We start from the raw sequence: 57,671 nt of genomic DNA, 5'->3' as shown, positions 1-57,671 counted from the left end.
TTAGTCGGCGTACCCTCTTTACTTTGATCGAATACAGTTCCGTTCAACAATTGTCCTTTGAAGTTGATTGTTACCGATGGCGACGTAATTACATAGCCTCCATTTCCAACCTGAGCTTTATAAGTGTAAGAGGTTTTGTCTCCGGGGCTTAAAATTTGATAAACAATCTTAGTTGAATCATCTACAACATAATTTGGCTGTCCGGCTTCGTTTTTAAAGTTTTTTTGCGCATATTCTAATAATAAAGGAGCTTGATCTTTATATAAAGAATCTTGCCTTGCCTTCTCCCTTTTGATAGCTTCCTCTTGTTGTCTGTAATATTCATCCCAGTCAAAATTATCTTTATTACAAGACGCGAAGATCATTCCCAGACACAAAAATGCCATTAAAAATTTCGTGATATTTTTCATAATTTCTTAAAGTGTGTATTAATTATAAGATTCCAAACGCACGTTCGTTTGGTTTCGCTACACAAATATGTTAAATTATTCTAAAAAATCATTTAACTCTTTTGAGTTCAGGTATTTTTGTTGTATATTTTTTAAGCGAAACTCCTTGTCAAATCGAAGAAGGCTTGGGAAAATCATCTGTTTCCCATTCAATAACGCTAACGCCAAAGGATGATGCTGGCCAGTTCTTTTTTTGTTGGATTTCGGCTTCCAAACGCTCTGATCAAAAGTAATTTCCTGCGCAGATTCCGCGTCTAAACTGACTGCATAATAATTTTTATTGATCACAGTGACAAGATTCTGCTTGGTGAATATCTCCCGTTCCATCTTCCGGCAATATGAGCACCAGTCGGTATGGATAAAAATAAGGGTCTCCCGCGGCTCGACTGCAAGTAAAGAATCGAGCTGTTCAAAACTGACCCAATTTATCCGCTCCTGTCCAAAATGGAGGAGCGGATAAAATAATGCGATCAATAGCATGCTTATTTTCCGGCAATATTTCATTGTTTTTTTATTAACGTCTATTTCTCCCGATGGCAATTTCCTAATGAAAATGTCCTACCCGAAGACCGAAGGTATATGTTCGTGGACGTGTAGGGCCATAGATATAGTCCGAATCCCGTAATGCACCTTTGTCAAAATCCTTTTGAAAGGCGTTGAACATATTCTGTACACCACCAAAGAACTCGATACTAAAATCCTTATGTACAGGCAGAGTATATCCCAAGCGTAGGTTCAATTCAACAAAATCTCTTGCATTTTTTAAGGTCATAATATCTTGCTGGATATGTGGCACAATCATTTTACCTGTATATACTCCTGTCAGATCGACTGCAAATCGTTTGGTCGCTTTTAGGTTTGTGTTCATATAACCGTAGATATTGGGTGTCCGGACATATTTCTTTGTCCAGATATCATGGGTATCCTCTTTGCCTTCATAGATCAGCTGATCTTTTTTATAACGCGAGCGTTGGATTGTTCCTCCGGTCTGGAAGGAAAGCCAGGATGAAGGGGCAATATTGATTTCGATGTTAGAACCATATACACGTGCTCCTTCGCCATTCTGCATCTCTTGAATGATCAATCCGTCTTTTTCTGAAGCCATAACATTCACAAATTGATTGTTGAGGTCCGTGTAGAAGCCTTCGACAAGAAAGCTTGTCTGTACATTTCCAAAATTCTTGTTGTAACTGAAGGAACCCGTATAAGCATTGGAATATTCGGTTTTTAAGTTCTCGCCAATCAGGACAAAAACCTGATTACCTCCGATAGAGGTGACGTGCATATCTTCATTAAAGGCCTGTGGAGCCCGAAATCCACGTGCATATCCACCTCTGAATTGGAGGTCTTTTGTCAGATCATACAGCACGGTTAAACGTGGGCTGAAAGTTCCGAAACGTTGATCCGAATTCCGATCTATGCCTGCAAGACTGTATTTGCCATCGACATAGGTGTAGTCGTAACGGGCACCGATCAGCGTTTTTAATGTCGCAAAAGGTTTCCATTCATATTGTGCATAAGTTCCTAATCCTTTGTTTTGCTGATCGATAGTGCGTTTGTATCCGGGTATTTCATCCTGTGTGTCATTGTAGGAAAACTCTACGCCAGCAGTAAATACATCCTTTTCAAAATTGTAGGTGTATTGACTTCCAACAACTAACGCAATGTCGTTTGTCTTTCCATACGAATTGGATGCAAGCGTACTGTCAGCGAGTGTGGTTCCGCCGCCAAGACCGCCATAATAGCTGTCCCGTGCGGTTTTCTGAACGGAACCGTAAGCCGACAGTTTGTGTTTGTAATCTTCGGAATAATGATCGTAGGTGATTCCCCCGACAATGGAGCTGGTTTGCAATTGCTCTGTGATCTGAGTCAGGTGGGGCGCTTTATCAAGCTGATCTCCACCCCGACGGAATTCATTGACCGTGCTGAAATCAATGGTAATTTTATCCAGATCGCTCGGTTTGTAAAACACCTTGGTGCCAAACGTAGTATTCCGAAGCTTGGTTATCTCAGAAAATCCATCGCCATTAGCGTCATAAGATTCCCTATTACGGTGCATGCCATAAAATGTTGCACCGGTTTTTAAGTCCTCCGCCACAAGAGAAGTATTGAAGTCTACGGTATTGTCCCAGCTTTTGCCGCCGATCAATGAATTGGTGGATTTTACCTGCCAGTCATTCTCGACGGGATCTTTCGTAATGATATTGATGGTTCCGGCGATGGCATTGGCACCGAATAGTGCTGAGCCGCCACTACGGACAACTTCGATCCTGTCAATCATGCTGGTCGGGATCTGATCCAATCCATAGACACTGTTTAATGCCGAAAAAACAGCTCTACTGTTGATTAATATCTGTGAATATGGACCTTCAAGACCATTGAGTCTAACCTGCGAAAAACCACAATTTTGACAGTTATTTTCCACCCGAACACCGGGTTGATAATTTAATGTCTCTGACATTGCGACGGATTGTGTCGCATTGAATAGTTTTGGACCAATGACATTGACCACAACCGGTGCATCCTTACGTTTGACACCGTAACGGGTAGCCGAAACGACAACCTCGTCGAGATTAAGATTGTCTTCGTCGAGCTGGACCTGAAGCGGTGATTTTAAGGTGTCCAAACTGATCACTTTTGTCAGTGAGCGATAACCTACAGCGGAAATATTTAAAGTTACTTTGGGCGTAGTCAGGTTATTGAATTTAAAGTGTCCATCAGCATCTGATGTTGTGGCTGATTTGCTGTTCTTTATGGTCAATGTGCCAGAAGCAATGGCTTCACGGTTTTTATTGAATAAATATCCCTCCAGAGGTGATTGTGCGTATATGGTGGATGTGCCGGCTATTAGTGTAGCCAGCAACGTATATTGCTTTAGCATTTTTATAAGATTGAGTATGGAGTACTTCGTTTTGAGATCTTAATCCTAAAAGCTTATAATCTTTTATATTGCATACTTTTCGCTATAGACAGGGGTGATGCTAATTTTAGAATCTTGCCTGTCAGCTGTATCATATAACATTGACTATATAACTTAGTCTTAAGATGTACTAAGATCTTTGGACTGCAGATCACTCACCTGCAGCCAATCTACCGTTTTCTTTTAATCATTAAATATGAACAGGTGCAACAGTGGGCAACCCACGATCTTGATCAATTTTTCGATTCTGGAAATAAAGCAACTGACAAATGCCGGCGGCATTGCCTGATGTTATTTCACGGTACGTTTGATTAAAAAAAAATAAATGTTTTTATGCTAAGCGGGGAGGTCCTCGGAGGTAATAGGGACTAGTTGAAATACGGGCAACTTCTGGACAGATCGAGGAGTAATTTGTTGTCTGAATTTCCTTTGGTGCTGGAAGCTCGAGGACGATGAATTCCGTCTGAACATATGTGTTTTGATAGATGACATTCAGATAATCGATCTGGTCATCGGTTTCCTGAGGCTTTTCTTTCTTTGTAAAATCATAAGGGTGCGTGTGCATCACGATTTCCCCAGTCGATTTTACCTCTTTGTGCATAAAAACAACACCAGAAATAATAATCAGCGACATCAAAGCCAATTGGAATGATGCGATAAGCTGACGCAGGTTTCTTGTTGTTTTTAATTCCATAAAAAAGCGCTACTTGATAAAGTAACGCTTCAAAAATACGATTTTTATTTAGCAGTAGGTGTGTCTACTGGATAAAATTATTATTAAGTATTGGAGTCGCTAGTTCGATACTATCTGATCAAATGATTGTTGTCATCCGGAAAAACTAAAGAAGGCTGAAACTGCTTAGCCTCCTCAAAGTCCATTGTTGCATAAGAAATAATAATAACGATATCGCCAACCTGTACTAACCGTGCGGCAGCTCCATTTAAACAGATCGTGCCCGATCCGCGCTGTCCGGGAATCACATACGTTTCCAGGCGGGCCCCATTGTTATTATTTACGATCTGAACTTTCTCGTTAGCGATGATATTTGCAGCATCCATCAAATCTTCATCTATCGTGATACTACCCACATAATTCAATTCCGCTTGTGTGACTTTCACGCGGTGAATCTTGGATTTCATTACTTCTATTACCATGGCGCAAAGGTAAAATTTTTTTTATTAAGCTAACGTCATATTATCAATAAGACGAACGCCTTCAACCCAGGCTGTTACCAGTATCACATACTGTTTACTGGCATCAATCCGCTCAACTTCTTTTAAAGAGTTGCTTTCACAGATCGCAAAATATTCGACTGTTACTCCCTTTGTCTGTGTCAAAATAGTAAGGGCTTTCTCTTTAATTTCTTGTAGGTCAATGTTGTCTGCAAGATGATCTTTTACATATTGTAACGAACGCGAAAGTGCGCGGGCTTTTGTTTTTCCTTCTTCGCTCAGGCGCATATTTCTGGAGCTCAAGGCTAAACCGTGTTCATCCCTGATTATTGGGCAGATCGCCAATTGAATTGGAAGATCTTTAATTTCGATCATACGTTTGATGACCATGACCTGCTGAAAATCCTTTTGACCGAAGCAGGCAATATCGGGCTGTACTAGAGTAAACAATTTATAGACTACCTGTGTTACACCCTGAAAATGGCCCGGACGTTTTTCACCTTCCCATATTTGATCCAGTTCGCCAAGGTCAATATGCCAATTTTCGTCTTGATCGGGATACATTTCTTCTACACTTGGCATAAATAAAATGTCACAATCGACGGACTCCAGTAGCCTGATATCATTTTCAATCGGACGTGGATATTTCTCCAGGTCCTTGGGGTCGTTAAACTGCGTAGGGTTGACAAAAATGCTACAAACACGAATATCACTGATGGGTTTGGCATAATCTAATAACGACAAATGCCCTTCATGAAGTGCTCCCATGGTGGGGATCAAGGCTGTCTTTTTACCTGCCGAGCGTGCTTTTTGGAGATGTGCTTGGAGGGATGCTTTCGTTTTGAAAATTTCCACTTTGCTGAATAGTTTTTTGTTCGCAAAGTTGCATATTATTTTGGGAATATAAAACGATGATTGATAGCAAATTGCATGGTAAGTATTTTTTTTGTACCTTTGTAGACCGATTTTACTGTTCGAAAATAATAAATAAAAATAACTGGAGATGGCAAAAACGAAGATATTGTTTATTACTCACGAGATGTCGCCTTTCCTCGAATTAACCAAAATTTCTGAAATTACACGTCAACTGCCTCAAGCGATGCAAGAGAAGGGTTTTGAAATCCGAATCTTGATGCCTCGTTTTGGGAATATCAATGAGCGTAGAAATAGATTACATGAGGTGATTCGTCTTTCAGGCTTGAACATTGTTGTGGATAATAATGATAATCCGCTAATTATTAAAGTAGCTTCACTGCCTGCAGCCCGGATGCAGGTGTATTTCTTGGATAACGAGGACTACTTTCAGCGTAAAAAAGTTTTTAGTGATGAGCATGGCGAATTCTTTGCAGACAATAATGAGCGTTCGGTGTTCTTCTGTAAAGGAGCGTTGGAAACTGTTAAGAAATTAGGCTGGTCACCTGATGTAGTACACTGTCATGGATGGTTTTCTGCTTTGGTGCCTGCTTACGTGAAAACAACGTACAAGGACGACCCTACATTTAAGGATGCAAAAGTGATGTATTCTTTGTTTAACGAAGAGTTCAAAGGTACATTGGGTTCAAAGTATGCCGAAATGGCTCCGGAAGGTGCTTTTAAAGCTGATGATGCGCAAGTGTATGGTGATGGTAGCTATGAAGCAATCTATAAAGGTGCATTGCATTTTACGGATATGGTTGTCGTAGCTGATGAAAATGTCAATACAGAGATTGTTGATTTTGCCAGATCCAAAGATATTCAGGTTTTTGAACCTAACGGTGATCAGGATTACGATGCATTTGGCGAAGTATATGATCAGTTTGCGCCCGAAGAAGTGGAAGTATAGCTCCATCCTGAAAGGTTGAGTAAAACAAACAGACAATAAATTATTAAAAAGGGCTATTTCCGACGAAATAGCCCTTTGTTATTCGGATTATACCGCTATTGGTAGTCAACAGTTAAAGCAGAAGATCATGTCCGATGCTAAACTCCATTTCAAAATATCGGTACTAAAATGTTATCTTCGTAGCTATAAAAGTATCGTGGTCACAATTTAAGCTTGTGAAGTAAATAAATGGACTAGGTATGAGGCATCTTTTACAGAACAAACAAAGCGAAACGAACTTATTTATTACGTTGAAAAACGTATTCTCATAATTTTAATAGTAATCATGAAAATCAAGGTAGGATTTGGGTTTGATGTCCATCAAATAGAGGCGGGGCATCCATTTATTGTTGGAGGAGTACAGTTGGAGCATCATGCAGGAGCTTTTGGTCACTCAGATGCCGATGTGTTGGTCCACGCCATCTGTGATGCTATTTTGGGCGCTGCAAACCTGGAAGACATCGGTTATCACTTCCCCAATACGGATATGCGCTGGAAAGGGATCAGTAGCTTGTTGCTGTTGAAAGAATGTATGAAATTGATTCAGGCAAAAGGATATCAACTTGGCAATATTGATGCGATGCTTTGCCTTGAAGCACCTAAAATCAAGCCTTATATTCCACAGATGAAGGTCAAACTTGCTGAAGCTACAGGTCTGGATGCGGATGATATTTCCATCAAAGCAACCACTAATGAAACAATGGGTTTTATCGGTAGGCAAGAGGGAGTCGTTGCTTATGCTGTCTGTTTGATAGAACGGGTATAACATCATCATCAACTTAGTAAAAGGAAACATTTTCATGTTTTCATGCAAACTTTTGAATGAATTAGTAATACCTTTGCCATGAAGCATTCTTTGGCACATTATCTGATAGAGTGGACATTAAAATCTTATTGAAGTCTATATAAGAGCAAATAGTGAAATATCCAAATAAAAAAATAGACACGGATCAAAAAACTGGATATTCCATGTAGCCTTAAAAAACAAAATGCAGTACATTCATCAATGCCAATGAAAACAAGCATAAATGAATAATATTTGCACATGAAATTTAGTAAATAGATGAAGCGAGTATCAAAAAAAAATCAACTTACTGAAGGCGATATAAAACGATATACGTTCAATTTTTGGAAGATCATTATCGGTATTGTAGCCTTGGGATTCCTGTTTATATTGAGTATACGCCTTGGACTATTTGGAAAATTGCCTTCGTTTAACGATCTGGAAAATCCAAAAAGTAATTTAGCGTCTGAGGTCATTACGGAGGATCATAAAGTATTAGGGACTTATTATGTACAGAACCGGTCGAATGTTAAATACAGTGAGCTGTCTCCCTATTTGGTCAAAGCATTGGTATCCACAGAGGACAAGCGCTTCTATGACCATTCTGGGATAGATTATTCACGTACCTTTACCGTGATCTTCCATACATTGACCGGCAATAAACAGGGGGGAAGTACCATTACGCAACAGCTGGCGCTCAATCTTTTTTCTGATGGCCGCCAAAAGAACTTTTTAAAACGGGTTATCCAAAAATTTCAAGAGTGGGTGACTGCTGTCCGTCTGGAAAGAAATTATACTAAGGATGAGATTATTACCATGTATTTCAATACGGTGGATTTCGGTGCATATAATACATTTGGGATAAAATCTGCAGCCCGAACTTATTTCAATACCACGCCGGATAAATTAACTGCTGAACAAGCGGCGCTTTTAGTGGGCATGTTGAAAGGTCCCGGAGCTTATTCACCCGTAAGGTATCCTGAGAAGTCAAAAATTCGGCGTAACACTGTATTAAATAATATGGTGGCGGCCAATTTTATTTCTGCCGAAGAAGCATCGAATGCGAAGGAGAAGCCACTCGGACTGGAATTGAAAATCGCAAACTACGGGGAAGGGCTGGCACCTTATTTTAGAGCTGTATTGAAGGATCAGATTAAGAAGGAATTTGCTAATCTTAAGATTGTTAAAGCTGACGGGACACCTTATGACTTGGATCGCGATGGATTAAAGATCTATACGACCATCAATATGTCCATGCAACAGTATGCTGAGGATGCGCAGAAAGAATGGATGAAGCAGTTGCAATCGAAATTTTCAGCGCAGTGGAAAAATAGGGATCCGTTCAAAGGAGATAAAGCGAAACTGCTGATCAGTGGAATGAAACGTTCTGATCGTTATCGGATATTACGCGAAGAGGGATTAAATGACGATCAGATCAAAAAAGCCTTCAATGTGAAAGTTGCGATGAATATTTTCACCTGGAAAGGCAGTAAAGATACCATGATGACGCCAATGGATTCCATTAAATACAACAAGCTAATGCTACGGAATGCCATGATGTCCATGGAACCAAAAACAGGTCATATTAAGGCTTGGGTTGGCGGAATTGATTTTGACCACTTCAAATATGACCAGGTTAAAATGGGAACACGGCAGGTAGGGTCTACGGCTAAGCCATTTACCTACGCAGTGGCTATCGATAACGGTTATTCGCCTTGTTATAGTATTCCTAATTACCAACAAACTTACAACGGTTGGACACCACGCGGAAATGCGCAAGGAGGTAACCCGATTACCCTGGCAAAAGCATTAGCCTATTCCCAAAACTATGCTACGGCTTATCTCGTGCATGAAGTAGGTGCAGCAGAGGTTGCTGCATTAACCAAACGCATGGGAATAACAAGCGATATACCTAATTATCCTTCCATTTCCTTAGGCGCCTACGAAGCATCGGTCTTTGATATGGTCGGCGCTTATTCTGCCTTCGTTAATCAGGGTACCTGGATCGAACCAACAGCGATTTTACGGATAGAAGACAAAAATGGTACACCAATCTATGATAAGGCACCGAAAGTTGTTAAAGCGCTAAATAGCGAGTCCGCTTATATTATTGTTGATATGCTGAAAAAAGTTGTATCTCAGGGTACTGCACGACGTATTCAGTGGAAATACAAGCTCACCAATCCGATCGGTGGTAAAACGGGTACAACCAATGACAATTCTGATGCATGGTTTATCGGTATTACTCCAGAATTGGTTACAGGGGTCTGGACGGGAGCAGAGGATCGCGGAATCAGTTTTGACCGGATGGAATATGGGCAGGGGGCTGCCGCAGCTATGCCAGTCTTTGCTTTCTTTATGCAAAAGGTCTACAAAGATTCAAACTTAAAATATACGAAAGGTGATTTCGAACAACCGCAGGGTGGACTTACCCGCGTTATTGACTGTAATCAGTATTGGGGTGGTGGCGGCTCTGATGTCGAAGACGGATCTACAGACTCAAGCACTAAGGATGAGCCGAAACTAAAGGATGACCGTTTGGGATTTTAATCTTAGTATTGAGTAGTAGTATTGCGTATTGAGATTCTGGTTGGACAAGCCTGCGGCTTACAAATGGTCTTCATTTTCTTGTTTTGACTTTTCAGATGTGATCATGGAGGCTTTGGTTTGATAGCCCATTTCTTACAAGCTGCCTCCGTTTTTTACTTTTTAATTTTTAGAGTTTTGACATTTGACTATAGAGAAGAATTAAAGAAAATACCTCATCGACCAGGGGTCTATCAGTATTTTGATAAACACGATGAACTGATCTATATCGGTAAGGCGAAAGACCTTCGTAACCGGGTGGGGTCTTATTTTGTCAATGAAAATCAATTGAACGGTAAGACCCGTGTTTTGGTCCGTAAGATCAACCGTATTTCTTTTACTATAGTAGATACCGAAATTGATGCTTGGTTGCTGGAGAATTCATTGATCAAGAAGCATAAGCCAAAATACAATGTCATGCTCAAGGATGACAAGACCTATCCATGGATTGTCATTAAGAATGAACCTTTTCCCAGAGTGTTTTGGACCCGGCAATTCATTAAGGATGGTTCCCGCTATTATGGGCCATACCCTTCTGTCGGTATGATGCATATCGTACTTGATCTGATTCGGGAATTGTTTCCGCTTCGGACATGTAATCTGGCACTTACGCAGGATAATATCCGAAAAGGTAAGTTCAAAATCTGTCTCGAATATCAGATCGGAAACTGTAAGGGGCCCTGCGAAGGCTATCAGTCTGAAGAAGATTACGATCAGAACCTGAGTGACATCAAAGATATTCTGAATGGTAAAATTTCCGTGGTCACCAATAGGTTAAAGGAAAGCATTGCCGCAGCAGCAGCTTCACTTGATTTTGAACGGGCACAATTGATTAAAGCCAAACTCGATAAACTGGATAATTATCAGAGCAAATCGACCGTGGTCAATTCTTCGATAACCAACGTGGATGTATTTAGTATTGCTTCGGATGAAGGGTATGCCTTTGTCAATTATCTAAAGGTAATGAATGGCGTCATTATTCAGACGCAGACCCTTGAAATGAAACGTCGCTTGGATGAGAGTGAGCAGGAACTCCTGTCTCTGGCCATCCCCGAAATACGTGAACGGTTTAAAAGTCTGTCGCGTGAGATTATTGTGCCGTTTGAACTGGATATTGAGGAAAATGAACGGATACGTTTTACAGTTCCTAAGCTGGGCGAGAAGAAAAAGTTGTTGGAGCTATCCCAAAAAAATGTAGCTTTCTTCAGAAAGGAACGCCTGTTGCAATATGAAAAGCTGAATCCGGATATCCGCACTGAGCGTATTTTAAAACAGATGCAGAAAGATCTCCGCATGAATGTATTGCCACAACATATTGAGTGTTTTGACAACTCCAATATTCAGGGAAATTATCCTGTATCGGCCATTGTGGTGTTTAAAGATGCAAAGCCTTCCAAAAAGGATTATAGGCATTTTAATGTGAAAACAGTGGAGGGACCGAATGATTTTGCAACCATGGAGGAGGCTGTTTTTAGACGGTACAGAAGGTTATTGGATGAGGATCAATCCTTGCCGCAATTGATTATTATCGACGGTGGTAAGGGACAGTTAGGTGCTGCATTAAAAAGCTTGCGCTTACTAGGGATAGAACGTAAGGTAACAGTCATCGGTATTGCCAAGCGACTGGAAGAGCTTTTCTATCCCGGGGATCAGTATCCGCTGTATTTAGACAAGAAATCGGAAACGTTAAAGGTCATTCAGCATCTGCGTGATGAGGCCCACCGCTTTGGTATTACTTTTCACCGTAATCAACGTAGCCGAAAGACTTTTGTGTCTGAATTGGAAAATATACCCGGTATCGGGAAAACAACGGTGGAAAGGGTGCTGACCGAATTTAAATCTGTTAAACGAGTGAAGGAAGCTTCGGATGAAGACCTAAAAAAAGTGCTCAATCTGAAGCAGATTAAAGCACTTCGTACATATTTTAGTGAGACAAGTTTGTCAGGCTAGGGCTGCAAAACAAAAATCTCCGTATCACATCTGAAGAGTCAAGACAAGAAATTGAAGACAGCTTGTAAGCCATAGGCTTGTACAACCAAATCTCAATACTCAATACGATCTACTCAATACTTGATTAATCGTCGTATCCAAAACGTTTGAGGTAATTCTTTTTGCTCCTCCAGTCAGGAATTACCTTCACGAAAAGTTCCAGGAAAACCTTTCCATCAATAAATTCCTCTATATCCTGACGGGCGTAGGTGCCCACTTTTTTGATCATCGCACCCGCTTTACCGATGATAATGTTCTTTTGGGAATCACGTTCAACAATAATTTCCGCGGCAATGCGCGTAATATTTGCTTCTTCTTTGTAGGAAGTAACAATCACTTCTGTACTGTAAGGAATTTCCTTGTCATACAGTTTAAATACTTTTTCACGTATCATCTCGGAGACAAAGAAACGCATGGACTTGTCTGTCAGTTCATCTTTTTCGTAGTAAGCCTCATGGATCGGCAACTTATCTTTGATGTATTGCATGACAGCGGATACATTATGATCCAACTTGGCTGAGATAGCAAAGATTGTGTCCGGATTTAGCTTTTCTTGCCAGAATTCAATTTTGGCCTTTACCTCTTCTTCAGAAGATTTATCTATTTTGTTGATCAGGACGGCTACCGGAGAATTCGTTTTACGCAATTTCTCCAATACGTCATTCTCGTCGTATTTCTCGTGGATATCAGTCACAAATAAAATAATGTCCGCATCAATAAGCGATCCCTGGACAAAGTTCATCATTGATTCCTGTAAAGAATAGTTTGGTTTGATGACACCCGGTGTGTCGGAAAACACAATTTGATGGTCTTCATCGTTTACAATACCGATAATGCGGTGTCTTGTCGTTTGCGCTTTGGGTGTGATGATAGACATCTTTTCACCTACTAAAGCGTTCATTAGGGTGGACTTACCAGCATTTGGCTTTCCGATGATACTTACGAATCCTGCTTTATGTGACATTTTTCTAAATTTTATTAGGATTACAAAGAAACAAAATATATCTTTGTACTCCAATTCGGAAGGATCATAATCTTGTTTTTTCAAAAGAAAAAAGCAATTTTGTTCAAAAATATATTGCGGGGTGGAGCAGTTGGTAGCTCGTCGGGCTCATAACCCGAAGGTCACTAGTTCGAGTCTGGTCCCCGCTACTAAAGGAAAGATCCGGTTGCAATGACCGGTTCTTTTGAAGAAATTAAAAATACATTGCGGGGTGGAGCAGTTGGTAGCTCGTCGGGCTCATAACCCGAAGGTCACTAGTTCGAGTCTGGTCCCCGCTACTAAAGAGAGAGCCGGTTGCAATGACCGGTTCTTTTAAAGAAATTAAAAATACATTGCGGGGTGGAGCAGTTGGTAGCTCGTCGGGCTCATAACCCGAAGGTCACTAGTTCGAGTCTGGTCCCCGCTACTAAAAGAAAGAGCCGGTTTGCAATGACCGGTTCTTTTAAAGAAATCAAAAATACATTGCGGGGTGGAGCAGTTGGTAGCTCGTCGGGCTCATAACCCGAAGGTCACTAGTTCGAGTCTGGTCCCCGCTACTAAAGAGAAAGCTGAGGTGATAACCTCGGCTTTTTTCATTTATGCTTCGCTCATTTTAATATTCGACTATTATTTTACCCCCTCGGATTTGGAGTATACCTTATTCTTTCAAGATCTCAAATAAGAACGGAACATTTTTGTTGCAATAGGATGTTTATGCAATCGTTTGTTTAATTGGCGCAATCGATTTCGTGCTGTTGGAATTTTGATATGCCCCTATCTTCTTCTAGTTTTAGCATTCATGTACCTAAATTTTGATTAGCACGCTAATCAATTTTTAAACTAACTATTAGATATTATGATTTCAAAGATTCTCGACAATCACAAGTTGAGTCTGTTATCATTAGCTTTACTCATAACAAGTACACACAACCCAGCTAATGCTAATGGTCTTAAATTTCCAGACCGTAATGTTCTGTTGAACAGTGCTGTTTTTCAGCAAAAAGTAAGTGGAAAAGTACAGTCCGCGGATGGTCCCCTAGCGGGAGCAACCATTAGTGTTAAAGGTACCTCACGTTCTACTTCGGCTGGAGCTGATGGTCAATTTAGCATTGAGGCTAAAAATGGAGACGTTTTAGTGATCAATAGCGTCGGTTACAAGACACAGGAAGTGACCGTAATGGGTTCCGTGGTCAGTATCAGCATGGAGTCCAATAGCGAAGCATTGGAAGAGGTTGTTATTGTAGGGTACGGAACGCAACAAAAAAAGGAAAGCTTGACTGGGGCACTTCAGGCGGTCAAAGGCAACAAATTGCGTGACGTGACAACGCCATCCGTAGAAAACATGCTAAACGGCAAAGCTGCTGGTGTATATGTCGCACCAGGAGCGGGAAAACCGGGATCAAACGGTGGGGTTGTCATTCGTGGGCAGGCCACGATAAGCGGGACCACAAGTCCCTTGTGGGTAATTGACGGCGTAATTGTTGGAAGTAGCCCTGGCGATATCAATCCAGATGACATCGAATCGCTAACAATTCTAAAAGACGCAGCTTCAACTTCGATCTACGGGTCGCAAGGCGCAAACGGCGTAGTAGTAGTAACGACTAAAAATCCATCTGCATCAAAAACAAGTATTAGCTTTTCCACAAAAATGGGGATCAACCAACTGACCAATGGTAACATGGAAATGATGGATGGTGCAGAGCTTTACGATTACTTTGCATCATTTTCGAACCCTGAGAAAATTCAATTTACACGCTGGAACCCCGAATTACGCAACAGTAACTTCGATTGGTGGAAATTAGCGACGAAGACCGGATTTGTCCAAAATCATAATGTCTCTATTCAAGGAGGGACGGAAAAATTACAGTCCTATTTGTCATTAGGTTATTATAATGAGGCTGGTGCGGTAAAAGGTTACGACTATGATCGCTATAATTTTAGATTGCGTACGAATTATAAACCATTTGAATGGTTGACTATCAAGCCATCTATCGTTGGTTCCAAGCGTTCAGTTGAAGATCGTCAATATGATGTTGGTGCGATGTACTCCAATTTACCTTGGGACAGTCCGTACGACGCAAATGGTAATCTCGTGCCACACCGTAGTAGCTCATGGGTAAATGCGCAAAGTACCAACTATTTGTATGATCTGCAATGGAACAAGTCCGAAAATTCCAACTACGAGTTTATGGGTAATCTGGATTTTGATGTTAAGTTGACCGATTGGTTGACATTCTCCTCTGTCAATAACTATAGATACATCAGCTACTCGGCGACAGATTACACAGATCCTCGCTCAAATAGTGGCGAAGGTGTGATCGGGCGTATTTCAGAATATCGTAAAGAGTTTACACGCCGTTATACCAACCATATTTTACGTTTCAATAAAACTTGGGATAAGCATAGCTTAAATGGTCTTGTTGCTTATGAATATAATGATTATAAAGATAAATCATTAGATGCCGCTGGTACGGGTATTGTACCTGGATTTGAGGTGCCGGATGTAACGGCAAAACCAGAACGTTTTAAAGGGGGGATTACCGAATGGGCAGTTCAGTCTTTATTATCCAATGCGAATTATGCTTATGATAACAGATATTTGGCTCAAGTGTCCTTTCGTCGCGATGGCGCTTCCAATTTTGGGACAAATGCAAAATATGGAAATTTCTTCTCAATCAGTGGAGGGTGGAACATTAATAAAGAAAGCTGGTTTAACGCGCCATGGGTAGATAACCTGAAGTTAAGAGCTGCTTACGGTTCGGTGGGTAACCGTCCAAGTGATTTGTATCCGCAATATAAGCTTTACTCCGTGAAAATTACGTCAAGTTATGATGGAATCCCTGGAGCATTGATCGATCAACATGCCAACCCTGATCTGACCTGGGAGCGTACATATACAACAGGGGTCGGAGTTGATGCCGCGTTATTCCAAAATAGGGTTCGTCTGAATTTCGACTACTATAATAAGCGTACGGATAATATCTTGTATAATGTTCCGATCAGCAGCTTGACAGGTGTCAACCATGTATGGAAGAATATTGGTGAAATGCAAAACCGTGGAGTCGAATTGACCATCGGTGGTGATATTATTCGGAATAACGATTGGCATTGGAGCGTGGATCTGAATTTAAGCCATAATGTCAATAAGCTGACCGAATTATACACGACAAAGGACGCAAATGGTAATCCCGTATCTAAACCCATTATTGCTGGCGATGATTTGGGAATAGCTGGTTCAGCACAACGTTTGTTTGAACCTGGAAATCCAATTGATACCTATTATTTAAAGGAATGGGCAGGAGTAAATTCCGATAATGGTCTTCCGATGTGGTACAAATATGGAACGGATGCAGATGGAAACGAGACAAGAACGACTACTTCAAATTATTCAGAGGCGACTTTCCGTAAGGCCGGAAAAGGGAATCCTGATCTTTTTGGTGGGTTTAACACGTTCTTGAGCTACAAACAGTTTGATTTAAATGCAGTGTTTGGTTTTTCGCTGGGTGGTAAAATCTATAATTATTCACGCCAGGAGTTTGATTCGGATGGTACATATACCGACCGTAATCAAATGAAACTTCAGGACGGGTGGACACGCTGGGAAAAACCTGGGGACGTCGCTACTCACCCAATAGCAAGATACGACAACCAGGATAAAGGCAACTCACCTTCCACGCGCTTTTTGGAAAGTAATAATTTTTTAAAGATGAGATCTTTGACAGTAGGGTATAACTTTGACCTAAAGAAATATAATGTTAAAAACTTGCGTGTTTTCTTAGCCGGCGAGAATTTATTTACGATTACAAATTATTCAGGAGTTGATCCAGAAATTCCATTAACTGAACCGGATGGAAAAGGTGCCGGTGGTAAGATCGTCAGATCGACAGGAGTTTCGGTGTACCCAATGGTTCGCAAGTTTATGTTTGGCGCGAGCGTAACATTTTAATTTTAACGTTTAGAAAAAGAACAATGAAAAAGATATTAATGGGATTAATGGTCGCTACAGCGGTATCCTCATGTGATATAGACCGGTTACCAAAAAATTCAATGGACGGCGACATGATTGTCAATAATCCAGATGCAATGGTCACTGGGACTTATGCTCAATTAAAACAATGGTCGGATCCAATGCACCGTTTAGGCGAATACGCCGGAGATAACATGATGATCCGTGGGTCATCTACAGATGCTTTTTATGAATTTATCTCCTACGCAAGAACACCGAATAACTACCGTTTGCAAAATTTTTGGGACTATGGCTACAAAGCAATCGCACAGTCTTCCAATATTATTAAGCTTTACGCAGAGGGAGAAAGCGCGGAGATGGATAATAAATTAGGCGAATGTTATTACATCCGCGGAATGATGTATTTTTACCTTTGCCGCGCATTTGGGAAACCGTATTACCAAAGTCCAGAGACAAACCTTGGTGTTCCCATTGTAAACGGTACACCTGATGATGTGATCAATGATTTGAATTTTCCTGACCGCTCTACGGTGAAAGATACTTATGCGCAGGCCATCAGTGACTTAAAAAAAGCCGAAGCCTTGATTACGGTCAATAAAGGACATTCCTATGCATCGAAAGAAGCTGCTCAGGCAATGCTCTCCCGTATATACTTGTATATGAGTGGTACTTATAAAAATCCGAATGCTGAATATGCGCGTTTGTCGGTAGAATACGCGGATAAAGTGATCAACTCCGGTAAGTACAGTTTATTGGGGCGTGCTCAATTCATGAAGTACAATACATTCAAACCTGAAGATAATGCGGAAACTATTTTTGCGGTGAAACGTGTTGCTACCGAGTTTTCTGGCGATGATCATTACTATGGTATTGGTGGTATGTACTCCAATATCGGGGGTATGGGCTGGGGAGAAATGTATGCTAGTGCAAAATACATTGATCTATTAAATGAGACTGGCCGTAATGACTGGAGACCTGATCGTTATTCCATTGTTGACGCACGTGCCGCCTTTATTGAGCCTACTTATTCCAAAGATGACAAGGGTAAATATTCAACTGTATTTAGATTTGTTAAGCAAGATGTACCAAAGAAAGCTGGAGACCCATTGACGACGAGTTATATGCAGCTTCCTGTGACAATCAATGGCGGTACCGTGACCGTCCGTGAGGTGAAAAAGGTCGATGATAAGGACGTTGTTAAAGACTATACGCTAAAAGCTGTCAATGCGGCACAACAGACCTATTCTATTGCCTATGAGGATGGAAAAACATATGAAGGTGTGATTGACTACTATATTTCGCTGAATCGTGCCTATCCACAATTTTATATCGTAAAGTGTTCACGTGAAGGTGAAGAGTCGCAATTGCATTCACCAGTAATTAGCCGTCTAGGTGAAATTTATTTGAATCGTGCCGAAGCGCAGGCAAAATTAGGCAACTATGGTGCTGCCCTGAATGATCTGAACACCATCAGAAATCGTTCTATTGTCAATGGCGGGTATACATCACTTGATGCAAATAATGCAAGTAAATTAATTGATAAGGAGCGGCAATTGGAGTTGGCATTCCAAGCTGAACGTAGTTATGATGTTTTCCGTAATGGTGAACCGCTAAACAGAACGTATCCAGGGCCGCAAAAGCAGTTTGAAGATATTGCCCCAACTGATTTTAGGGTAACATATTTCATTCCTCAGGATGCCATCAACTCTTATCCGGGGAAATTAACGCAGAATCCAACGTCTAACTAGACGAATATTCATAATTTAAACCCTATAAATGGCTTTACTTCACGGTAAAGCCATTTTTGTTTTTGTGTCTCCATAATCCCTTTTGAATCCGTATCTTTGTACCCTTAACGTGTAATTTAGCATAAAAGTGCCGTCTGCTGTGATAGTAGGTGGATCAAATAAAATAAATATGGCAAATATTGTTGCAATTGTTGGTCGCCCAAATGTAGGTAAATCTACCTTATTCAATCGTCTTACCGAAAGTAGAAAAGCGATTGTTGATGACTTTAGCGGGGTGACGCGCGACCGTCATTATGAGACGGCGGAGTGGATCGGAAAGAAATTTACAGTAATTGATACAGGTGGTTTTGTACATGGTTCGGATGATGTCTTTGAAGAGGCAATCCGTGATCAGGTATACATCGCTATTGAGGAAGCGTCAGTCGTTATATTCATGGTAGATGTTACTACTGGTATTACTGACCTGGATGATGAAATCGCTGATATCCTCAGAAGAAGCTCTAAACCCGTATATGTGGTAGCCAACAAAGTTGACCATGCTAAATTGCATCATGAATCTGCCGAATTTTATGCTTTCGGTTTAGGAGAAGTATTCAATATTTCATCTGCAACAGGTTCTGGTACCGGAGAGCTATTAGATGCTGTCGTATCGCACTTTGAAGAAGAGCAGGAAGAAGATGAAGCTTTACCTAAATATACAATTGTAGGTCGTCCAAATGTGGGCAAATCCTCATTGACAAATGCATTGATCGGTAAAGACCGTAATATCGTAACGCCTATGGCGGGCACAACACGGGATTCTATCCGGATTCATTACAATCAATATGGACATAATTTCCTTTTGATCGATACTGCCGGTCTTCGCCGTAAATCAAAAGTAAACGAAGATATCGAATTCTATTCGGTAATGCGTACCATCAAAGCATTGGAGGATTCTGATGTGACTATTTTGATGTTGGATGCTCAGGATGGCTTGGAAGCGCAAGATGTGAATATCTTTAACTTGGCGGAGAAAAATCGTAAAGGTATCGTAATCGTCGTCAATAAATGGGATTTGATCGAGAAGGACAACAAGACGATGAAAGCCTTCGAAGATCGGATCAGAGAAAAAATAGCACCATTCACGGATGTGCCAATTATCTTTACTTCGGTAACGGAAAAACAACGTGTCCTAAAAGTACTGGAAGTGGCTGACAAGGTTTACGCGAACAAAACAAAAAAGATTCCGACTTCGAAGTTGAACGAAGTGATGCTGGATATTATCGAGAGCTATCCACCTCCATCCTTAAAGGGAAAATATATCAAAATTAAATATGTGACACAATTGCCAGGAAGAACACCGATGTTTGCCTTCTTCTGTAATTTGCCACAATATATCAAAGATCCATATAAACGCTTTATTGAGAATAAATTGCGTGAGCACTTTGACTTTACAGGTGTGCCTATTCAAATATATTTCAGACAAAAATAGATTTCCAAGCAGAGAACAAACATGGACCACAATCTCTTTTTATACAATACGCTTTCGCGAACAAAGGAAAAATTCGAACCGATCCACGCCAACCTTGTTGGGATGTATGTTTGTGGACCTACCGTTTACAGCGATGTACATTTAGGTAACTGTCGAACGTTCATTTCTTTTGATCTGATTTTTAGGTATCTACGTCATTTGGGGTATAAAGTACGTTATGTACGCAATATTACAGATGCAGGGCATTTGGAGGGCGATCGTGATGAAGGAGATGATAAGTTTGCAAAAAAGGCTAAGCTGGAACAGCTGGAACCAATGGAAATCGTGCAGAAGTATACCATTGGTTTTCATGATGTTTTGCGTCTTTTCAATACCTTGCCGCCGAGCATTGAACCAACTGCAACAGGTCATATTTCTGAACAGATCGAAATGATCGAACAGATCATTGACAATGGTTATGCTTATGAAACAAATGGTACAGTCTATTTTGATGTTGAAAAATACGTACAGCAGTATGATTATACCGTATTGACCAATCGCAAATTGGAAGACATGCTGAACAATACGCGGGAGTTGAGTGGGCAGGATGAAAAAAAAGGGCGTTTGGATTTTGCGCTGTGGATCAAAGCAAAACCCGAAACGATTATGCGCTGGCCGGCACCTTGGAGCGTTGGATTTCCGGGATGGCATATTGAATGTTCGGCAATGAGCAGAAAGTATTTAGGTGACCAGTTTGATATACACGGCGGTGGAATGGATCTGGCGGCTACACATCATACGAACGAAATCGCACAATCTGAAGCCTGTAATCATACTGCACCTGCTAAATATTGGATGCATACAAATATGCTGACGGTTAATGGTGCAAGAATGTCCAAATCCGCGGGTAATGGATTTTTACCGGGGGAGCTGTTCACCGGCAACCACCCCTTGTTAAATAGGGGTTATTCGCCAATGGCTGTTCGCTTCTTCATGCTACAGGCGCATTATCGAAGTACATTGGATTTTTCCAATGAAGCACTGGATGCTGCTGATAAGGGGTATAAGCGCTTGATGAGCGCCATGGGATTGCTGGATAAACTCAAGGTTTCAAATGGAGCTGACTCGTTCAATCTGGCAGAAATTCGTCATAAATGTTATGCCGCAATGGATGACGATTTCAATAGTCCGGTGCTGATCGCTGAATTATTTGAGATCGTGCGGGTCATAAACTCCATTTATGACGGTAAAGCAAAAGTCTCTGAAGAAGGATTGGAAAAGCTAAAAATTTTCATGAAAGAGTTTGTCGAAGATATTCTTGGACTGCGAAATGATCAAGCTTCGGGGACAGATGATATTGACGATGTCATAAGCCTAGTGATCAAATTACGTAATGAGGCAAAAGCAAATAAGGATTTTGTCACTTCGGATCGCATACGTGATGAGCTCAATGCAATTGGTATCCAACTGAAAGATAGTAAAGAAGGAACACTTTGGAATAAGATTTGATAGATAAAAAATCGAATCAAAAAAAGAGGAAAAAAATGGAATATTCATCGTTGGAAAGTTTAGATACGTTTAAAACCAGAGAATATTTCCTGTCGCCTTTAAAAGAAAACCGAGTGTAACGAGTTCATCCAATACAAAAAAATGAACTCTGATAAATAATCATTTGCATATGAATTTTTGGAACAGGTTATCCATTGTTGCATTGGTGAGTACAATGGGTACAACATTGTACGCACAAATACCCGAAAAAGTAGGGAGCTTACTACAGGCTGATAAAGATGCCGCAGCATTGGCGAAAGCCTCAACTCCCCATCAGGCATTTTTATCTATTATTGACAAAGAATCCACATTTTATGTTCCTTCGGCGGTAAATGCATACAATTACCTCAATAATAGGCCCAATATTCCAGATGTATTAGACTGGCAGCCTACTTTTGCGCTTGTTGCTAAAAGCCTGGAGTTTGGGGTGACATCTGGTGCCATGGATTTTCAGAAAGTGGGCGCCCGATTGCGCCACGGGGAATACCTGACAGTATGGAAACGCAACAAGAAAGGAAAATGGTTAGTTGATATCCGTGCCGAAGTGGAGAATAATGGTAAGGATGGTGACTTTGATCTGGAATTTATTGAACCGACGGATTCATGGTACCTCAAGCATCGGTCCAAGGTGCGTTTAAACCAGCGTGAAGATATTGTTCTGGAAACCGATAAGTTGATGTCCACTGTCCTTAAAGCGGACAATCCTACGGCTTACAAAGAATTTTTGAGTGAAGATGTACGGTTTCTGTTTCCCTGGACGAGTCCGATGGAAGGAAAGGATAAAATGATGGCCTACCTGAAGAAACAACGAATGACGATCGAAACGGTTCCGGAAGAAGTAAAACGTTCTTATAGCGGAGATTTTGCCTATACAAAAGGAACTGCAACTGTACGACAAAAAGATAAGGTCGTTAAGTATAATTATATCCGGATATGGCAACTGAGTGAACTGGCAAAAGATGATGTAAAGAAGGCAAACTGGAATATCCTGATCGAGATGATGTTTGAGAAATAGACTGGAGCTATTCTAGAAAATAAAATAAAAAAGACTTGAATGCATCAAGTCTTTTTTATTTTGGAGTAGGGAGAAATTCTTTATTTTTTTCTCCATTTTTCTAGTTCTTCACAAGCGCCAAAGTCATCACTGATATCTATGAAAGTATTCTTCGCTTTATCGTCAAACCATTTGCTCAGATTACGACGTACTTTATCTTCTTTTGCTGCATCCTTGATCTTGGTGAAATCCTGATCTAAGTTTGCTTTATGCGGCGGGATACGGGTTTTAAGATAGTTAAAACGGTAACCTATCTCTCCGGTTTTATCGGTGAATTGTTCCGGTTTTGAATATTCCCCCGGTTTTAGTGGGTCAATGGCTGTAAATACGGACTTCTCTAATCCATCCATCGGAATTAACGTTGTACGGCTGGATCCTTGTGGATTTAAGACCATACCACCATTAAATTTGCTTTCTTCAGCGTCAGAATTGTTGGTAGCAGCGTGGTAAAAATCTAATTTCTTGTCGACAACCAATTTATAGATGCTGTCCAATTTGTTTTTGGTCCGTTCCAAAGCAGCTGCACCGGGATTCATTTTCATCAGAATATGGCGGGTATGCACCTCTTCACCCCGTCTTTCCAGTACCTGAATGATGTGAAAGCCATATTTTGACTCAACAATAGGTGATATCTCTCCCGGCTTTAATTTAAAAGCCATTGCCGAGAACTCTTTTACATAATTGTCACGGGTACCAAAGCCAAGGTCACCACCGTATGGCGCCGAACCCGGATCTTGTGAATAAAGGCGAGCCATGGTTCCGAAATCTGAGCCATCGACAATCTGCTTGCGGATACCCTCGATCTTCTCACGTTGCTCTTTTTTCTCTTCGTCGGTCAATTGAGGCAGCATAACAATTTCGCCGATCTCAACTTCCGTATTGAAATAAGGAAGGCTATCTTGATCCAATCCTTCAAAATAACGTTTTACTTCAAGTGGCGTTACGTCCACTTTTTGAACGATATTTTGTTGCATCTTATTCGCTTTCAACTGCTCGAAAACACTTGCGCGCATTTCCTCTTTGTATTGCAGCAAAGAACGGTTCAGGAATTTTTCCAGCCGTTCTTGACCACCAGCCTGTTGCGACATGTGGCGCAAGCGAGAATTTAAGTTGTCATCCACTTCTGTTTCTGTCACATCGATGGAGTCAATTACTGCCTGTTGGGAAAGGAGCTTCTGAATGATCAATTGCTCAAGAACTCCACATTTAAACTTCTCATTTGGTTTATTCCCTTGGGCAAGCCATTGTGAATATTGCATATCCAAATCAGATTGTAGGATAATTCCCGAACCAACAGTGGCCACTACACGGTCAATAATTTGATTTTGTGCAAAGCTGGCCTGAATTGATACAAACAGCAACAAAAACAATATATATATGTTTTTTTTCATCTTTTTAAATTATTTATAAGTGTCGATCTCATCGGTATAAATGAACTCGTTTCACTCGGTTTTTTTTCATTTGTGATGAAGCTGTCAGATCTATTCTTGAATAAATCATGATGGTTTCATCTAAATAATATATTTCTAAATGCTGATGAAACAGTCGCGAACAGTTTGTAAATCCTGTACAGGTCATACAGATCCGTGTCACGATGAAATCATCTAGATCACTAATAATCTCCCGATTCTGTCGTTCAATAGATACTATTTTGAACAACAGCACAAAATTATCAGATTATATGAATTATTCGTATTTTTATTTAACAATATTTTTATAATCCCAATATTTCAAATGGAGATTTTCGACTTGTTAAAATTGATTCGCTAAAAATACGGATTTGCCTCTTAGAAAGGGCGGTTTTAACCTAATTTAACAAGTTTATCGGCGCTAATGATAAGGTCGAAAAGTATCTTGATTTTTTGCCTCATAGTGCGAACAAAGGCGAAATTTTGGTATTTTATTTTTTAATAGATTGTATACATATGAAAAAAGCTTTTATTTATCTGATGACACTTTTACCGATGGCAAGTTTTGCACAACAGATTCCAATGTTTGTTGGAACCTATACGAACAAAACAGAAAGCAAAGGTATCTATATCTATAATTTCGATACAAAGACCGGTGAGGCCGCACTAGTCAGTACACAGGAAAGTAAGGATCCGTCCTTTCTGGCACGGAATAATAATTTTATCTACGCAGTCAACGAACTTCCAAACCAGGAGGGTACAGTTTCCGCCTATTCATTTAAGGATGGACAATTAACTTTCTTAAATTCACTCCCTACAGGCGGAGAATCACCTTGTTTTGTTGAAGTTCATCCGAAAGGGAATCTGCTCGCTGTTGCAAACTACACTGGTGGATCGGCTGCTCTATTTGATCTCGAGTCAAATGGTGTCTTAAGTAAAAGAAGCCGGCTGGTGCAACATGAAGGCAAAGGCGTTGATCCCGTCCGCCAGGAAAAGCCACACGTCCATTCTGCTTTTTTTTCAAGCAAAGGCGACCGCTTATATGTGCAGGATCTGGGATTGGATCAAATCTCGGTGTTTCCGGTTAACAAGAGTGGAGATGCTTTTAGCCTAGCCGAAGCATCCGAAGATTTCTTTACCCCGGCAGGTGGAGGACCCCGTCATATTGTTTTCGATAAAAAGGAAAAATTCCTTTATGCAATATTGGAAATGACCGGACAAATTGCCTCTTTTAAGAAAGAGGGCAATGATTGGATGTATCAGAGTACCTACGAAATCAACCCCGAGGGATTCAAGGGTCAGAATGGTGGCGCAGATATTAAGATTTCTGCAGACGGAAAATTTATATATGCGACCAACCGCGGTGATGCAAATACGATAGCGATCTTTTCGGTGGAAAAAGACGGAGGATTGAAAAAACTGTCCAATACTTCAGTAAAAGGAAAAGGGCCGCGGAATTTTAATCTTTCTCCCGATGGAAAATACCTGCTGGTGGCTAATCAGTATACCAATAATATTGTTTTGTTCAGTCGTGATCCCAAGACCGGATTATTGACTGACACGGGTAAGGAAATTAAAGTTCCGGCTCCGGTCTGCATTATTTTTTAGTTCCTCTAGCGGAAGTCAGGGGGGCATGATCTATTGAAATCGAACCGACACAGATAAGGGGTCAAAATTTTGACCCCTTATCTGTGTCGAAGGTATTTTGTTGATGGTGCCGTTTAACCAAATATTGAAACAGCAAAGTTTAAAAATTTTCTTTTCTGCAATCCAGCTGCCCTTCTTTTTCCAGATCGTTTAAGGTTGTTCCTTTCCAGGTTTTTACACGCTGTATATAGGCAGCCCGTCCGATCATATGAGCGGCAACTGGTGCGGTCAAAATGAGAAAGAAACCAATTGCTATCGCTTTGGTCGTTACGGACACATCCGGGAATGTCATTGCGGCACAGATCAATAAAAGACCAACGCCTAAGGTCGCTGCTTTTACGGTCACAGAAAGCCGTAAATAGAAATCCGGCATTCTTAATATGCCAATTGAAGCGAACAATATGGCCAGTGCGCCGATCGTGCTTAAAATTGCTAACGTAATATCAGTCATCATTGCTTTGTTTTTCTAAATAAAATGAAAAGGCTATAGTTCCTAAAAATGCGATCAGGGCCAAGATCATGGCAATATCTAAAAATACTTCCTGCGAAGTCCGTATACTATAGACTGTAATAATTCCAATTCCAATTGTGATAATGAGATCCAGCGCAATGACCCTGTCAAAGATCTGCGGGCCTTTGTACAGGCGGATAAACGCAAGTATAACCGATATCGTTAATATCGGCAGGATAACATAATCGAAGTAAGTAGTTAAAGTCATCGTAAGAGTTCTAAAAGTCGGCGTTCAACATTGTTTTTAAGTGTGGAGACAAATTGCTCCTTGCTCTTCATGTACATCACATGTATAAAAAGCGTTTTCTTATCTTCGCTTACATCCAGAATAAGTGTGCCCGGTGTGAGTGATATAAACGTTGAAAGCAAATTGATCTCCAGATCAGTTTTGGCATCCATAGGATACTTGACGATGGCCGGTTTAATAAAAAACTTTGGTGTAATGACATCGTAAGCAACCTGAACATTGGCGACGATCATCTCCCAGAGGAAAAAAAGAATAAAACTGACTGTTTTTGGAACACGATAGAAATAACGTTGATCCGCCTCATTCTTATTCATGATCCAAAGAATGGCAAAGCCAAGTAAAAAACCGAACAGGAAATTTGAATAATACATTGATCCTGTCAGTGCCACCCAAATAAAGGAGAGCATGAGGTTCATTAAAAACTGCTTTATCATATTAATTCTGTCCTCCCAATACAGCATTTATATAAGGTGAAGTATCCAATAGTTGCGTAGCGATCCGATCTGCAAGGTGTATAATAGCCTCTGCGTTAAATCCGATATAAAGCGATGCAGATGCCAATATAATCACAGGCAAGAGCAGCATTGTTTTTCTGTAGCCGATCATTTTGGCAAATTTGTCTTCGATGATTTCTGGCTGCGGGGCATCCTTCCAAAAGACCTGAGCCCACATTTTGGCAATGACATAGAGCGTAATAAAACTTCCGATGATCAGTGCTCCGGCAAACGCATATTTCTCCAATTGAAAGGCATCTTTAAAAAGATAGATTTTGGGCCAGAATCCGGATAAAGGGGGGATACCTACCAAGGAGAAGAGGACAATAGCGAAAAGTAAGGAAATCTTTGGGTATTGTGCATAAAGACCACCCAATTTATTCATATCCATGGTACCCCGGAGCTGCCGAATGACGCCTGCCATTAAGAACAAGTTCGTTTTTACCATGATATCGTGAATAAGATAAAAAATAGCACCCAATAGCGCCCATTTGCTGTATAAACCTAAACCGCCAATCATAAAACCAATATGGCAAACAATCAGGTAGGAGAATAACCTTCGGATATTTGTCTTAATCAAAGCACCAAAAGCGCCGGTTAAAACCGTGAGTACAGCCAATATGACCAACAATTCTTTGGTGAAATGGTTTGGGATAAACAATAAAGAAAATACCCTGAATAAGGCATAGATTCCCACTTTGGTCAATAATCCGCCGAAGGTCGCGGCGACGGCTGAGGGCGGTGTATGATAGGAAGAGGGAAGCCAAAAATAAAGCGGAAAGACAGCAGATTTGATACCAAAACCAATCAGGAAAAAAGTAGCCGTAATTTCGACGAGTGCCTGATTTTGTATCTTGGGTATACGCATGGCCAAGTCAGCCATATTGAGCGAGCCCGAGATCCCGTATAAGATCCCGATACCTGTCAAGAAGAATGTAGAAGCCAATATATTCATGGCCATATATTTTACTGCACCTTCCAATTGTGATTTACGCCCACCCAGTGTCATCAGCACAAATGAAGAGATGATAATAACCTCAAACCAGACGTATAGATTAAAAATATCTCCAGTCAAAAATGCTCCATTTAAGCCCATCATCAGGAAATGAAAAATAGGAAAATAGCCATATAAAATACGTTGTCTTCCGACACCCACACAGGAAAAAATGGAAACGGCAAGTCCTGCAATTGAGGTGAGGAGAACAAGTGTGCTACTGAATAGATCCGCAACAAAGACGATTCCAAATGGAGCCTTCCAATTAGCCGCATTCATGGTCAGGATTTCGCCGTCATAGACCTTGAAAAAAAGCTTAAATGCAAGAATAAGTGCTAAAATACTTCCACCTACGCTCAAAAAACGCTGCGCAGTCGATTTCCGCCAGAACATCAGTTGTACAATGGCAATAAAAAGGTGCACGATCACCGTGGCAATAATCTGGTTGTCTATCATATATCTTCTTCCTCAGGCGTGTTCAAATCATCCAAATCATCCGTGCCCAGCAATGCGTAAACACGTTTAAGCAGTACAATAGCAAACGAAGTCAAGCCAAAACTGATCACGATTGCAGTTAAAATAAGCGCTTGCGGAATAGGATCCGCATAGATGTCCGTAAATACTTTTAAATCAGGATCAATAATGGGCGGCTTACCTTTGATAATATTACCCAACAAAAAGATCAAAATATTGGTACCATTGCCCAATAACATGATCCCCAAAAGTAGTTTTACCATGCTGCGTCGCAAGATGAGGTATATTCCAGCGGCATATAGAATACCGATCAATAAAACGAGAATCAGTTCCATTATTCCTCCTCCTTATTTAAAGCGATCGTGAATAAAATAGTCAATACGACCCCAATGACCACAAAGTATACTCCGAGATCAAAAAACAGAGCAGTGCCGATCATACCGATGACGGGGATCTTCTCCTCCAGCCAGAGTCCGGTCATGACCGGATAGCCAAAAAAGGTAGGGAGAAACATGCTTACCGCAGCAACACCCAGGCCGATGGGAATTAATGACAGGGGCTTATATTGAATGAGTTTCATGGTGTTCTGAGTACCAAAGGCAAAACTATGCAGTACAAAAGCAATGGATGCGACCAGGCCACCTACAAATCCCCCGCCGGGATAGTAATGCCCCCTAAGCAGGAGGAATACCGAAAATAATAAAAGTATCGGTAAGAGATACCGCGTCGCGGTTTGTAATATCGTGCTATTCATTTTATAGTATTGAGTAGTTAGATAGGAGTATTGAGATTTTAATGATACAAGCCTAAGGCTTACGTACTGACTCCCTTTTTAATTTCCAATTTTAACTTTTTCATTTTACTCTTTATCAGAGGATTTTAAACGTAATTTTAGTAAGCTATAGACACCCAGGGCAGCTATGCTCAGCACAACGATTTCAAACATGGTATCGAAGCCCCTAAAGTCCACGAGCAGCACATTGACAACATTTTTTCCTTTGGCCAATACATAAGCATAATCACCATAGAAGTCACTAATATCTGTGGTTGTCGGTTCATGTAAGACACGTAAGGCGACCATGGAAAGCAGCATGCCAAATATGATGGCGACCACGGCGTCCCGAATGATGGTACGTCGGTTTGCCAAATTTAGGAAAGACGGTAATTTGAAAAGGACCAGTACAAAAAGAACCACTGTTAAAGTGTCAATCGTAAATTGTGTCATTGCTAGATCCGGTGCACTATAGAACACAAAGATGAGGCATATCGCATAGCCTACAACACTTGTCGCTACCACTGCGGTTAATCTTGATGAGGTTCTGATCGTCAATACAATGGCGCCGATTAAGATACATACGGTTGTCACCTCATAGAAACTCACAGGTGACAGGGTATCCCATTTGATGTGTAATGGACCGCCCAGGTAAAGCTGATAACCAATCAATAATTCTGCGAATAGAATGATCTTCAATAAATAGGAGCGTAGATAGCCATTGTGCATCTTTGCGGTAAAAAAGGCCGAAAATAATTCAATTTCGTGGGCACATGCGTTGAAAATATTCGCTGGCGAAATTTTCTCAAACGTAGCGATCCAGACCAGTTTCTTGTGACTAGGCGTGTTGGAAATAAATACAAGCGTTCCGACCAAGATGGTGATGGCACTCAGCAAAAGTATGAGGTTAAAACCATGCCATATTTTTAGATGAAAGACCTCCTGTTGCGCCAAGATGCTGTTTGCGGTTGGTCCGGAAATCCAGTCGCCAACAAAACCGGGAAAGCAACCAAAGATCACTCCCAGTATTGCCAAAAGCAACGGTGGGATCCACAACGATTTATAAGGTAAATGGATATGGTCAAACTGTTCAGGTAATCTGCCGATAAAGGGTTTGATTCCAGCCATAAATCCAGCCGATACCAGCAGTATGTTTGTTGCTACGGCGGCTATTGTCAAGTAGAGGAATAAACTAGGGGCAGCATGTAAAGTAGCCTCATAGATCAGGTCCTTTCCAATAAATCCAAAGGTCAAGGGCACGCCTGCACTGGAGAGAGCGGCAAGAAAGCCAGCAATGGCAACAGGCATCAGGACTTTGCGTAAGCCCTGTAGAACCGTGAGATCCCTTGTCCCGGTTTCATGGTCTATAATACCCGTAATTAAGAACAGCGCAGCTTTGTACAAGGCGTGCACGAGAATAAAAACACTTGCAGCGATGACAGCTTCCTTAGACCCAAGCCCAAGTAAGAAAATCAAGATCCCCAGTGCGGATATTGTCGAATAAGCCAGCACCCCCTTAAGATCCGTTCTGAAAAGCGAGTGAAATGCTGCGTAGAGCATGGTAATACCACCGATGATCATAAGCGAATACATCCAGATCGGATTTCCGCCCAAGATTGGCGAGAAGCGGGCCAGCAAATATATCCCTGCTTTCACCATAGTTGCAGAGTGAAGGTAAGCTGATACCGGTGTTGGGGCCTTCATTGCCCCCGGCAGCCAAAAATGGAAGGGAAACTGGGCAGATTTTGTAATGGCACCGAGCGCGACCAGTCCAAAAATAAGCGGGAAAAGTGGGTGCTGTTGAATCAAAGAAACCTTGTCGACAAGTTCGCTGATATTATACGTGCCGGCGATATTGCCCATTAATACAAAACCGGCAAGCAGAAAGAACCCGCCAAGACCTGTAATGGATAGTGCAGTCATTGCACTTTTCCTGGAATCCTCCTGATCGTTATTGAAGCCGATCAGGAAAAACGAACTAATGGATGTTAGTTCCCAGAAGATAAAGAGCAAGAGCATGTTGTCCGAAAGCACCAGACCCAACATGGCGGACATAAACAAACAGAGGTAGCCGAAAAATCGGTCGATGTATTTTTGTCCCTTCAGATAGGCATTCGCGTAGAAGAATATACACGCTCCTATTCCAGTTATTAGCAAGGCGAAAAGCAGGGAGAGCCCATCTAATTTGAAATCCAGATTGATACCTAATGACGGAACCCACGCTGTGGATTGGACAAAATAAGATCCCTGGCCGATAGGTACCACAAATTTTGTAAAATACAGAAATAGGAGTACCGGTAAGAATGCGAGAATAAAACCCCATTTGGTTTTTAGGAATCTACCAAATGGAACAATAAGGCTCGATGTTATTAATCCTGATAGAACAGTAAATAGCATTTAGTCTTTGTTTTAATTTTTATTGGAAGTATACGTTTTTCAATAAGAACCTTCGAAATTTCATCGCTGTTGATACATATCTGGCTATGAAGGTTTTTTTTGAAAGTCTACAATATAGGGAAAAAAGACGGAAATTAGAATTTTTAGAATGTTTTATTGCTTGTTAAAGTATAAAAAGGGATGATTTTGGACAAATTGGATAACCAAAATTACAATTTGTTTAGTTCGGATGAAAAACTATTTTGTAACTGCTAAAATATTTTTGCTATTCACAAAATAAATAAGCATTTTTACAATACAATTATTAAACATCCGGAATTGGATGTGTTTATTTACCCTAAATAACAATCTCATCTATAGTTATTACAATAGAAAAGTGAGAGCGAAAGTAATCTAACTATGCAAAAAGAAGAAGTATTGTTCAAGACGCACTATAATGGCCTGTGTCATTTTGCCTGGAAGATAGTTGGCGATCTTACCGTTGCTGAAGATCTGGTACAAGACTCATTTATAACATACTTTAAAAATACGGTTCAAGTGAGTGATAATGAGATTGCAATAAAGAATTATCTTTATAGTTCGGTCCGATTTGCTTGTTATAATCACATTCGCCATGAAAAGGTTCGTCAAAAATACTGGAATGTTGTTGGTTTTACCGAAGAGGACAATACTGCATTGGAATTAAATATGATTCACAGTGAAGTTATCCAGGAGATATATCGAATAATTGAACAAATGCCCTTTGCCTGTCAGCAAGTTTTTCGATTAGGCTATCTGGAAGGGTTATCTAATTTGGAAATCACCAAAGAGCTGCAAATTAGTATCAATACTGTAAAAACACAAAAACAACGCGGCATGAAAATGCTTTTGAAGCGCTTAAATCCAGAATTTATCCCCCTTATTATTTTTTTGTTAAAAAATATTTAAATCCTTGTCACCCTTTATACAGTCTTAGGTTTCTTTATTGTAATCAATGAAAGAAAACACAGGACATATTGCAGGTTTAATCCAAAAATTCCTTAATGGTCAACTGACGGAGGAAGAACAAGAGCAACTTGATGCATGGCTCAACAACAATTCACAGAATAAGAAATTTTTAGAATCATTCCGAGAGGCTAAGCATATAGAAGACGATTTGGCAATCTTTCGTCAATTGGATGCTAATAAGGCCTGGAAAAAGCTGAACGAGAAAAAAGGTAAAGGATCTAGATCATTTAAAAGATGGTCTCTGGGTATGGCAGCGTCGATTGTATTTTTGATGGGAAGCTATATATTGTGGCGAGTGGCTTTGTCGCCGCTTGAGTCTGAAAACAAACAAGTCGCTATATCCAAAAAGCAAGATGTCGAACCAGCCACGAGCGGTGCAGTATTGGTATTGGCCGACGGTACAAAGGTCTCCTTAAATGATGATTCTACAAAAAACCTGGCTAAAAATAATAACCTGATCGGTAATAGCAACGAATTGGTGGTCAAAAAATCAGAGCAGCCTATTCCTTTGCAGTACAACTTGTTAATTGTTCCTAAAGCAAGTTTCTATAAGATGACCTTAGCTGATGGAACAAAAGTATGGGTGAATGCTTTATCTCAATTAAAATTTCCGGCGCAGTTTTCGGCAAAGGAACGCCGGGTAATTTTGGAAGGTGAAGCCTACTTTGAAGTCTCCCCCAAAAGAGATCAACCTTTTATTGTAGAATCAAAGGGCAATGAGATCGAGGTACTGGGAACTCATTTTAATATTAATGCTTATTCAGATCAGGTACGTACAACGTTGGCCGAAGGAAGGGTAGAGGTTCGACAAAACGATCAGCTCGTGGAATTACACCCGGGTGAATATGCGGCATCCTATAAAGATAATTTGATTAAAGGAAAAGCGGACTTAGCACATGATCTGGCCTGGCATAACAATGAGTTCTATTTCAAAAAGGAAACCATTAAGAATATTGCACATCAATTGTCGCGGTGGTATGGTCTGGATGTGACATTTCGCGGAAATGTTCAACTGGATAAAGAATACACAGGGAGCATTGAGCGTGATGTCAAATTATCCCAGGTGCTCGAGATGTTGTCTTATGTCAGTGATCTTAAATTTGAGGTTGAGGGTAAAAAATTAATTATTGCGACAAGAACTTAAAAATAATTTATTTAAAACAACTGAATGCCTATGACAGAATAATACCTAAACAGAACGACCTAAAAAAGAGAACAGGAATGTTGCAGCATCCCTGTTCAGAAAAAGATGTGATCATCAGGTCCTAAATCTAAAGTTGAACAATTAAAATCCCAAATTAATCACAAAGTGTAAATGTATGAATAACTTACCATTTAGCAAAAGGTGGCCCTTGATCCCTCAAGATCCACGTTTTTGCAAACCATTACGTATTATGAAAATTAGTACATGTCTTTTATTCGCATTTGTAACAGGTGTCCATGCCAAAGGGACGGCACAAAAGGTTACATTGAATATGAAAAATGCGCGTATTGAAGAAGCGTTATCTGCTATTTCAAAGCAATCTCATTTGCGTGTATTGTACAGTGAAAATCTGAATTCCAAATCACGAATTTCAGTTAAAGTCAAAAACGTCTCCGTAGAAGAAGCGCTGAATGCTGTATTGAAGCAGAATAATATTGAATACAAGATTATTGCGAATACAATTTCCGTTAATAGTAACTCAAAGGAAATTGCAGAAGTTCCTTCGTTTAATGTTGTACAGAATACTATTTCTGGAACGGTGAAAGATCAAGACGGGAAAGGATTAGCAGGAGCAACAGTGTCTGTAAAAGGTAGTTCAGTTTCTACACAAACAAACGAATATGGGGGCTTTAGAATTGCAGCACCATCTAATTCCACTTTAGTCGTAAGATTTGTTGGTTATTCACCTATAGAGGTTAGAGTAAATGATAGAAATACATTGTCGATCATATTAGAATCTAACGAAAAGCAAATTGAAGAGGTGGTTGTAACAGGAATGGGGAGTAAAATAGATCGCCAAAATTTTACTGGGGCTACGACGAAAGTAACCATGAAAGATGTTGAAATTGGGGGAATGCCTGATCCAAGTCGCTCATTAGAAGGTCGGGTCGCAGGGGTTTCTGTCCAAAATACAACAGGTACTTTTGGTACTGCACCAAAAATTCGTGTGCGTGGCGCTACTTCTATTTATGGAAGTTCTAAACCATTATGGGTTGTTGACGGAATTATTATTGAAGATGTTGGTGATGTATCTTCAGATGCTTTATCGTCAGGTGATGCACTAACTTTAATCAGCTCCGCTGTTGCGGGATTAAATGCAAATGATATAGAATCGTTTCAAGTACTGAAAGATGGTTCTGCTACCTCAATTTACGGTGCGCGTGCAATGGGAGGGGTAATTGTTATTACAACGAAAAAAGGTTCCTCCGGTAGAAACTCTTTTAATTATTCTACGGAGTTAACTTCAAGAGATATTCCGAGTTATAATACATTTAATATCATGAACTCACAAGAACAGATGTCTTTTTATCAGTTCTTGAATCAAAGAGGTTGGTTAAATCTTTCTGACGTTTCAGCAGCGTCAGAAAGTGGTGTTTATGGAAAAATGTATGAGTTGATAAATAAAGGGGAATTATTAAATACACCTGAATCAAGAAATGCATATCTCCGCCAGGCCGAATTTAGAAATACGAATTGGTTTAAAGAGCTATTCAGCAGAGCTATCATGCAAAATCACTCCGTCAGTATGTCGTCGGGAACTGATAAAGCTCAATATTACACTTCTTTAAGCGCAGTTAATGATCCAGGATGGGCCAAGCAAAGTGGTGTTAAGCGCTATACAGCTTTGTTGAATGCATCTTACAATCTATTTGACAATTTAAAGTTCAATATTTTATCAAATGGTTCTTATCGTGATCAGCGTGCTCCTGGTACCTTGGGGCAATCTATTGACGTTGTCAGCATGCAAGTAAAACGTGATTTTGATATCAATCCATATCAATATGCATTAAATACATCTCGTACGCTAGACCCAAATGAATCCTATACGCGTAATTATGCCCCATTTAATATCTTAAATGAATTGGAAAATAATTATATGGATATCAATGTTGGTGATTATAAATTCCAAGGAGAGCTTTCATGGAAACCTGTAAAGCAGTTAGAACTAACAGCAATGGGTGCCATTCGTCATCAGCAAACTTCGCAACAGCATTATGTCAAAGATTATTCCAATCAGGCATTAGCTTATAGATCGATGCCTACAACTACGATTAGAGATAATAACCCGTATTTGTATACCAATCCTGATGATCCTTATGCAGTTCCGATTTCTATTTTACCTTATGGAGGTATCTATAATCGTACAGACTACAAAATGGATTCGAAAGTTTTTAGGTTTAATTTTAATTATAATAATACATTCAATGAAATCCATAAATTGTATGCTTTTGGGGGAGCCCAGGTTACAAATGATAGCCGTAACAATGAATGGTACAGGGGTTGGGGTATTCAATATGAACTAGGAGAGATTCCTTTTACGGATTATAGAGCCTTCAAACAAAACCAAGAGCAGAATACAGAATATTTTAAAGTAAATAATACTCGGAATAGGGAGGCTGCTTTTTATGGGCAAGCAAACTACACTTACGATGATCGGTATACTGTAAACGGTACGATTCGTTATGAGGGCACTAATAGGTTGGGAAAGGCTACTTCAGCACGATGGTTACCAACTTGGAACGTTGCTGGAATGTGGAATATCTATAATGAACAGTTTTTCAGAAATCTCAATTCTCCATTTAATGCTCTGTCATTGAAGGCTTCTTATAGTCTTACGGCGGACCGAGGGCCAGCTTTTGTTTCAAATTCTCAAGCTATTTATTCGAGTTATAACCCTTGGAGACCAGGGACTGTGGACAAAGAAACAGGGCTAGAAATGGATCAGTTAGAAAACTCAATGCTTACCTACGAAAAGAAAAATGAATTCAATGTAGGACTCTCTGCAGGCCTGTTTCAAAATAGATTAGCAGTTGATATTGATTATTATTCTAGGAAACAGCATGATTTAATTGGAGAAATTAACACACAAGGTTTAGGCGGCCAGATTACTAAATACGGTAACGTAGCTAAAATGAAATCTAGTGGTCTTGAAGTCAGTGTTTCTGGAACAATTTTAAGAAATAATGAGTTTTCATGGACGTCAAGCTTTGTTTTTACCAGGGCGACAAATAAAATTACGGAATTGGAAAACCATAAGCGTGTATTAGATCTAATTTCTGGAAATGGCTTTGGTGTTGAGGGGTATCCAGTTCGGTCGATGTTCTCTATTCCATTTAACAAATTAGATATAAATGGTTTGCCTATTTTTCAAGGACCGGATGGGCCAACGACAACGGGAATTTATTTTCAGGAAAGAGACAATGTCGGCTTTTTGAAATATGAAGGTCCTACAGAACCAACCACAATGGGTAGTTTTGGTAATATTTGGGGATATAAAGGTTTTAAATTAAACGCATTCTTTACGTATTCTTTTGGAAATGTTGTTCGTTTAGACCCAGTATATCAAACAAGATATTCTGACTTGACAGCTACAACCAAAGAATTTTGGGATGCATGGACAGTCCCTGGTGATGAGGCAACTACCAATGTTCCTGTTATTTTGGATAATCGTTTTATTCGTAATGATAGTGAATACCGATATGCTTACAATGCGTATAACTATTCAACTGTGAACATTGCTAAAGGTGACTTTATTCGTTTGAAAGACTTGTCATTGAGTTATGACTTATCTAAGGAAGTTGTGAATTCGCTAAAAATAGCCTCATTAGGTTTTAGATTCAATGTAACCAATTTGTGGTTAATTTACGCCGATAAACGCTTAAATGGTCAGGATCCAGAGTTTGTTAATGCGGGAGGGGTGGCGTTGCCAATTCCTCGACAATATACATTAACAGTACGTTTAGGTCTTTAAAAAATTGAAACAATGAAAAGAAAAAGTTTATTAATATTGGCTCTATCAGGTGTACTTTTATCAGTTTCCTCATGTAACAAATACCTAGATGAGTTGCCAGATAATCGTGCCGAGCTGAATAATACAGATAAAATAGCTAAGATTTTAGTTTCTGCATATCCAACTAGTAGTTATGGAATGGTTACGGAGCTATCTTCGGATAATACCGATGATTATGGATCTACAAATCCTTATTCAAGTCGGATATTGGAACAAATTTATAATTGGGAAGATGAAACAGAAAATGATGATGACGCAGTTAACGCCGTATGGGAAGCCTCATATAAAGCAATATCGAGCAGTAATGCAGCGTTAGCGGCGATAGAAACCTCAGCAAATCCAAGTAGTCTGAATCCTCAAAAAGGGGAGGCTCTAGTTGCAAGAGCATACAACCACTTTATGTTAGTCAATATTTTTGGGTTACATTATAATAAAGTAACTTCTAAGACGGATTTGGGAGTGACTTATATGTTAAAGCCTGAGACTACATTAGATCCGAAATATACGAGAAATACTGTTCAAGAGGTTTATGATTTAGTTATAAAAGATCTTGAAGAGGGAATTCCGCTCATCGATGATTCTAAATTTGCAAGCAGTTCTGCTGCAAAGTATCATTTTAACAAAACTGCTGCATATGCATTTGCCGCACGTGTATACTTATTTATGGGCGAATGGCAGAAAGCTGCTGATTATGCTTCGTTGGCTTTAGGAGGTGATGTAACGGGTTCACTAAGAAATTATAGCCAAGTAGCGGCTTTTGCATCTGTATTTAATAATACATCTAGAGAATATAACTCCAGTGCATTAAAGTCTAATTACCTTATTTTAACATCCTATTCGAATTTGGGAACTACTTTTGGCCCATATTATGAAAACTCTAGATTTAATCATAATGGGGTTATTGCTCGAAGGGAGACGGTTTCGGCTACACCTCCTTATTTAGCGCGTTCATATTGGAACGCTAATGAAACACAGGTAAATCCGGTCTTTAATTCATTAAATTATCGAATTAGAACCTATGTTTATGGAGGAACGAATTTAGATAAAACTCTTCTTCCCCACGTTGCATATATGTTTGAATATACAGATCCTGTTGCAGGAATCGGTTATCGTAGAGCTGTAATTAGTGAGTTTACTTCTGAAGAGGTTTTATTGACTCGAGCTGAAGCAAATATTCATCTAAAGAAATATACTGAAGCATTAAGCGATATGCAAATGTGGGCTGGTAATACAGTGAACTTTGCATCCGCCATGAGTGAGACTGTTATTAATGATTGGGCTAATCTTTTTGGGTATTATACACCAACAAAACCTACTCAAAAAAAGAAATTTAACGTGAAGGATTATATTATCGAATCTGGCACTCAAGAAAACATGTTGCATGCTGTCTTGTTTATGCGTCGAATCCAAACATTACATACCGGATTAAGATGGTTTGATATTAAGAGATATGGAATAGAATTGAATAGAAGGACTTTATCAGGTGGTCAAGTAGGAACTGTTTCATCAAATGTTTTAAAAGTTGACGATAAAAGAAGGGCAATTCAGCTTCCCAAAGATGTTATTAGTGCAGGTTTAACCCCAAATCCTAGATAAAATGAAATTGAGAAACATAATATTACTTGGTTCCATGATGTATCTTGGAGTTACATCATGTAGTAAGGAAGAAAAGTTGGATTCAAATAGTGTTTTTGTGGATCCTAAAATCGAGCAGAATGATTTTGATAAATATATCTTTAGCAATTTCACGACTCCATATAATATGGAGATCATCTACAAATATGTAGACCGTGAATCTGATCTAGATTATAATTTGGTTCCAGCTCCATTTGAATCATCAATTCGGATGACAAAACTGTTAAATTATTTGGGATTGGAACCTTATAATGATCTGACGGGTAGTAAGGAATTTATTCGAAAATATTTTCCAAAACTAATCAATTATATAGGTTCTTTAGCTATTCGGAATAATGGAACTGTTGTGCTAGGAACAGCGGAAAATGGAACAAAAATGACTTTGTATAATTTGTTGAGTTTAGATGAAGAGTCGGGTAGAGACGCAGATTTTTTAACTACTTATTATTTCAAAACCATCCATCACGAGTTTCAGCATATTTTGAACCAAACTAAACCATATCCGTCGGATTTTTCTGCGATTACTGGTACTACTTATGTAGATGATGCCTGGAATACTGTTTATCCGGAAAATCCAACTGGTCGTGCTAATGCAATTAGTGCTGGGTATATATCCCCATATGCTTCTAAAGCCGCAACGGAAGATTTTGCAGAACTCTTTTCAATTTATGTTACACGCGATCAGGCAGGATGGAACAGTTGGATTAATCTTCCAAATGCTTCCGATGCTGGAAAAGCTATTATTAATAAAAAATTGGCTATCGTAAAAACTTATATGAAAGAACAATGGAATATTGATATGGATTTATTGAGAACTAATATTGTTGGAAGAATGAGTAAGTTGGACACATTTGATCAAACTACAATAAAGTAATAGAATATGAAACGAAATATAGTTTATTTGATATTTTTCGCATTGCTGCTTATTGGAAGTAGTTGTGATAAAAAGAGAGATCGTTTTTTTGAAGATAATCCCACAGAGCGATTAAATACAGCTGTTGATGAAGCATTTAATATATTAAAATCACAAAAGAACGGTTGGACAATGCAGTATTTTCCAAGTTCAGACTTAGAATATGGAGGCTATAATTTATTTGTCAATTTTCGAACCGACGAGAATGTAGAATTTCAAGCTGATTATATTCCCTATTTAATTGAACCTGATTATAGCACACAATCGAGTACATATAAAGTGTATCCTGGTGCTGGCCCCATATTGACTTTTGATACATGGAATGAGATCATGCATTTTTTTGCTTTGCCTGGGGCGTATACTGGTGAAGGCGCGGTCGATAGTGGGACTCAAGGTGATTTTGAATTTTTGGTAATAAAAGCAACAGCAGATTCTGTAATCCTACAAGGTAGGAAAACATTGAATAGAATTGTGATGCTTCCGATTAAATCGACCCCTGCGACCTTTATTGAGAAAATGCAAAAAAATGCCGCCAAATTTGATTCATTTGAGGACTATATGGTCGAAGTAGGTGGGGAAACCTATGATGCCTACTTTATTTCAGATTTGAAACGAGCTTTTGTATTTGATGATCCTGAAGACGAAAATATTTACTCGTATGTATATACAGAGACAGGATTGGAATTTTATAAAGAATTCAGTATAAAGGGTGTTAAGGTTAAAAAAATGACATATGTAAACCCTACAACAGGTTATCCAAACGGTTATTTTGAAAACCCTGAAAAGACTGTGAAATATATTCCGGTAGGATAGATTCATTGTTTATGTTTATTTAATGGCCCTTTCATAATTATGGAGGGGCCATAATTTAAGGTTAGTATGAAAAAATCTAACTTAAAAATAGTATTAATTGGTTCTATAAGCAGCTTATTTTACGTTTTCGATAGTTCATTTTTACTTCATTTCTACAATACCTGAAAAGATAGAAACTGGAATTGGAGTTATTGTTGAACTGTTTACAATTCCAATAATGATTTTAATAAGCTTGTATAGGAATATGTATTTCCCAAATTTTTGTTAAGAAACAATATATTCCTTTACTGTTCGTGGCCTTAGTAAGTAATTTGATTAGTATTTTTTGCTTTTTTTGGGTGAATGTCTTTATGTGAATACAGTGTAATTTATTGCTCAAAACATGTATTAAAATAATGTGAGAAATTTGGTGTTTAAAATAGGAATGGAGTTAATTATGAAAAGTCATTATAAGTTATTTTTAAGATACTGTCTAGGAATGATTGTTACTATAATTATTTGGGAGTGTACTGACTGTTATTTTCAAAAAGAAGTTAGAGAATATACGCTAGGTTGGATCGCTGCGGCATTTATATGGGGAATCCTTGGTGGTTTGATACTAACATTTGTTGACGGGCGATCTAGAAAGTGAAAGTCTTCTCCGGTTGATAAGGTTATTGCCTTACCATGTTTTTTCATTTCACTCCTTCTTTTACCGCCCGATCCCCCTCATTCACCGACTTTTTCCGAACGTTAGTCTAAATGTAATAAAATAGCATCATGCGTTGTCTTACTTTTGAATCAGAATCTTAAAGGAAATGATGCAACAAAATCAATATCCTTGCGACAATTATAAAAGAGACAAAAAAACTAACAATATAAAGTATAAAAGGTTATGAAAACTTTAATAAAAACATTCGCGGCAGCAGCTTTGATCACGGTATCAACATGTACAATGGCAGCAAGTAATCCCGGAAAAGCATTGAACCTATCCACAGCTGACTTGGCTATTGATAGCTATGTATCGGTGATGACCGAAGGAGTATCCGGTGGAGTGGAGCAATTATTTACCGCCGATTTTAGCCAAAAGATCCAAGGTCAGAATGGACGTACCAATAAACGCTCAGAAGTGATTTCCTTTTTGAAAAAACAAAAAGGAGAAAAACTCAACTGTAGCACAAATACGGAGATCTTAGAGGAATCCGAAAATTACATGGTCGCACGCATTACAATGAAATTCGACGATTTTATAAAAACTGATCTCGTTACCTTAGTAAATGAAGCCGGAAGCTGGAAGGTTGCAAGTTCGGTAAACTCATACAAATAGCAACTGTTTAATTAAATTCATATGTTTATTTTTAGCCACGTCGTGATGATGTGGCTATTTTTTTTCACATCATCCCTGAGATCGTATTTTCCATTCATCCAGAATCTGTATCGACATTTTAGCTAAGCCCTAATCAAAAGTAAACGCGGTATTCGATCTCAAGTTGCCGGCGGATTTTTTTCATCATTATAAGTAAAAATATTTTATAGTATTGTTTTTTAATATATTGATATTCAGAAGATTGTGTTTTTATTTGTCGTAAATGCATAATGCATCGTTAATGTTTTTTTGAAATTAATATCAATAGTTAATAACAAATTAGATTTAAGGACGTTTTATTATCTATAAGTATATGTAACAAAATTGATATAAATGAACGGATTTTAACGTATCGATGTTTCAAATTTGTTACATGTATTTCCATTTTTGCTTGGAACGTCATTATTTCAATTAGTTTCTTATTATAAATATTTAACGTATGATGCACCCCCTAAACCACACTCTCCTCATTGCCTGCGGTTTTGTTCTTTTCTGCCACTCAGGGCAGGCTCACACGACCGAAATCAAGTACCGCACTAATGTAGTTGGGCGTACCAAACCGCTTTCTTTCCTTGCGGTTGACACGATCGGAATTAGCGGTAAAGTCACAGATTCATTGGGAACAGCACTTGCAGGAGTGGTCGTTACCGAAAAGAAAACGGGCAATAGCGGATTGTCAGATCAAACTGGAGCGTTCAGACTTTCAGCGGACCCTAATGGTGTATTAGTTTTTATAAAAACTGGATTTGCCATTAAAGAAGTTCCTGTAAACAATCAAAAACTTATAGAAGTCGTCCTGTCGCCTGGTACTGCGGAGGTGCAAACAGATTCGACAGCCAATAGCAGGGATTCTTCGTCCACTGTCGCAGCTGGTCGGGATAGCACGACAAAAGTTACTGCCGGCCGGGATAGTATAACTGTTGCTGGCCAGGATAGCACTAAAAACGCCACTGGTAATCAGGATAGCACTAAAAACGTTGCCGGGAATCCGAATGGTTCTGGTGCAGTGGCCGCTGGAAAGGCATCAGTGAAAGGAACTGTAACTGGGCCCAAGGGGCCGCTGCCGGGAGTTACCGTAGCGGTAGTCGGTACAAATGTGTCTGCAAGTACAGATGAATCCGGTAAATTTCAAATTGCCGCTGGCCCGAAGAACGAACTCAGGTTTTCTTCGCTCGGCTTCGAAGCAGTCACGCAGCTCGTTGGAGATCGGAAGGATATACAGGTCGTGCTTAGCGGTGAAACGAAAGTGCTTGATTCTGTACAAGTTGTTGCGGTAGGTTACGGTACGATGGATCGCGCGACATTACCGAGTGCGGTATCGAGTATCGGTGCTAATGAGATCAAAGACGAAGTATTGCCAAGTATTACCCAGGCCATACAGGGTAAGGCGGGCGGGGTTCAGGTTACCCAAAAGTCGGGCTCTCCAGGAGGAGGGATAAGTATCAGGGTAAGGGGTACAACATCAATCAATGCAAGTTCGGACCCATTATATGTTGTCGATGGTATTCCAGTCAACAGTACGACCAACTTCACGGGAGGGTCTACATTTGATTTTGGAGGCGGTACCCAAGGGATCAATGTGCTATCCTCGATCAATCCCTCTGATGTCCAATCCATCGAGATATTAAAAGATGCGGCATCCTCATCAATCTATGGTTCAAGAGCTGCAAACGGCGTCGTCCTGATCACTACGAAAAAAGGCGTAGCTGGACAAAGTGAGTTCAACTTTAATATGTACGAAGGATTCTCACAGGTGCCGAAAGAAAGGTATTACGATTTTATGAATACCGAGCAGTATCAGGATTATATGAAAGATTATTACAAAATCTTACAGCAACAGGATCCTAAAGCGGTTATTCCCGAGCAGATATTCTCCAATCCGAATGTCAATACGAACTGGCAGGATGCCATCTTCAGAAATGCAGGAACCAGGAATTACGAGCTTTCATCAAGGGGTGGAAGTGAAAAGACACAATATTACACATCTGTTGGCTACATGAAGCAGGGCGGTGTACTGTTGGGATCCGACTTCAACCGCTTAAGCGGTCGTATAAATCTGGACCATCAGCACAATGAAAAACTTAGATTTTCTACTGCAATCAACCTAACCAGAGCTGTCAACAAACGTGTTCAGGAAGAGAATTCAAAAGAAGGAGCCACTAAGAGTGGCATATTTTCTCCGCCCAACTTAGCGGTGCGTGACGAGACAGGCAACTTTGTATATGATCAGGTGAGGGCGACACGTGAAAATCCTGTCGCTATGCTGACGCTCCCGACCAATGAAGCGCAGACTTTTCGCGTATTGGCAAATGCCAGCGCAGAATACAATATAGTCCCAGAGCTTTTACTAAAGACAAGCTTTGGTACAGACATCAGTTTTATTGACGAGACATTCTTTATGCCCCCTGTGGGGCTTCGTTCGTATGCGAGTCAGGGTGGTATCGGCGCACGCCGCAATACCAGGGACCAGCTTTGGATCAATGAGACAACACTGACCTATGACAAGAAATTTGGTGATCATAGCATCAATGCCTTAGCTGGCTTTTCGGTTCAGGAATCCAGGCTTGAGTTTGTTCATGGACAACGTTCAAATTTCCCCAATAATGATATCCCTTATATTACGGCCGGAGGGGTTATTACTGGTGCAAATTCGTATCCCGAAGAATGGGCTATTGCTTCTGGATTTGCTCGTGCAACATATATCTACAAAGATAAATACATCCTCAATGCGAATGTGCGCTCGGATGGCTCATCACGATTCGGGGCTGACAACCGTTGGGCAGTATTTCCTTCATTCGCAGGGGCATGGCGACTTACAGAAGAAGATTTCCTAAAGGATTCTAAGGTGCTCGATGATTTAAAACTTCGTGCGAGCTGGGGAATTACCGGGAATCAAAATATCGGGAATTATGCCAGTCGTTCTTTATATTCTAGTGGCTACAATTACATGGGACTCGCGGGGTTTGTGCCCAATGTATTGGGCGATCGTAATTTAAAATGGGAGACCACCAATCAGTGGAATGTTGGTGTAGATGCCGGGTTCCTGGGAAATAGAATTTCGGTATTGGCCGATTACTATTACAAGAAAACAACGGACTTGCTAATCGGACTGCCTATTCTGACTAGTTCAGGTTATCTCACCCGGTTTACTAACTCCGGTGATATTGAAAATAAAGGTTTCGAATTTGAACTGACGACTAAAAACTTAGTCGGCGAATTCAAGTGGACCACTTCGCTGAACATGACTTTTAATAGAAATAAAGTAGTTGCTTTACCTGAGGGATTGACAGAAATGCGTGGCGGGGTAGGTGATCTGAACCGTGCAATAGTGGGACAACCCCTTGGCGTATTCTATGGCTGGCAAGCGACAGGTGTAAATCCACAGACAGGGATGATCGATTATTTAGGTGCTGATGGCTCTGCCGTAACACCTACGGATTACAAAGATCAAAGGATGATCGGCGATCCTAATCCATCGTTCTTTGGAGGTATTACCAATAATTTTGCTTATAAGAATTTTGATTTAAGTGTCCAGGGGCAATTCACTTATGGGAATGATATCTTCAATTATAACCTGGCTTCGGGACTGGAAGGATTCAACCCGAGTTCCAATCAGTTTGTTGACTTTGTCGATAGATGGAGAGCACCCGGCGATATTACCGATGTTCCGAGGCCGGCACCCGGGGACCTGAGCAATGGTGCAATATCCTCAAGGTTTGTCGAAGACGGCTCATTCTTTAGAATTAGAAATATCACATTCGGTTATACATTGCCGTCCAGTATCGCGGAGAAGATCAAAATGAAAAAACTCCGTTGGTATGCTACTGTGCAGAATGCTTTTGTATTTACAAGCTATAGAGGTTATGACCCAGAGGTGAGTTCAAGTCATGGCGGTGCCAACACCGGACTGATCTATGGGTATGACTATGGCAGTTATCCACAGCCGCGTATATTCACTACCGGTGTTAACGTAACGTTCTAAGACACTCAATAAATCACGATGATGCCTGCGGTCCGGATTCACGATTCACTGTTTATAAACCGCTCCCGGGACAAGCACAACAGGGATAATAAACGGAGTATGGCAAGCTCGTTTAAGCAATTTAAAATATATACTCGTAAATAATTTGTACGGATGAAAAGAAATAAAATAATATTACTTTGTTTGGTGACCATGATGGCTTCTTTTGCAATATCATGTTCCAAATTCTTAGATCGAGACCCGCTTGGACAGATAACCCAAGATGAATTTTTCAATTCCGAAACCAATGCTAATGCTGCTGTTTTGGGAATGTACCGGACGATGATGAATTCATTCTCTTTTGGTCAGTCTATCATTGTTGTTCCAGAGTTTTCGGCAGCTCATGTTCGGCATGCTGCAAGTTTTCCCGAATACGAAAACTTTTTCGAGCACAGAATACAAGCCATCAATCCTTGGATAGCCAATATATGGCAGGCTGTGTATACCACGGTCAATGCGGCCAACCAAGTTATTGAGGAAGTGCCTAAAATGACCGGGGCCATGATCACGGAAGACAAGAAAAAGATGTTTGTTGGCGAAGCTAAATTTATAAGAGCGCTGAACTATTTTTTTCTGGTACGTGCCTTTGGTAAAGCACCGCTGAAACTTTCCTATACCAAAGAAGGGGATAATATTGATATCGCTGAATCTGACAAAGCAGCACTCTATACACAGATTGTTAAGGATCTAACAGATGCGATTTCTGCGCTTCCCATAGAGAACCCAAATACAGGTGATGCTGCCAAGGGACGAGCTTCTCATTGGGCAGCGAAAGCGTTGCTGGCAAAGGTCTACCTGTATCAGGCTTCCATTACCAATGACTATAAAAAAGCAGCGGATATGGCAAATGAAGTTCTGACAGCAGGTGGCTTTAACCTAGTGACGGATTACAGTACAATTTGGACGACACAAAATACAAACGAGGCTATTTTCGAAATCCAATTTGACGATCAGGCAACGAATCCGCTTGCAGCGGTTGCAAATGACAATCCCAGCGTGCTGTTCTTTGCCAAAGATTCTGCAATCCTTGACCTATATTCGGAGCAGGACAAACGAAAGGATTTTACTGTGAAAAAAGGAAGTAATAATAATTACTTCATGGGCAAGTTTCCAAATTTCTCACCAGCCAGTCAAAACCTTACTGTTATCCGGCTTGCGGAGATTTACCTGATCCATGCCGAGGCTAAAGCACGTGTAGATAATAGTGTGAGTACAGCAGCTTACAACTCGTTGAAAGCTGTACAGGCACGTGCAGGTGTCACGGTTCCAATAGATACCTACAGTAATTTGGACGCCTTCATCACCGCCGTGCAGGAAGAAAAAGAAAGGGAACTTATGTTTGAAGGTGAGACTTGGTTTGATTTTGGCCGCACGAAATTAGCGCTTAAAAAATATGAAAATCTGAAAGATGAGAAATTCCTTTTATATCCTATTCCTTCTGCACAGATAAGTTTAGGGACTGGTCTTACACAAAATCCGGGATATTAATAATTTTGCCGAATTTTCCCATGCGCTGATATAAACTTAAGCCACTTCATCAATGAGGTGGCTTTTTCTATCATATTCTGAGTTGTTAACATTGTTATTAACATTATGTGGAAAACTCAATCGCTTTAATTGCAGTTCTGTTGAAGGAACCTAATAATTATTTAACCTGGTAATTTGTAATTTACTCTACCGATTTATTAATTTATACAGATATTAACAACCATTATGAAGTATTATTTACATTTTCCGGTGAAACTTATTTGTTTTCTTCTATTCAACCTTTGTGGATTGAGTCTTTCAGCACAAATCGCCTTTACCACATATCATAAAAAAGATGGTGATGAAACTGAACAAAAAGATTCGGCCTATTTTTTAAGGACAGTCCATGTCGATGCCAAGGGCAAAGATAAGATCTATCGAATTGAGGAATATTATCTGCGCAACGACTCGATCAAACTCAACGGTATCAGTAAGAATGGACGTAACCCATTCCAATTTCAAGGTAAGAAATATGAATTCTATGAAAATGGTACATTAAAGAGCCTAGAGAATTTTACCGATGAAGGAGAGCTCGTGGATTCTGAAAATGATGGTTTTTTATCCTAGCGAACTTCACAAAAAGAAGTTACAAGTTAAAAAGCCAATCTACATTGTATATTATGATTCTCTTCAGAACAAGACATTGGAAAATGGAAATGGACGTATTCGCTTTAATGTAGAAGGAAAAGAGGAATATGAAGAAGGTGAAATTGTTAATAATTTACGTGAGGGAGAATGGAAAGGATGGACGGGAAAAGATTCCTTTGTAGAAAATTATAGTCAGGATAGTTTATTATCGGGGGCTTTAACAAAGGCGAATGGCGCTATTGTTCAATATGATTCAACGACTTATAAAGTCAATCCAGAGTATTCGGGAGGAATATATAAGATGATGACTTTTGTTGCCAGAAATTTTGACTACCCAAAAGAGGCCATGAAAAATGGTGTCAGCGGTATTGTGGAGATAGATTTTGTCATCAATAAAGTTGGCGAGGTTGAGGATCTTAAGGTCAAGCAGGATTTGGGGTTTGGTACTGGGGAAGCCGGTATACGTGTCGTAAAGAAATTTGGGAAGTGGAAGCCCGGATTGCGACGAGGCGAGCCTTTGCGTGTGGCATATACCCTCCCAATACGATTGAATTTAAGATAAAACTCAGAAACTCATTGAAAGTCGAAAAGCCTCCCATTTGGGAGGCTTTTCTTTGTTAAAGGTTCTAGCAGAACTATTTTTTTAAGCTTTCAGCACCTTGTATAATCCCTTCGACTACCGTTGGATCCTGTAGCGTTGAGGTATCTCCCAAATTGCTGATATCCCCTTCAGCAATCTTGCGTAGAATACGACGCATAATCTTACCGGAGCGTGTTTTTGGCAGGTCCTTGACAAACTGGATAATATCCGGTTTGGCAATAGGGCCAATAATACGCGATACAGTCTCCATGATATCTTTCCGCGTAGCATCTGCATCGGTATGGTGATTGGCGATAACATAGGCATAGATACCTTGGCCTTTGACTGGGTGCGGGTAGCCGACTATAGCGGATTCCACAACATCAGCGTGCATGTTAATGGCATTTTCTACTTCAGCAGTACCGATGCGGTGACCGGATACATTCAAGACATCATCCACACGGCCCGTGATCTTGTAATATCCTTCTGGACTACGGTAACAACCATCGCCCGTAAAGTACATGTCTTTGTAGGTGGAGAAGTATGTTTGTCTACAGCGGTCATGATCTCCCCAAGTCGTCCGTAACATACCCGGCCAAGGGAATTTGATGCATAGATTACCTGTTACATCATTGCCCTCGATCTCTTTTCCGTTCTCGTCCATCAATGCGGGTTGTATTCCCGGCATCGGGAACATGGCATAACTTGCTTTTTCGGGCGTGACGCCAGCTAATGAGGTGATCAGGTGACCCCCATTTTCCGTCTGCCAATAGGTGTCCACGACGGGACAGTTCTTTTTGCCTACTTTCTCGTTAAACCAGTTCCAGGCTTCTTCATTGATCGGTTCACCTACTGATCCCAATACACGCAAGGACGAAAGGTTATTTTTGTCGACAAATTCATCCCCGAAAGCCATTAAAGAACGTAGTGCTGTAGGGGAAGTATAAATGATATTGACTTTAAATTTATCAACAATATCCCAATAACGGCTCGCATCTGGGAATGTAGGGATACCTTCAAACATCAGTGAGGTAGCTCCTTGCGATAATGGTCCGTAGACAATATAGCTATGACCGGTAATCCAACCAATGTCGGCAGTACAGAAAAATACATCATTTGGCTGGTATTGGAAGGTATTCATAAAGGTGTATCCTGTGTAGACCATATAGCCACCACAGGTATGTACTACACCTTTGGGTTTGCCTGTAGATCCTGACGTATAAAGGATAAATAAAGTATCCTCGGCATCCATTTCTTCTGCAGGGCAGGCTGGGTTACCTTGCGTTTCCACTTTCTTGATCTCATCTTCCCACCATACATCACGCCCCTTGATCATGGATACTGGTGTACGTGTACGTGTCAATACAATGACTTTCTCTACACTATCACATTGCATCAACGCATCATCCACAATATTTTTAAGGCCAATGGTTTTATTACCACGGTAACTGCCATCGGAAGTCACGATCAATTTGCATTCCGCATCCTCAATACGATCCGCAATCGAACGCGCAGAGAATCCGCCAAAGACAACGGAATGGATAGCACCGATACGCGCACAGGCCAGTACCGCAATCACCAATTCAGGTACCATCGGCAAATAGATACAGACACGGTCACCTTTTTTGATATTGTTGTTCTTTAATACATTGGCAAATTGTTCGACCTTCTGTAGCAATTGTTTGTAGGAAAGGATGCGGTGCGCTTCATTTGGGTCATTTGGTTCCCAGATAATCGCAGGTTTATCGCCATTGGCATAAATATGACGGTCTAGGCAGTTCTCAGTAATGTTTAATTTTGCACCTTCAAACCATTTGATATTAGGTTCCTCAAAATTCCAGTTCAGCACGTTGTTCCACTTTCTCTTCCAGAAAAAATGATCCGCTATGCTCGCCCAAAACTCCTCAGGTTGTTCTACACTTCGCTTATATTCGCTTTGATATTCTTCAAATGATTTTATTTGTAGGCTCATTGTTATAGGATTATTATGAATTATTTTAATTTATAAAGTTATCGTTGCGAAATTGTTTTTGATACTTCAATTTCGGTGTACAATTTAGCGGTTTTTGCCCATTTTATCAACATTTTGATGTTTAATATAATGTTAAACTACTTTTATTTATCAAGATTGTTATCTTGCGGTAAGTTTAGACGAGCATGTTGTTTCTAAGAAAGATATTCTATATCAGCATTTATACGAATATTTTGATTGCATTGGCCGCCATGGCGCAATGTGCGCTGACTTATATCATATTTGAACGGCCAATCAATTTATATATAGTTCTGGTTGAGGGAACAGCAACATTGTTGCTCTATAATTTTAGCTTATGGTGGTCTAAGCCCAAAAATCCAAAAGAATCAAATTTTGCACGCACCCGTTGGATATTTAACAATGAGTGGGTAATGTGGCTTAATAATGTCATTGCATTGATTGTTCTTGGCTACTGTTTGCTACATATTCACTTGTATTCATTCTTGTTTTTAGGCTTTATAGGAATATTGAGCTTATTGTACGGAATGCCTCTATTTACCTTCCATAATCGAAAAGTGGGATTGCGGCAAATCCCAGGGGCCAAAATCTTTCATATCGCTTTGGTTTGGGTTTGTAGTAGTGTGGTACTCCCTTATGTCGAGTTGTTCAATATAGGGGATACGATAGCGCGTTGGGTATTTGCTGCACTTTGTGTGCTCAAATTTATATTCTTGATTATTTGCACACTACCTTTTGATATCCGTGACATTCAGCAGGATTCTTACTATCATCTGCGCACGCTGCCCAATATGCTAGGGGAGCAAAAAGCGAAAAATCTAACTTATAGCCTGTTGTTATTACATAGTTTGTTAATCCTTGTTGCGCCATATCTGCTATGGATCAAGTTGGGACTGATCTTAACCAATATACTGATATATGCACTCCTAAAACTGGCGGTTTTCAAAACAAAAGATCACTACCATTATGCCTACTTATTGGACGGTAGCTTAGTGCTACAATTTTTGATCGTGGTGTTGTTTAAATCATTTTCATAGTCCCCGAAGACGCATAAAGAACAAGGGCTTTAATTAGAGGAACTTGAGGCCAATAAGTGTCATCTTTGTTAAAGCGTTTCCTGAAGCTTTAAAAATGCAATAATCTTATCTGCAGCAACTGCCGATAATTTGTAATAGCTTTCAAATGTCCAACCTGCTACGTGGGGGGACAAAATTACATTGTCTCTACTAATAAGGTCTGGATACCAGGTCTGCTCGGCAAGCTTAGGAAACTTTTCAATAGGGAGCACATCAAAGGCTGCGCCAAGGATCCGGCCTTTGTCAAGACCGTTTAATACAGCCGGTACCTGTACAATTCCACCCCTAGCGCCTAATAGGAAGAAGATAGGTTTGCTAAACTTCGATAAATAAGCATCATCAATCATTTCCTTTGTTTCGGCGGTCAGCGGAATATGGAAGCTAATAATATCCGCTTGTGCATAGATATTCTCCATAGTGGACTCTTCTGCATACTGGTCCGTATAGTCGGTCCGATATTTATCATAAGCCAGTATCTTCACGTCAAAGCCCGAAAGTTTTTTGGCCATAGCCATACCATTATGTCCATAGCCAATCAGACCAATTGTACGCCCTTTAAGTTCATACCCACGGTTGGCTTCGCGCAACCACTGGCCAGCCCGCACTTGTTGATCGCCCCGGTTGAGATTGTTCATCAAGCTTAACAACATGCCGATCATGTGTTCGCCCACCGCATCTCGGTTTCCTTCATTGGCAGGAATCAATGTAACCTGTTTTTGAAGGGCAATTTCATCATCGATATTATCCATTCCGGCTCCGGCACGTGCGATAAAGCGCAGATTCGGTGCTAAGTCAAAGAATACTTTGTCTACCTGAAATTTGGAACGGATAACCATGCCTGAATAGTTGGCAATAATCTTTTCAGCTTCCTCACGTTTTATTTCGGGGCGGTAGTCATAAGCGATCCCCGCCTGCTCAAATTTCTCCAACATAATTTCGTGGATGTCATCGACAATCAAAATATTAGCTTTCATGATTACTGTTAATTTGCATAAAATCTACTGACAATAGTTTGTTTAATTGTTGCTGTTTGAGCTCGTTGGGCATTATTTTCATAAAAAAATTGCGCATGCCGATCAAAAGCGGGTTTTCCCATTGGGCGATTTTGCCAATCTGCCAGGAAGTGTTACTAATATAGTTGACGCGATCCAATCGACGCGTTTCAAATCGCGAGAAGGCTTTTTGAATGGATGAGGCTGTTTTCAATTCATCCAGCAGCACCGCGACATCTTCTATGGCCTGACAGGCACCTTGTCCCAAGTTGGGGGTGGTGGCATGACCGGCATCTCCGAGTAAAAGGATATTGTCAAAAGCAAGCTGTCGTAACGGGACGATATCGATAATGTCATTCCAGATCAATTCCGTATCCTTCGTCTCTAATAGAATTGTCGGAATAGGGGCATGGTAATCTTTGAAATTATCCAGCAGATCCGCCGTGGTCCAATTCTTTAAATGTTGATTTTGTTGTACACTATTGATACAGGCGTACCAATAAATACGGTTACCCACAAGAGGCGTCATACCAAACCTGCCTTTTGCGCCCCATGTTTCTGTGCTTTTTTTTAGCTGTATGCTGCTATTGTCAATTGTCGCCCGCCAACAGGTGTAGCCTGAATAGCGAGGGATTGATGTCGGCAGCAACTGTTGGCGTATAAGGGAGTGCACACCGTCAGCAACAAGTAAAGCGTTACCCATTACTTGGCTACCATCGGCAAAATGAACGCGGATCTTTTCACCTAATCGCTCAAACGACAGCGCACGTTTGCCAAGATGGATTTGACTGTCGGGAATCTTTGACAGAAGAAATCCGTGCAGGTCTGCTCGGTGTATGGCAAAGTTGTCCTGTTTGTATTTTTGACTGATTGTTTTGGTATTCGGTTCGACCAAAATATTTCCTTTTTGATCCAGAACATTATAAGAACCAAGATAATGTCCAATTTGACTGATTTCATCTTTTAGTCCCAAATGATCCAAAGCCTGCATGGCATTAGCCGCGAGACCAAATCCGGCCCCTATCCCTTTGAGTTCAGGCACACTTTCATAAACATGAGCTTCAATACCTAACTGTCTCAGGCCAATTGCGGCACATAATCCAGCGATACCTCCACCAACGATGATAAATGTGCTATCTGTTAAATTCATCTCAAAGACTATTTGCGATCTCGTTGGTCAAGCTAACGAAGTCATCTACTGTCAATCGTTCGGCCCGCAGCTCATATAGCGGATTGTCTGACATTTTATCTTTTGGGACAACGCCTGAAAGCGAGTTCCGCAAGGTTTTGCGACGTTGATTGAAGCCCGCTTTAACGACCCGCCAAAACAGCTTCTCGTCACAGGCTAATTGTTCACGGTCATTTCGCGTCATGCGAATGACACCCGACAATACTTTGGGTGGTGGATTAAATGCTCCTGCCTTTACGGTAAAGAGATATTCTACTTTATAGTACGCCTGTAAGAATACGCTCAGGATACCATATTCTTTACTGCCCGCTTTCGCTGTACAGCGCTCAGCGACCTCTTTTTGAAACATACCTGTCATCTGAACAACACGTTGACGCTCGTCCAAAATTTTGAAGAGGATCTGTGAGGAAATATTATACGGAAAATTGCCGATGACAGCCATTTTTTCACCAAAATATTGTGAAAAGTCAAGGTTTAGAAAATCGCCATGGATCAATCTTTTTCCCAATTGCGGATATTTGTCATCCAGATAGGCGACCGATTCATCATCCACATCGATCAGATAGGTCTCATATTCTTCTTTCTGTAATAGAAAATCTGAAAGGACACCCATTCCCGGACCGACTTCGAGTACTTGGCTAAAACCCAATTTAGGATCCAATGCTTCTACAATACGTTGCGCGGCATTCTTATCGTTTAAGAAATGCTGTCCTAAATGTTTTTTTGCTCTAACTGTACTCATGATGCAAAATTAGAAATTTAAAAGCTTTATAAAGTAAAAAGTCAAAAGTAAAAATTCAAATGGACAGAAAGTTTTTAGACCAGAGACTTGTTCGCCCAAAATCTTAATACGCATATCTAACTACTCAATACTAAAAAAAAATCCCTATTTTTGAGTCAAAGCATTTAAAAAAGGATGAGTGATAAACTAAAAATCGGAATTACCGTAGGAGATATTAACGGCATTGGACTTGAAGTAATTATTAAGTCATTGGTGGATCAACGTATGTGCGATTTTTTTACGCCGATTGTTTATGGAAATACAAAAGTTGCCTCTTTTCACCGAAAAGCGATCGGAGTAAACGATTTTAGTTTTAACGTCATCAATGATGCTGAACAGGCCCATTCCAAACGGGCGAATATGATCAATTGCTGGCAGGAAGATGTTAAGATCTCTTTGGGTGAGGAAAATGAAATCGGGGGCAAATATGCTTTTTTGTCTCTCGAGCGAGCAATCGATGATTTGAAAGCCGGTAAAATTGATGCATTGGTGACTGCACCGATAAACAAACATAATATTCAACAGGAGGGGTTTCAATTTCCTGGGCATACCGAATATTTGCAGGCAAAGGTTGGAGCTGATGATGTGCTGATGTTTATGGTCTGTGATGAGCTGCGTATTGGTGTGGTGACAGGTCATATCCCATTACACGATGTGGCTACGAATATCACTGAAGAGGCAATTTTGAAAAAGCTCGTTCTGATGAACGAATCTTTGAAAAAGGATTTCTGGGTTGAGAAACCCAAAATAGCCGTTTTGGGACTTAACCCACATGCTGGAGATCACGGGATTATCGGAACCGAAGACGACCAGATTATTCGACCAACGGTTGAAAAAGCAAATGAACAGGGGATTTTCTGTTTTGGCCCCTATCCTGCAGATGGTTTCTTTGCAAAAGGCGCTTATGAGAAATTTGATGCCGTACTGGCCATGTACCACGATCAGGGACTGATTCCTTTCAAACATATCGCCAAGGGAGGCGGTGTAAATTATACGGCTGGATTATCCATTGTGCGTACTTCGCCGGATCATGGTACAGGGTACGACATCGCGGGGAAAAACCTGGCGTCACCGAGCTCATTTGTAGAGGCAATTTTTACTGCGGTCCATATTGTGAAACGCCGCCGGGAACAAGCTGAATTATTGAAGAACCCATTGGCCTTCCGCAAATTGTCCAAAGACCGGGATTAGGCCTGTAATAATTGCTGATTTTTTTTGATCTATAGCGGTATAAGTGTCAAGTTAAGCAGATGACGAGAATCACATTGTCATTAAGGAGTTATAATGATTCCAGCGTGACAAGGTAAACACCGGTCGTATCTGCATAGAGTTTGTACGATCAAAATCTCAATTCTAATAGCGCAATGCCTAATACTAAAAAAAAGTATTACTTTTGCAAACTGTTTGGTTTTTTACCTCCTGTTCTAACTATGTACGATAATTTACAACATCCAATATTTTCAATCATCAAAGAGCTCGCCGAGCAGACAAATACCGAGTGTTATGTCATCGGAGGCTATGTACGCGACTATATTATGCGGCGTCCATTCAAGAATGATGTGGATATTGTTGTGGTAGGAAGTGGTATTGAGTTTGCAACTTTGCTGGGTGAAAAAATTCATACTAAAGTCTCAGTCTACAAAAACTTTGGTACCGCAATGCTCGTTTTTGAGGGCTTGAATGTTGAATTTGTTGGCGCAAGGAGGGAATCCTACCGTGCGGACTCCCGGAAGCCGATCGTGGAGGATGGCACATTGGGCGATGATCAGAATCGCCGTGATTTTACAATCAATGCCATGGCTTTTTCGTTGAATAAGGCTGATTATGGTACCTTGGTAGATCCGTTTGAAGGTGTAAAAGACCTTGAACAACGTATTATCCGGACCCCGCTAGATCCAATAGAAACCTTTTCAGACGATCCCTTGCGTATGATGCGTGCAATCCGTTTTGCAACTCAGCTAAATTTTAAAATTGACATTGAGGCCATTAAAGCGATCACGGATACGAAAGAACGCATCAAGATCATTTCAAAAGAACGGATTATCGACGAAATCAATAAGATCATTCTTTCACCTAAACCCTCTGTAGGCTTTAAATATCTTTTTGATACGGGCCTACTGGAATTGATCTTCCCCGCAATGTACAACCTGCATGGTGTTGATATTATTGACGGAAAGGGGCATAAGGATAATTTTTACCATACATTGGAAGTATTGGATAATGTGTGTGAACTTTCTGAGGACCTCTGGTTACGTTGGGCTGCTATAATGCATGATATTGCCAAGCCAGCGACAAAACGTTTCGATAAGAAATTGGGCTGGACGTTTCATGGACATGAAGACCGTGGTGCACGGATGGTGCCGAAGCTTTTTGCCGAACTGAAATTACCATTGAATGAAAAGATGAAATTTGTACAGAAACTTGTACAATTGCATCTTCGTCCGATTGTGCTGGCACAGGATATGGTCACCGACTCTGCCGTTCGACGTTTACTATTTGAGGCCGATGACGACATCGATGCCCTGATGATGTTGTGTCATGCGGACGTGACAACGAAGAACGAGTTTAAAAAGAAAAAATACCGCCAGAATTTTGAACTTGTCAAGCAAAAGCTAAAGGACGTTGAAGAACGTGACAAGATTAGAAATTGGCAACCACCCATCAGTGGAGAAGATATTATGACACTTTTTGGACTGACACCGGGACGTGTTGTCGGACAGTTAAAAAATCTGATCCGCGAAGCTATTTTGGAAGGTGATATCCCCAATTCCCGGGTCGAAGCCT

The 57,671-nt window shown here is 40.3% G+C and carries 43 protein-coding genes and 4 tRNA genes (2 of these 47 cut by a window edge); 28 read left to right on the top strand and 19 right to left on the bottom strand.

Annotated features, from left to right (window positions below):
• The 6 genes from D7322_RS00755 to panC form a co-directional block, all read right to left on the bottom strand.
• A protein-coding gene (locus D7322_RS00755; protein ID WP_121120574.1) for an FKBP-type peptidyl-prolyl cis-trans isomerase crosses the window boundary here: on the bottom strand, positions 1-410 show its 5' portion. The gene continues 280 nt to the left of window position 1, outside the view; only the first 410 of its 690 coding nucleotides appear in the window; the start codon lies at positions 408-410; its stop codon lies beyond the left edge, outside the window.
• Between the two features lie 75 nt (positions 411-485).
• Entirely contained in the window at positions 486-953 is a 468-nt protein-coding gene (locus D7322_RS00750) for a thioredoxin family protein (protein WP_121120573.1), read from the bottom strand.
• A 40-nt stretch (positions 954-993) separates the two neighbouring features.
• On the bottom strand, positions 994-3,330 hold the full coding sequence (locus D7322_RS00745) for a TonB-dependent receptor (RefSeq protein WP_121120572.1): 2,337 nt from the start codon (positions 3,328-3,330) through the stop codon (positions 994-996).
• A gap of 370 nt (positions 3,331-3,700) precedes the next feature.
• Positions 3,701-4,063: a hypothetical protein gene (locus D7322_RS00740; RefSeq protein WP_121120571.1), complete on the bottom strand. Its 363-nt coding sequence runs from the start codon at positions 4,061-4,063 to the stop codon at positions 3,701-3,703.
• A 110-nt stretch (positions 4,064-4,173) separates the two neighbouring features.
• The gene (gene panD / locus D7322_RS00735) at positions 4,174-4,524 is read right to left on the bottom strand and encodes an aspartate 1-decarboxylase (protein WP_121120570.1); all 351 of its coding nucleotides are present in this window, start codon (positions 4,522-4,524) and stop codon (positions 4,174-4,176) included.
• A gap of 24 nt (positions 4,525-4,548) precedes the next feature.
• The gene (gene panC, locus D7322_RS00730; protein ID WP_121120569.1) at positions 4,549-5,397 is read right to left on the bottom strand and encodes a pantoate--beta-alanine ligase; all 849 of its coding nucleotides are present in this window, start codon (positions 5,395-5,397) and stop codon (positions 4,549-4,551) included.
• Positions 5,398-5,545: 148 nt separating this feature from the next.
• Here panC and D7322_RS00725 point away from each other — a divergent pair, with 148 nt between their 5' ends.
• From D7322_RS00725 to uvrC, 4 genes are all read left to right on the top strand, one after another.
• Positions 5,546-6,364 (top strand): glycogen/starch synthase, encoded by an 819-nt coding sequence (locus tag D7322_RS00725; protein ID WP_121120568.1) that lies wholly within the window; start codon positions 5,546-5,548, stop codon positions 6,362-6,364.
• A gap of 325 nt (positions 6,365-6,689) precedes the next feature.
• Positions 6,690-7,169, top strand: coding sequence for a 2-C-methyl-D-erythritol 2,4-cyclodiphosphate synthase (gene ispF / locus D7322_RS00720; protein WP_121120567.1), 480 nt, complete (start codon positions 6,690-6,692; stop codon positions 7,167-7,169).
• A 297-nt stretch (positions 7,170-7,466) separates the two neighbouring features.
• Positions 7,467-9,737: a transglycosylase domain-containing protein gene (locus tag D7322_RS00715; protein WP_121120566.1), complete on the top strand. Its 2,271-nt coding sequence runs from the start codon at positions 7,467-7,469 to the stop codon at positions 9,735-9,737.
• 174 nt (positions 9,738-9,911) lie between these two features.
• The gene (uvrC, locus tag D7322_RS00710) at positions 9,912-11,723 is read left to right on the top strand and encodes an excinuclease ABC subunit UvrC (protein WP_183078572.1); all 1,812 of its coding nucleotides are present in this window, start codon (positions 9,912-9,914) and stop codon (positions 11,721-11,723) included.
• Between the two features lie 124 nt (positions 11,724-11,847).
• On the opposite strand, the gene era is transcribed toward uvrC, so the two are convergent.
• A complete protein-coding gene (era, locus tag D7322_RS00705; RefSeq protein WP_077437022.1) occupies positions 11,848-12,726 on the bottom strand; it encodes a GTPase Era in 879 nt (292 codons plus the stop codon).
• Between the two features lie 115 nt (positions 12,727-12,841).
• On the opposite strand from era, the gene D7322_RS00700 reads away from it, so the two are divergent.
• The 9 genes from D7322_RS00700 to D7322_RS00660 all read left to right on the top strand — a co-directional run bounded on the left by D7322_RS00700 (position 12,842) and on the right by D7322_RS00660 (position 22,472).
• Positions 12,842-12,914: transfer RNA gene (locus D7322_RS00700), tRNA-Met, on the top strand.
• Positions 12,915-12,970: 56 nt separating this feature from the next.
• Positions 12,971-13,043, top strand: a tRNA-Met gene (locus D7322_RS00695).
• Positions 13,044-13,098: 55 nt separating this feature from the next.
• Positions 13,099-13,171 (top strand) — tRNA-Met (locus tag D7322_RS00690).
• 57 nt (positions 13,172-13,228) lie between these two features.
• Positions 13,229-13,301: transfer RNA gene (locus D7322_RS00685), tRNA-Met, on the top strand.
• A 299-nt stretch (positions 13,302-13,600) separates the two neighbouring features.
• Positions 13,601-16,690: a SusC/RagA family TonB-linked outer membrane protein gene (locus D7322_RS00680; protein WP_121120565.1), complete on the top strand. Its 3,090-nt coding sequence runs from the start codon at positions 13,601-13,603 to the stop codon at positions 16,688-16,690.
• A 23-nt stretch (positions 16,691-16,713) separates the two neighbouring features.
• Positions 16,714-18,459, top strand: coding sequence for a RagB/SusD family nutrient uptake outer membrane protein (locus D7322_RS00675; protein ID WP_121120564.1), 1,746 nt, complete (start codon positions 16,714-16,716; stop codon positions 18,457-18,459).
• Positions 18,460-18,628: 169 nt separating this feature from the next.
• A complete protein-coding gene (gene der / locus D7322_RS00670) occupies positions 18,629-19,930 on the top strand; it encodes a ribosome biogenesis GTPase Der (protein ID WP_104384042.1) in 1,302 nt (433 codons plus the stop codon).
• 21 nt (positions 19,931-19,951) lie between these two features.
• Entirely contained in the window at positions 19,952-21,418 is a 1,467-nt protein-coding gene (cysS, locus tag D7322_RS00665) for a cysteine--tRNA ligase (RefSeq protein ID WP_121120563.1), read from the top strand.
• 169 nt (positions 21,419-21,587) lie between these two features.
• The gene (locus tag D7322_RS00660) at positions 21,588-22,472 is read left to right on the top strand and encodes a DUF4440 domain-containing protein (RefSeq protein WP_121120562.1); all 885 of its coding nucleotides are present in this window, start codon (positions 21,588-21,590) and stop codon (positions 22,470-22,472) included.
• Between the two features lie 80 nt (positions 22,473-22,552).
• Here the strand turns inward: D7322_RS00660 and D7322_RS00655 are convergent, their stop codons facing one another.
• The gene (locus D7322_RS00655; protein ID WP_121120561.1) at positions 22,553-23,902 is read right to left on the bottom strand and encodes a peptidylprolyl isomerase; all 1,350 of its coding nucleotides are present in this window, start codon (positions 23,900-23,902) and stop codon (positions 22,553-22,555) included.
• A gap of 534 nt (positions 23,903-24,436) precedes the next feature.
• Here D7322_RS00655 and D7322_RS00650 point away from each other — a divergent pair.
• Positions 24,437-25,528: a lactonase family protein gene (locus D7322_RS00650; RefSeq protein ID WP_121120560.1), complete on the top strand. Its 1,092-nt coding sequence runs from the start codon at positions 24,437-24,439 to the stop codon at positions 25,526-25,528.
• A 139-nt stretch (positions 25,529-25,667) separates the two neighbouring features.
• On the opposite strand, the gene mnhG is transcribed toward D7322_RS00650, so the two are convergent.
• The 7 genes from mnhG to D7322_RS00615 form a co-directional block, all read right to left on the bottom strand.
• Positions 25,668-26,021: a monovalent cation/H(+) antiporter subunit G gene (gene mnhG / locus D7322_RS00645; protein WP_245971213.1), complete on the bottom strand. Its 354-nt coding sequence runs from the start codon at positions 26,019-26,021 to the stop codon at positions 25,668-25,670.
• Entirely contained in the window at positions 26,011-26,286 is a 276-nt protein-coding gene (locus D7322_RS00640) for a monovalent cation/H+ antiporter complex subunit F (protein WP_121120558.1), read from the bottom strand. Before D7322_RS00640 ends, mnhG begins: the two co-directional genes overlap by 11 nt.
• Positions 26,283-26,759 (bottom strand): Na+/H+ antiporter subunit E, encoded by a 477-nt coding sequence (locus D7322_RS00635; RefSeq protein ID WP_108634981.1) that lies wholly within the window; start codon positions 26,757-26,759, stop codon positions 26,283-26,285. Before D7322_RS00635 ends, D7322_RS00640 begins: the two co-directional genes overlap by 4 nt.
• A gap of 1 nt (position 26,760) precedes the next feature.
• A complete protein-coding gene (locus D7322_RS00630) occupies positions 26,761-28,269 on the bottom strand; it encodes a proton-conducting transporter transmembrane domain-containing protein (protein ID WP_121120557.1) in 1,509 nt (502 codons plus the stop codon).
• Positions 28,266-28,622: a Na+/H+ antiporter subunit C gene (locus D7322_RS00625; protein WP_104383872.1), complete on the bottom strand. Its 357-nt coding sequence runs from the start codon at positions 28,620-28,622 to the stop codon at positions 28,266-28,268. The genes D7322_RS00630 and D7322_RS00625 overlap by 4 nt, the downstream gene beginning before the upstream one ends.
• The gene (locus D7322_RS00620) at positions 28,622-29,041 is read right to left on the bottom strand and encodes a Na+/H+ antiporter subunit B (RefSeq protein WP_121120556.1); all 420 of its coding nucleotides are present in this window, start codon (positions 29,039-29,041) and stop codon (positions 28,622-28,624) included. The genes D7322_RS00625 and D7322_RS00620 overlap by 1 nt, the downstream gene beginning before the upstream one ends.
• A gap of 105 nt (positions 29,042-29,146) precedes the next feature.
• Positions 29,147-31,456, bottom strand: coding sequence for a putative monovalent cation/H+ antiporter subunit A (locus tag D7322_RS00615; protein ID WP_121120555.1), 2,310 nt, complete (start codon positions 31,454-31,456; stop codon positions 29,147-29,149).
• Between the two features lie 399 nt (positions 31,457-31,855).
• On the opposite strand from D7322_RS00615, the gene D7322_RS00610 reads away from it, so the two are divergent.
• From D7322_RS00610 to D7322_RS00555, 11 genes are all read left to right on the top strand, one after another.
• The gene (locus tag D7322_RS00610) at positions 31,856-32,383 is read left to right on the top strand and encodes an RNA polymerase sigma factor (protein WP_121120554.1); all 528 of its coding nucleotides are present in this window, start codon (positions 31,856-31,858) and stop codon (positions 32,381-32,383) included.
• Positions 32,384-32,429: 46 nt separating this feature from the next.
• Complete coding sequence (locus D7322_RS00605) at positions 32,430-33,587, top strand: FecR family protein (RefSeq protein ID WP_121120553.1); 1,158 nt, start codon at positions 32,430-32,432, stop codon at positions 33,585-33,587.
• Positions 33,588-33,837: 250 nt separating this feature from the next.
• Positions 33,838-37,398 (top strand): SusC/RagA family TonB-linked outer membrane protein, encoded by a 3,561-nt coding sequence (locus tag D7322_RS00600; protein ID WP_183078571.1) that lies wholly within the window; start codon positions 33,838-33,840, stop codon positions 37,396-37,398.
• A 12-nt stretch (positions 37,399-37,410) separates the two neighbouring features.
• A complete protein-coding gene (locus D7322_RS00595; RefSeq protein ID WP_121120551.1) occupies positions 37,411-39,033 on the top strand; it encodes a RagB/SusD family nutrient uptake outer membrane protein in 1,623 nt (540 codons plus the stop codon).
• Between the two features lies 1 nt (position 39,034).
• A complete protein-coding gene (locus D7322_RS00590; RefSeq protein WP_121120550.1) occupies positions 39,035-39,946 on the top strand; it encodes a zinc-binding metallopeptidase in 912 nt (303 codons plus the stop codon).
• Positions 39,947-39,952: 6 nt separating this feature from the next.
• Positions 39,953-40,798: a DUF4302 domain-containing protein gene (locus D7322_RS00585; RefSeq protein ID WP_121120549.1), complete on the top strand. Its 846-nt coding sequence runs from the start codon at positions 39,953-39,955 to the stop codon at positions 40,796-40,798.
• An 874-nt stretch (positions 40,799-41,672) separates the two neighbouring features.
• Positions 41,673-42,104, top strand: coding sequence for a nuclear transport factor 2 family protein (locus D7322_RS00575; protein WP_121120547.1), 432 nt, complete (start codon positions 41,673-41,675; stop codon positions 42,102-42,104).
• A 478-nt stretch (positions 42,105-42,582) separates the two neighbouring features.
• Positions 42,583-46,125, top strand: coding sequence for a SusC/RagA family TonB-linked outer membrane protein (locus D7322_RS00570; RefSeq protein ID WP_121120546.1), 3,543 nt, complete (start codon positions 42,583-42,585; stop codon positions 46,123-46,125).
• 153 nt (positions 46,126-46,278) lie between these two features.
• Positions 46,279-47,652, top strand: coding sequence for a RagB/SusD family nutrient uptake outer membrane protein (locus tag D7322_RS00565; RefSeq protein WP_245971212.1), 1,374 nt, complete (start codon positions 46,279-46,281; stop codon positions 47,650-47,652).
• Between the two features lie 225 nt (positions 47,653-47,877).
• On the top strand, positions 47,878-48,258 hold the full coding sequence (locus D7322_RS00560) for a hypothetical protein (RefSeq protein WP_121120545.1): 381 nt from the start codon (positions 47,878-47,880) through the stop codon (positions 48,256-48,258).
• Positions 48,212-48,841 (top strand): energy transducer TonB, encoded by a 630-nt coding sequence (locus D7322_RS00555; protein ID WP_121120544.1) that lies wholly within the window; start codon positions 48,212-48,214, stop codon positions 48,839-48,841. Before D7322_RS00560 ends, D7322_RS00555 begins: the two co-directional genes overlap by 47 nt.
• A 73-nt stretch (positions 48,842-48,914) precedes the next feature.
• Here D7322_RS00555 and acs read toward each other — a convergent pair whose 3' ends face one another.
• Complete coding sequence (gene acs / locus D7322_RS00550) at positions 48,915-50,831, bottom strand: acetate--CoA ligase (protein WP_121120543.1); 1,917 nt, start codon at positions 50,829-50,831, stop codon at positions 48,915-48,917.
• Between the two features lie 185 nt (positions 50,832-51,016).
• Here acs and D7322_RS00545 point away from each other — a divergent pair, with 185 nt between their 5' ends.
• Complete coding sequence (locus D7322_RS00545; protein WP_121120542.1) at positions 51,017-51,886, top strand: UbiA prenyltransferase family protein; 870 nt, start codon at positions 51,017-51,019, stop codon at positions 51,884-51,886.
• A gap of 68 nt (positions 51,887-51,954) precedes the next feature.
• Here the strand turns inward: D7322_RS00545 and D7322_RS00540 are convergent, their stop codons facing one another.
• Genes D7322_RS00540 through rsmA form a run of 3 tightly spaced genes read right to left on the bottom strand, consistent with a single transcriptional unit; the run spans position 51,955 to position 54,848 of the window.
• Entirely contained in the window at positions 51,955-52,899 is a 945-nt protein-coding gene (locus D7322_RS00540) for an NAD(P)-dependent oxidoreductase (protein WP_121120541.1), read from the bottom strand.
• Positions 52,889-54,067: an FAD-dependent monooxygenase gene (locus tag D7322_RS00535; RefSeq protein ID WP_121120540.1), complete on the bottom strand. Its 1,179-nt coding sequence runs from the start codon at positions 54,065-54,067 to the stop codon at positions 52,889-52,891. The genes D7322_RS00540 and D7322_RS00535 overlap by 11 nt, the downstream gene beginning before the upstream one ends.
• 1 nt (position 54,068) lies before the next feature.
• On the bottom strand, positions 54,069-54,848 hold the full coding sequence (gene rsmA, locus D7322_RS00530) for a 16S rRNA (adenine(1518)-N(6)/adenine(1519)-N(6))-dimethyltransferase RsmA (RefSeq protein ID WP_121120539.1): 780 nt from the start codon (positions 54,846-54,848) through the stop codon (positions 54,069-54,071).
• 174 nt (positions 54,849-55,022) lie between these two features.
• Between rsmA and pdxA the strand changes: the two genes are divergently transcribed.
• Both pdxA and D7322_RS00520 read left to right on the top strand, forming a co-directional pair.
• Positions 55,023-56,078, top strand: coding sequence for a 4-hydroxythreonine-4-phosphate dehydrogenase PdxA (gene pdxA, locus D7322_RS00525; protein WP_121120538.1), 1,056 nt, complete (start codon positions 55,023-55,025; stop codon positions 56,076-56,078).
• 239 nt (positions 56,079-56,317) lie between these two features.
• Positions 56,318-57,671 carry the 5' portion of a CCA tRNA nucleotidyltransferase gene (locus D7322_RS00520; RefSeq protein WP_121120537.1) on the top strand. It continues 80 nt past the right edge of the window, so the window shows 1,354 of its 1,434 coding nt (coding positions 1-1,354); the start codon lies at positions 56,318-56,320; its stop codon lies beyond the right edge, outside the window.

It is taken from the genome of Sphingobacterium puteale (genome assembly GCF_003627955.1).
In the GTDB taxonomy this organism is placed as follows: domain Bacteria; phylum Bacteroidota; class Bacteroidia; order Sphingobacteriales; family Sphingobacteriaceae; genus Sphingobacterium; species Sphingobacterium puteale.
The sequence above is the reverse complement of the archived record's forward strand: the minus strand, read 5'-3'. Positions and strand labels throughout refer to the sequence as shown.

What these genes read in the sequence shown, in the direction of transcription:
- D7322_RS00750 (WP_121120573.1), bottom strand. Translation starts at nt 953, where the DNA reads ATGAAATATTGCCGGAAAATAAGCATGCTATTGATCGCATTATTTTAT.
- D7322_RS00745 (WP_121120572.1), bottom strand. Translation starts at nt 3,330, where the DNA reads ATGCTAAAGCAATATACGTTGCTGGCTACACTAATAGCCGGCACATCC.
- D7322_RS00740 (WP_121120571.1), bottom strand. Translation starts at nt 4,063, where the DNA reads ATGGAATTAAAAACAACAAGAAACCTGCGTCAGCTTATCGCATCATTC.
- panD (WP_121120570.1), bottom strand. Translation starts at nt 4,524, where the DNA reads ATGGTAATAGAAGTAATGAAATCCAAGATTCACCGCGTGAAAGTCACA.
- D7322_RS00725 (WP_121120568.1), top strand. Translation starts at nt 5,546, where the DNA reads ATGGCAAAAACGAAGATATTGTTTATTACTCACGAGATGTCGCCTTTC.
- ispF (WP_121120567.1), top strand. Translation starts at nt 6,690, where the DNA reads ATGAAAATCAAGGTAGGATTTGGGTTTGATGTCCATCAAATAGAGGCG.
- D7322_RS00715 (WP_121120566.1), top strand. Translation starts at nt 7,467, where the DNA reads ATGAAGCGAGTATCAAAAAAAAATCAACTTACTGAAGGCGATATAAAA.
- era (WP_077437022.1), bottom strand. Translation starts at nt 12,726, where the DNA reads ATGTCACATAAAGCAGGATTCGTAAGTATCATCGGAAAGCCAAATGCT.
- D7322_RS00680 (WP_121120565.1), top strand. Translation starts at nt 13,601, where the DNA reads ATGATTTCAAAGATTCTCGACAATCACAAGTTGAGTCTGTTATCATTA.
- D7322_RS00675 (WP_121120564.1), top strand. Translation starts at nt 16,714, where the DNA reads ATGAAAAAGATATTAATGGGATTAATGGTCGCTACAGCGGTATCCTCA.
- der (WP_104384042.1), top strand. Translation starts at nt 18,629, where the DNA reads ATGGCAAATATTGTTGCAATTGTTGGTCGCCCAAATGTAGGTAAATCT.
- cysS (WP_121120563.1), top strand. Translation starts at nt 19,952, where the DNA reads ATGGACCACAATCTCTTTTTATACAATACGCTTTCGCGAACAAAGGAA.
- D7322_RS00660 (WP_121120562.1), top strand. Translation starts at nt 21,588, where the DNA reads ATGAATTTTTGGAACAGGTTATCCATTGTTGCATTGGTGAGTACAATG.
- D7322_RS00655 (WP_121120561.1), bottom strand. Translation starts at nt 23,902, where the DNA reads ATGAAAAAAAACATATATATATTGTTTTTGTTGCTGTTTGTATCAATT.
- D7322_RS00650 (WP_121120560.1), top strand. Translation starts at nt 24,437, where the DNA reads ATGAAAAAAGCTTTTATTTATCTGATGACACTTTTACCGATGGCAAGT.
- mnhG (WP_245971213.1), bottom strand. Translation starts at nt 26,021, where the DNA reads ATGATGACTGATATTACGTTAGCAATTTTAAGCACGATCGGCGCACTG.
- D7322_RS00640 (WP_121120558.1), bottom strand. Translation starts at nt 26,286, where the DNA reads ATGACTTTAACTACTTACTTCGATTATGTTATCCTGCCGATATTAACG.
- D7322_RS00635 (WP_108634981.1), bottom strand. Translation starts at nt 26,759, where the DNA reads ATGATAAAGCAGTTTTTAATGAACCTCATGCTCTCCTTTATTTGGGTG.
- D7322_RS00630 (WP_121120557.1), bottom strand. Translation starts at nt 28,269, where the DNA reads ATGATAGACAACCAGATTATTGCCACGGTGATCGTGCACCTTTTTATT.
- D7322_RS00625 (WP_104383872.1), bottom strand. Translation starts at nt 28,622, where the DNA reads ATGGAACTGATTCTCGTTTTATTGATCGGTATTCTATATGCCGCTGGA.
- D7322_RS00620 (WP_121120556.1), bottom strand. Translation starts at nt 29,041, where the DNA reads ATGAATAGCACGATATTACAAACCGCGACGCGGTATCTCTTACCGATA.
- D7322_RS00615 (WP_121120555.1), bottom strand. Translation starts at nt 31,456, where the DNA reads ATGCTATTTACTGTTCTATCAGGATTAATAACATCGAGCCTTATTGTT.
- D7322_RS00610 (WP_121120554.1), top strand. Translation starts at nt 31,856, where the DNA reads ATGCAAAAAGAAGAAGTATTGTTCAAGACGCACTATAATGGCCTGTGT.
- D7322_RS00605 (WP_121120553.1), top strand. Translation starts at nt 32,430, where the DNA reads ATGAAAGAAAACACAGGACATATTGCAGGTTTAATCCAAAAATTCCTT.
- D7322_RS00600 (WP_183078571.1), top strand. Translation starts at nt 33,838, where the DNA reads ATGAAAATTAGTACATGTCTTTTATTCGCATTTGTAACAGGTGTCCAT.
- D7322_RS00595 (WP_121120551.1), top strand. Translation starts at nt 37,411, where the DNA reads ATGAAAAGAAAAAGTTTATTAATATTGGCTCTATCAGGTGTACTTTTA.
- D7322_RS00590 (WP_121120550.1), top strand. Translation starts at nt 39,035, where the DNA reads ATGAAATTGAGAAACATAATATTACTTGGTTCCATGATGTATCTTGGA.
- D7322_RS00585 (WP_121120549.1), top strand. Translation starts at nt 39,953, where the DNA reads ATGAAACGAAATATAGTTTATTTGATATTTTTCGCATTGCTGCTTATT.
- D7322_RS00575 (WP_121120547.1), top strand. Translation starts at nt 41,673, where the DNA reads ATGAAAACTTTAATAAAAACATTCGCGGCAGCAGCTTTGATCACGGTA.
- D7322_RS00570 (WP_121120546.1), top strand. Translation starts at nt 42,583, where the DNA reads ATGATGCACCCCCTAAACCACACTCTCCTCATTGCCTGCGGTTTTGTT.
- D7322_RS00565 (WP_245971212.1), top strand. Translation starts at nt 46,279, where the DNA reads ATGAAAAGAAATAAAATAATATTACTTTGTTTGGTGACCATGATGGCT.
- D7322_RS00560 (WP_121120545.1), top strand. Translation starts at nt 47,878, where the DNA reads ATGAAGTATTATTTACATTTTCCGGTGAAACTTATTTGTTTTCTTCTA.
- D7322_RS00555 (WP_121120544.1), top strand. Translation starts at nt 48,212, where the DNA reads ATGAAGGAGAGCTCGTGGATTCTGAAAATGATGGTTTTTTATCCTAGC.
- acs (WP_121120543.1), bottom strand. Translation starts at nt 50,831, where the DNA reads ATGAGCCTACAAATAAAATCATTTGAAGAATATCAAAGCGAATATAAG.
- D7322_RS00545 (WP_121120542.1), top strand. Translation starts at nt 51,017, where the DNA reads ATGTTGTTTCTAAGAAAGATATTCTATATCAGCATTTATACGAATATT.
- D7322_RS00540 (WP_121120541.1), bottom strand. Translation starts at nt 52,899, where the DNA reads ATGAAAGCTAATATTTTGATTGTCGATGACATCCACGAAATTATGTTG.
- D7322_RS00535 (WP_121120540.1), bottom strand. Translation starts at nt 54,067, where the DNA reads ATGAATTTAACAGATAGCACATTTATCATCGTTGGTGGAGGTATCGCT.
- rsmA (WP_121120539.1), bottom strand. Translation starts at nt 54,848, where the DNA reads ATGAGTACAGTTAGAGCAAAAAAACATTTAGGACAGCATTTCTTAAAC.
- pdxA (WP_121120538.1), top strand. Translation starts at nt 55,023, where the DNA reads ATGAGTGATAAACTAAAAATCGGAATTACCGTAGGAGATATTAACGGC.